Origin of the sequence: Nostoc sp. PCC 7524, from assembly GCF_000316645.1 — a bacterium.
Classification (GTDB): Bacteria; Cyanobacteriota; Cyanobacteriia; order Cyanobacteriales; family Nostocaceae; genus Trichormus.
Genome location: NC_019684.1, coordinates 2,368,187 through 2,425,857 on the forward strand (window position 1 = coordinate 2,368,187; position 57,671 = coordinate 2,425,857).

Annotated in this window: 42 protein-coding genes and 1 pseudogene (1 of these 43 cut by a window edge); 27 read left to right on the forward strand and 16 right to left on the reverse strand. The window is 40.9% G+C overall.

Translation table 11 applies throughout. The features are described from left to right. Nucleotides 1-502: 502 nt before the first annotated feature. The 3 genes from NOS7524_RS09380 to NOS7524_RS09390 form a co-directional block, all read right to left on the reverse strand. Nucleotides 503-1,210: a DevA family ABC transporter ATP-binding protein gene (locus NOS7524_RS09380; RefSeq protein ID WP_015138244.1), complete on the reverse strand. Its 708-nt coding sequence runs from the start codon at nucleotides 1,208-1,210 to the stop codon at nucleotides 503-505. Nucleotides 1,211-1,220: 10 nt separating this feature from the next. Next, the gene (devC, locus tag NOS7524_RS09385) at nucleotides 1,221-2,384 is read right to left on the reverse strand and encodes an ABC transporter permease DevC (protein ID WP_015138245.1); all 1,164 of its coding nucleotides are present in this window, start codon (nucleotides 2,382-2,384) and stop codon (nucleotides 1,221-1,223) included. A gap of 119 nt (nucleotides 2,385-2,503) precedes the next feature. Then, on the reverse strand, nucleotides 2,504-3,703 hold the full coding sequence (locus NOS7524_RS09390; protein ID WP_015138246.1) for an ABC exporter membrane fusion protein: 1,200 nt from the start codon (nucleotides 3,701-3,703) through the stop codon (nucleotides 2,504-2,506). A gap of 129 nt (nucleotides 3,704-3,832) precedes the next feature. On the opposite strand from NOS7524_RS09390, the gene NOS7524_RS09395 reads away from it, so the two are divergent. The 3 genes from NOS7524_RS09395 to NOS7524_RS09405 all read left to right on the forward strand — a co-directional run bounded on the left by NOS7524_RS09395 (nucleotide 3,833) and on the right by NOS7524_RS09405 (nucleotide 6,177). Further along, nucleotides 3,833-4,378, forward strand: a complete 546-nt coding sequence (locus NOS7524_RS09395) for a PadR family transcriptional regulator (RefSeq protein WP_015138247.1) — start codon at nucleotides 3,833-3,835, stop codon at nucleotides 4,376-4,378. A 767-nt stretch (nucleotides 4,379-5,145) separates the two neighbouring features. Then, a complete protein-coding gene (locus NOS7524_RS09400) occupies nucleotides 5,146-5,571 on the forward strand; it encodes a hypothetical protein (RefSeq protein WP_015138248.1) in 426 nt (141 codons plus the stop codon). Nucleotides 5,572-5,658: 87 nt separating this feature from the next. Then, nucleotides 5,659-6,177: an HPP family protein gene (locus NOS7524_RS09405; protein WP_015138249.1), complete on the forward strand. Its 519-nt coding sequence runs from the start codon at nucleotides 5,659-5,661 to the stop codon at nucleotides 6,175-6,177. 295 nt (nucleotides 6,178-6,472) lie between these two features. On the opposite strand, the gene NOS7524_RS09410 is transcribed toward NOS7524_RS09405, so the two are convergent. Then, on the reverse strand, nucleotides 6,473-7,549 hold the full coding sequence (locus NOS7524_RS09410) for a glycosyltransferase family 4 protein (RefSeq protein ID WP_015138250.1): 1,077 nt from the start codon (nucleotides 7,547-7,549) through the stop codon (nucleotides 6,473-6,475). Nucleotides 7,550-8,208: 659 nt separating this feature from the next. Between NOS7524_RS09410 and NOS7524_RS09415 the strand changes: the two genes are divergently transcribed. Both NOS7524_RS09415 and NOS7524_RS09420 read left to right on the forward strand, forming a co-directional pair. Continuing rightward, on the forward strand, nucleotides 8,209-8,937 hold the full coding sequence (locus tag NOS7524_RS09415; RefSeq protein ID WP_015138251.1) for an ABC transporter permease: 729 nt from the start codon (nucleotides 8,209-8,211) through the stop codon (nucleotides 8,935-8,937). 340 nt (nucleotides 8,938-9,277) lie between these two features. Then, nucleotides 9,278-11,128 carry a bifunctional serine/threonine-protein kinase/formylglycine-generating enzyme family protein gene (locus NOS7524_RS09420; protein ID WP_015138252.1) on the forward strand — a complete coding sequence of 617 codons (1,851 nt, stop codon included), beginning with the start codon at nucleotides 9,278-9,280 and terminating at the stop codon, nucleotides 11,126-11,128. Nucleotides 11,129-11,435: 307 nt separating this feature from the next. Here NOS7524_RS09420 and NOS7524_RS09425 read toward each other — a convergent pair whose 3' ends face one another. After that, nucleotides 11,436-14,813, reverse strand: coding sequence for a two-partner secretion domain-containing protein (locus NOS7524_RS09425; protein WP_015138253.1), 3,378 nt, complete (start codon nucleotides 14,811-14,813; stop codon nucleotides 11,436-11,438). A gap of 166 nt (nucleotides 14,814-14,979) precedes the next feature. Further along, nucleotides 14,980-15,384 carry a pentapeptide repeat-containing protein gene (locus NOS7524_RS09430; RefSeq protein ID WP_015138254.1) on the reverse strand — a complete coding sequence of 135 codons (405 nt, stop codon included), beginning with the start codon at nucleotides 15,382-15,384 and terminating at the stop codon, nucleotides 14,980-14,982. A 799-nt stretch (nucleotides 15,385-16,183) separates the two neighbouring features. Here NOS7524_RS09430 and NOS7524_RS09435 point away from each other — a divergent pair. The 3 genes from NOS7524_RS09435 to acs all read left to right on the forward strand — a co-directional run bounded on the left by NOS7524_RS09435 (nucleotide 16,184) and on the right by acs (nucleotide 21,029). Next, nucleotides 16,184-17,419, forward strand: coding sequence for a hypothetical protein (locus tag NOS7524_RS09435; RefSeq protein WP_015138255.1), 1,236 nt, complete (start codon nucleotides 16,184-16,186; stop codon nucleotides 17,417-17,419). Nucleotides 17,420-17,518: 99 nt separating this feature from the next. Then, on the forward strand, nucleotides 17,519-17,992 hold the full coding sequence (locus tag NOS7524_RS09440) for a hydrogenase maturation protease (protein ID WP_015138256.1): 474 nt from the start codon (nucleotides 17,519-17,521) through the stop codon (nucleotides 17,990-17,992). A 202-nt stretch (nucleotides 17,993-18,194) separates the two neighbouring features. Beyond that, entirely contained in the window at nucleotides 18,195-21,029 is a 2,835-nt protein-coding gene (gene acs / locus NOS7524_RS09445; protein WP_015138257.1) for an acetate--CoA ligase alpha subunit, read from the forward strand. 81 nt (nucleotides 21,030-21,110) lie between these two features. Here acs and NOS7524_RS09450 read toward each other — a convergent pair whose 3' ends face one another. After that, complete coding sequence (locus tag NOS7524_RS09450) at nucleotides 21,111-22,178, reverse strand: DMT family transporter (RefSeq protein WP_015138258.1); 1,068 nt, start codon at nucleotides 22,176-22,178, stop codon at nucleotides 21,111-21,113. A 297-nt stretch (nucleotides 22,179-22,475) separates the two neighbouring features. Between NOS7524_RS09450 and NOS7524_RS09455 the strand changes: the two genes are divergently transcribed. The 3 genes from NOS7524_RS09455 (at nucleotide 22,476) to NOS7524_RS09465 (ending at nucleotide 25,042) form a co-directional block, all read left to right on the forward strand. Beyond that, nucleotides 22,476-22,835: a hypothetical protein gene (locus NOS7524_RS09455; protein ID WP_015138259.1), complete on the forward strand. Its 360-nt coding sequence runs from the start codon at nucleotides 22,476-22,478 to the stop codon at nucleotides 22,833-22,835. Between the two features lie 253 nt (nucleotides 22,836-23,088). Beyond that, nucleotides 23,089-24,504 (forward strand): NAD(P)/FAD-dependent oxidoreductase, encoded by a 1,416-nt coding sequence (locus NOS7524_RS09460; RefSeq protein WP_015138260.1) that lies wholly within the window; start codon nucleotides 23,089-23,091, stop codon nucleotides 24,502-24,504. A 25-nt stretch (nucleotides 24,505-24,529) separates the two neighbouring features. After that, a complete protein-coding gene (locus NOS7524_RS09465; protein WP_015138261.1) occupies nucleotides 24,530-25,042 on the forward strand; it encodes a DoxX family membrane protein in 513 nt (170 codons plus the stop codon). A gap of 116 nt (nucleotides 25,043-25,158) precedes the next feature. On the opposite strand, the gene NOS7524_RS09470 is transcribed toward NOS7524_RS09465, so the two are convergent. Then, nucleotides 25,159-25,833 (reverse strand): response regulator transcription factor, encoded by a 675-nt coding sequence (locus tag NOS7524_RS09470; RefSeq protein ID WP_015138262.1) that lies wholly within the window; start codon nucleotides 25,831-25,833, stop codon nucleotides 25,159-25,161. Nucleotides 25,834-25,835: 2 nt separating this feature from the next. After that, nucleotides 25,836-26,723 carry a sensor histidine kinase gene (locus NOS7524_RS09475; protein WP_235622413.1) on the reverse strand — a complete coding sequence of 296 codons (888 nt, stop codon included), beginning with the start codon at nucleotides 26,721-26,723 and terminating at the stop codon, nucleotides 25,836-25,838. A gap of 591 nt (nucleotides 26,724-27,314) precedes the next feature. Here NOS7524_RS09475 and NOS7524_RS09480 point away from each other — a divergent pair. After that, nucleotides 27,315-27,806 carry a DUF2808 domain-containing protein gene (locus NOS7524_RS09480; RefSeq protein WP_015138264.1) on the forward strand — a complete coding sequence of 164 codons (492 nt, stop codon included), beginning with the start codon at nucleotides 27,315-27,317 and terminating at the stop codon, nucleotides 27,804-27,806. A gap of 352 nt (nucleotides 27,807-28,158) precedes the next feature. Here the strand turns inward: NOS7524_RS09480 and NOS7524_RS09485 are convergent, their stop codons facing one another. Continuing rightward, nucleotides 28,159-28,689 (reverse strand): DM13 domain-containing protein, encoded by a 531-nt coding sequence (locus tag NOS7524_RS09485; protein ID WP_015138265.1) that lies wholly within the window; start codon nucleotides 28,687-28,689, stop codon nucleotides 28,159-28,161. Nucleotides 28,690-28,879: 190 nt separating this feature from the next. Here NOS7524_RS09485 and NOS7524_RS09490 point away from each other — a divergent pair, with 190 nt between their 5' ends. The 10 genes from NOS7524_RS09490 to NOS7524_RS09545 all read left to right on the forward strand — a co-directional run bounded on the left by NOS7524_RS09490 (nucleotide 28,880) and on the right by NOS7524_RS09545 (nucleotide 39,834). Continuing rightward, nucleotides 28,880-30,169 carry a GAF domain-containing sensor histidine kinase gene (locus NOS7524_RS09490; protein ID WP_015138266.1) on the forward strand — a complete coding sequence of 430 codons (1,290 nt, stop codon included), beginning with the start codon at nucleotides 28,880-28,882 and terminating at the stop codon, nucleotides 30,167-30,169. A 763-nt stretch (nucleotides 30,170-30,932) separates the two neighbouring features. Beyond that, nucleotides 30,933-32,825 carry a lipoxygenase family protein gene (locus NOS7524_RS09500; RefSeq protein WP_015138267.1) on the forward strand — a complete coding sequence of 631 codons (1,893 nt, stop codon included), beginning with the start codon at nucleotides 30,933-30,935 and terminating at the stop codon, nucleotides 32,823-32,825. 52 nt (nucleotides 32,826-32,877) lie between these two features. Continuing rightward, nucleotides 32,878-33,078: a hypothetical protein gene (locus NOS7524_RS29920; protein WP_068969772.1), complete on the forward strand. Its 201-nt coding sequence runs from the start codon at nucleotides 32,878-32,880 to the stop codon at nucleotides 33,076-33,078. Beyond that, entirely contained in the window at nucleotides 33,062-34,411 is a 1,350-nt protein-coding gene (locus NOS7524_RS09510) for a cytochrome P450 (protein ID WP_015138268.1), read from the forward strand. The genes NOS7524_RS29920 and NOS7524_RS09510 overlap by 17 nt, the downstream gene beginning before the upstream one ends. A gap of 14 nt (nucleotides 34,412-34,425) precedes the next feature. Then, nucleotides 34,426-34,983 carry a hypothetical protein gene (locus NOS7524_RS09515; protein WP_015138269.1) on the forward strand — a complete coding sequence of 186 codons (558 nt, stop codon included), beginning with the start codon at nucleotides 34,426-34,428 and terminating at the stop codon, nucleotides 34,981-34,983. 673 nt (nucleotides 34,984-35,656) lie between these two features. Then, entirely contained in the window at nucleotides 35,657-36,304 is a 648-nt protein-coding gene (locus NOS7524_RS09525) for a MotA/TolQ/ExbB proton channel family protein (protein WP_015138270.1), read from the forward strand. Nucleotides 36,305-36,382: 78 nt separating this feature from the next. Further along, the gene (locus NOS7524_RS09530; protein WP_015138271.1) at nucleotides 36,383-36,589 is read left to right on the forward strand and encodes a hypothetical protein; all 207 of its coding nucleotides are present in this window, start codon (nucleotides 36,383-36,385) and stop codon (nucleotides 36,587-36,589) included. 252 nt (nucleotides 36,590-36,841) lie between these two features. Beyond that, complete coding sequence (locus NOS7524_RS09535; protein ID WP_015138272.1) at nucleotides 36,842-37,423, forward strand: methylmalonic aciduria and homocystinuria type D protein; 582 nt, start codon at nucleotides 36,842-36,844, stop codon at nucleotides 37,421-37,423. 220 nt (nucleotides 37,424-37,643) lie between these two features. Continuing rightward, nucleotides 37,644-38,639, forward strand: a complete 996-nt coding sequence (locus NOS7524_RS09540) for a heme-dependent oxidative N-demethylase family protein (protein WP_015138273.1) — start codon at nucleotides 37,644-37,646, stop codon at nucleotides 38,637-38,639. Nucleotides 38,640-38,778: 139 nt separating this feature from the next. After that, nucleotides 38,779-39,834, forward strand: coding sequence for an L-histidine N(alpha)-methyltransferase (locus NOS7524_RS09545; RefSeq protein WP_015138274.1), 1,056 nt, complete (start codon nucleotides 38,779-38,781; stop codon nucleotides 39,832-39,834). Between the two features lie 230 nt (nucleotides 39,835-40,064). Here the strand turns inward: NOS7524_RS09545 and NOS7524_RS09550 are convergent, their stop codons facing one another. Beyond that, nucleotides 40,065-41,129 (reverse strand): potassium channel family protein, encoded by a 1,065-nt coding sequence (locus tag NOS7524_RS09550; protein WP_041555262.1) that lies wholly within the window; start codon nucleotides 41,127-41,129, stop codon nucleotides 40,065-40,067. A 148-nt stretch (nucleotides 41,130-41,277) separates the two neighbouring features. On the opposite strand from NOS7524_RS09550, the gene NOS7524_RS09555 reads away from it, so the two are divergent. Further along, nucleotides 41,278-42,561: an aspartate aminotransferase family protein gene (locus tag NOS7524_RS09555; protein WP_015138276.1), complete on the forward strand. Its 1,284-nt coding sequence runs from the start codon at nucleotides 41,278-41,280 to the stop codon at nucleotides 42,559-42,561. A 266-nt stretch (nucleotides 42,562-42,827) separates the two neighbouring features. Here the strand turns inward: NOS7524_RS09555 and NOS7524_RS09560 are convergent, their stop codons facing one another. From NOS7524_RS09560 to NOS7524_RS30930, 3 genes and pseudogenes are all read right to left on the reverse strand, one after another. After that, nucleotides 42,828-43,535, reverse strand: a complete 708-nt coding sequence (locus NOS7524_RS09560) for a Uma2 family endonuclease (RefSeq protein WP_015138277.1) — start codon at nucleotides 43,533-43,535, stop codon at nucleotides 42,828-42,830. 36 nt (nucleotides 43,536-43,571) lie between these two features. Beyond that, the gene (gene tsaB, locus NOS7524_RS09565) at nucleotides 43,572-44,228 is read right to left on the reverse strand and encodes a tRNA (adenosine(37)-N6)-threonylcarbamoyltransferase complex dimerization subunit type 1 TsaB (protein WP_015138278.1); all 657 of its coding nucleotides are present in this window, start codon (nucleotides 44,226-44,228) and stop codon (nucleotides 43,572-43,574) included. Nucleotides 44,229-44,499: 271 nt separating this feature from the next. Beyond that, nucleotides 44,500-45,460 (reverse strand): annotated as a pseudogene (locus tag NOS7524_RS30930) (IS110 family transposase). 659 nt (nucleotides 45,461-46,119) lie between these two features. Between NOS7524_RS30930 and NOS7524_RS09575 the strand changes: the two are divergent. After that, nucleotides 46,120-52,152: a hybrid sensor histidine kinase/response regulator gene (locus NOS7524_RS09575; protein ID WP_015138280.1), complete on the forward strand. Its 6,033-nt coding sequence runs from the start codon at nucleotides 46,120-46,122 to the stop codon at nucleotides 52,150-52,152. Nucleotides 52,153-52,169: 17 nt separating this feature from the next. After that, the gene (locus NOS7524_RS09580) at nucleotides 52,170-54,158 is read left to right on the forward strand and encodes an ATP-binding response regulator (protein WP_015138281.1); all 1,989 of its coding nucleotides are present in this window, start codon (nucleotides 52,170-52,172) and stop codon (nucleotides 54,156-54,158) included. Between the two features lie 210 nt (nucleotides 54,159-54,368). On the opposite strand, the gene NOS7524_RS09585 is transcribed toward NOS7524_RS09580, so the two are convergent. Continuing rightward, a complete protein-coding gene (locus NOS7524_RS09585) occupies nucleotides 54,369-54,617 on the reverse strand; it encodes a Ycf34 family protein (RefSeq protein WP_015138282.1) in 249 nt (82 codons plus the stop codon). 91 nt (nucleotides 54,618-54,708) lie between these two features. On the opposite strand from NOS7524_RS09585, the gene NOS7524_RS09590 reads away from it, so the two are divergent. Beyond that, nucleotides 54,709-56,004, forward strand: a complete 1,296-nt coding sequence (locus NOS7524_RS09590; RefSeq protein WP_015138283.1) for a CCA tRNA nucleotidyltransferase — start codon at nucleotides 54,709-54,711, stop codon at nucleotides 56,002-56,004. Here NOS7524_RS09590 and NOS7524_RS09595 read toward each other — a convergent pair. Further along, the gene (locus NOS7524_RS09595) at nucleotides 55,967-56,920 is read right to left on the reverse strand and encodes a Rieske 2Fe-2S domain-containing protein (RefSeq protein WP_015138284.1); all 954 of its coding nucleotides are present in this window, start codon (nucleotides 56,918-56,920) and stop codon (nucleotides 55,967-55,969) included. The genes NOS7524_RS09590 and NOS7524_RS09595 overlap by 38 nt on opposite strands. A gap of 125 nt (nucleotides 56,921-57,045) precedes the next feature. On the opposite strand from NOS7524_RS09595, the gene NOS7524_RS30605 reads away from it, so the two are divergent. Further along, nucleotides 57,046-57,671 carry the 5' portion of a TetR/AcrR family transcriptional regulator gene (locus tag NOS7524_RS30605; RefSeq protein WP_015138285.1) on the forward strand. 136 nt of this gene lie beyond the right edge of the window, so 626 of the gene's 762 nt are visible here — the first part of the coding sequence; it begins with the start codon at nucleotides 57,046-57,048; its stop codon lies beyond the right edge, outside the window.

Sequence of the window (57,671 nt, forward strand, 5' to 3'; positions counted from 1 at the left end):
AACTCAATAACTTGATTGTTTCAGTTTTCCCTGGTTTTGCGTGTTTATAACAATTTTTATTATTAGTTCATAATGTTAATTTTTGTGTCCAAGCCTTTTTTCCAGGGGACAGGGAACTTTTATCAGCAAGAAAACCTGCTCGAATATGGGATACAAGCCTAGGGTATTGACTTTGTACCTTTTCAAGGGTTAAACATCCATGCCTAATCCTTTCCTTCTTTAAGTAATAAGTAAATACCCATTACTCATTACTCATTACTCATTACTCATTACTCATTACTCATCACTCATTACTCATTACTCATTACTCATCACTCATTACTCATCACTCATTACTCATCACTCATTACTCATCACTCATTACTCATTACTCATCACTCATTACTCATTACTCATCACTCATTACTCATCACTCATTACTCATCACTCATTACTCATCACTCATTACTCATCACTCATTACTCATTACTCATTACTCATTAGCCTAGTACAAGCCCCTCTCTTACAAATTTACCAAATATCCATCTTCCATATTAATGATGCGATCAGCTATATCTAAAATACGGTTATCATGAGTTACCAGCAAAATTGTACAGCCTTGTTCCTTGGCTAATTTTTGCATTAAATTGACTACATCTCGTCCCGATTTACTATCTAAAGCAGCTGTTGGTTCATCGGCTAATACTAATTTAGGATGATGCACCAAAGCACGAGCGATCGCTACTCTTTGTTTTTGTCCACCAGAGAGATCATCAGGATAGTAATTCAGTCTTTCTCCTAAGCCAACTGTGGTTAACATTTCTATGGCTTTCGCTTCGGCTGCTTGAGCAGAAATACGATCATTCATTTCAAACGGCATCTGCACATTTTGTTTGGCTGTCAGAAATCCTAATAAGTTATGGGCTTGAAATATATAGCCAATATTCCGTCTTACCTGTACCATTTCATTTTTAGTAGCACCATAGAGTTCTTTACCTAATATTTGTAGGCTACCTGATTGTACAGAGCGTAAACTACCAATTAGTGTCAGCAAAGTAGTCTTTCCTGAACCTGAAGGGCCTGTCATGATCACAATTTCTCCTGGTTGGATTTCTAGATTAATATCAAAAAGAATCTGTTTTTTGAGTGAACCTTCACCATAATAGTGATTGAGATGGGAAATAGCGATCGCCAAAGGCGGATCTGCGACTATTGCAGGTGTTTCTAGCATAAATTTATCCCTAGAAAATATCAGCCGGATCAGCATCCTGTAATTTCCGCATGGCTATAGATGCAGAAATTGAACACATTAAAGTTGTCAAAATAAAGATGAAGATTGCCCTATCTATGGTCATCATAATAGGTAGCAATGTTGCTTGACGCGTAATCATATAAAGACCTTGAGAAATTGCCAGTCCAGGAATAAAACCAATAGCTGCTAAAATCAAAGCCTCTTGAAAAACAATCATGAGTAAATAGTGATTTTTGAAACCTATGGCTTTTAAAGTGGCATACTCTGGTAAGTGATCAGAAACATCACTATAGAGGATTTGATAAACAATTACTGCACCTACTATAAAGCCAATCACTGCACCCAATGTAAATGTAAATCCTACAGGTGTGCTAGTATTCCAAAAGCTTTTTTCATTAGCAATAAACTCTTGTTTAGAAAGAACTTTCACATCATTCGGGAGATTCGCTTTTAAATTGGCAATTACCCAATTGATATCTGCTTCGGGTTCGAGCTTAATTAGTCCAAAATCAATTAATCCTTGCTGTCTTCTATTCGTACCTAATAAACGGATAAAATTAACATCACTGGTGATGATGTTGCCATTGACTCCAAAGGATGTCCCTAATCTAAATAAACCAACAACATTAATTTTTCGGTTGTTTAATTCTGTGGAGACTTGATTGTTAGCTGTAAATTGCTCAACAATCGTGCCGAATTCTTGACGTGAACCCCGATCAAATAAAACTGTATCTGGTTCTCTCAGAGAGTTTAAATTTTCCTGTACACCTGGTAAATTAACTACTCTCTCTTCTGGACTAAAGCCAATAGCAAAAATGTTCCAAGTCTCTTGGTTATCAGGATTTTTCCAGGGAATAAAACCTAAATATATCGGGCTAACTGATTGTACTCCTGTAAAACCTAGTGCTTGATACAATCTTCGTTGCGAGAATTGATCCAGAGAAATTAAAGCTTTATAGCGAGAACTAACTAAGACAATCTCACCTTCAAGACTATTATGTAGTTGCACAGCGCCATCAAATAAAGCTTCACGAATACCCAGTTGCAAGAACATTAGCACATCTGCAAAAGCAATCCCCGCGATCGCTACTAACATCCGTGCTTTTTCCCGCGATAATTGCAACCATGCTAAAGGAATTTTGCGTTTAAACATAGTTTTTAGTCTATAGTCAATAGTTAATAGGCAATAGGCAATAGGCAATAGGCAATAGGTGACAGGTGATAGTCAATCTCTACCTTGTCTCCTCTGCTCCTCTGCTCCTCTGCTCCTCCCTACTCCCTACTAATCGCCACTCTCACCTTAGAATTAGTTAATCCCGCTACTCGCTGACTCGCTTCTGGTGTGAGACGGATTTTGACTTCTACTACTCGTGAGTCAATGTCAGCAGCCGGATCTGTGTTGAGTACGTCTTTTTTGCCTATTAATAAGCCGATTTGTTCAACGGTTCCGGTGAGTTCTCCGGGTAAATTCAGTTGGGTGATAGTTGCAGTTTGTCCGATTTTGACGCGATTGATATCAACTTCATATACTTCTGCAACTACGTACATTTGCTGAGTCTGTCCGATTTCCATAATCCCTTTATCGCTGACTACTTCTCCACCCCAAGTGTGAATTTTGAGGATTTGACCGGCTTTAGGCGCTCTCACATAAGCTAATTCTAAATTAGCCTGCGCTTCCTGTACTGCGGCTTTGGCGTTTTCTACTTCTGCTTGGGCGGCTTGCACATCGGTAGGACGTATCTCTGCAATCTTTTCTAAGGTGGCTTTTGCTTGTCTGAGTCTTTCTTTTAAGGTTTCTGATTTTTGGCTGCGGTTAGCAATGGCTTCTTGTAAACTCTCTTGGGCTGTTTCTAATGTCAATTTTTTGCTGTCTTTCATGGAAGCAGAAACAGCACCCGTTTCTTGCAGATATTGATAACGCTGATATTCAATTTGGGCATTTCTGACTTCAGCTTCTAAGCGTTTGACTGTCGCTATTCTCGCTGCTACTTCTTGACGCAGTTCGGCTTCTAATTCCGATATTGTGGCTTGTTGCGCTGCTATTTCTCCCTGTTTTGCACCGGCTTTTACCTGTGCTAGTCGTGATTGTGCAACTACAACCTGCTGTTTGGCTCTATTCACAGCCGCTAATCTAATATCTTGATTATCTAGAATAGCGATAATTTGCCCTTTCTTGACGCGATCGCCCTGTTTTACCAACAGTTCTGCTACCCGGTTACTACCCGCCGTCTGCGAAACTGATACCTGTATCACTTCCCCTTGGGGTTCTATACGTCCCAAAGCTGTCACGGCTTTGATCACAGGACGATTATCAATGATGGCTGGAGTAGTTTTTTCCCCAAGATTTCGCGCACTAGATAAAAAATATAACGAGCTGGCACCACTTACTAAAGCTAAAGCCACAGCACCCACAATCAAGTATCTATTAGGATACTTAAAATTCCTAATCTGGTCGGGATGAAGATTTTGCATAAAGTTACCGCCTCAGTTTTGGCAGCTAAATTTTCTGTATACAACAAATTTTTACAAAATAATTTTATTCAACTTGTTGTGTACAAATTCTAGTGTACACTGAAGAAAATATCTGTCAAGTAGTTCTTTATGGGTTTATCGCAAGCAATTCTGACCTGTTTAATTGATGCTCCCCACAGTGGTTATGATCTATCTAAGGTCTTTAGTGAGTGCGTGGGTTATTTTTGGCAGGCTTCCCAGCAACAAATTTATAGAGAACTAGGTAAATTAGAGTCTGCGGGTTTAATTGTTTCAGAAATTATTCCCCGTGAAGGTCGCCTAGACAAGAAAATTTACTCCATCACTGAACAGGGGAAACAGCATCTAGTCGAGTGGATGCACAAACCCAGTGAACCTGACGTAATTCGAGAAGACTTATTAGTGAAAATTTTTTCTGGTGGTTTAGTACCAGTTAGCGTGCTAATAGAAGACGTAGAACGTCACCGGAGAGTCCATCTAGCAAAATTATCAACCTATAGAGAAATTGAGAAAGAAAAGTGTCCTCCCTCGAAAATCCTAAATAAGGAAGAAAAACTCAGAAATTTAGTATTAAAAGCTGGTATTGGCTATGAGGAAGAATGGATATCTTGGTGTGATGAAGCACTGGCAGTTTTAAAAAATCTACCGCTAGATTGAAGTTAAACTAACTATGCAGAATAAATAAAACCCCGGAAATCAAACTTTCCAGGGTTATCCTCGTGAACCACCATTTTATTTTTATCTAAATCATGGGGAGATGATTAGAACCATATAGACTTAATTGCTGGAATTATATCTAAATCAGGAGTTATTTAAATGACTATCTTCATTAAATAAAAGGTCTATCAATATGCTAAAAATCGTTTTTTATAGAAAAATATACATAAATACCAAGTAAAATTTAAATAACTTTTTTCAGACATATCTCATTGAATTATGTCTGAAAAGACAATCTCATAGACTTGATTTATTGAAATTATTCAACAACAATAAAGTCAGCCTCTAGCAATATAGTAGGCCATCTTGGTAATAACCTAACCTTATCCAATGTCCGTAGTCCGCGCAAGCGGACTTTTTTATATAATTTATTATGTCTAAAAAATCAGTTGGATTAACTTGATTTAATTGATTAAGTAAGGAAGAATAAAAAAGCTATCTGACATAATTATTAATTATAAAGGTAGTAGTTAGCCCTTATAGTCAGTCCGCTCCGGCGGACTTTATTAATAAAAAAATATTAAATAAATTGTGGCTATTTCTGGGATGAATATTAGGTGCGATCGCCTGCAACTTAAATAGTAAACATGAAGTGGTTTGTGTTACGGTAATGTCATAACCAGGAAATTGACAAATTACCAAAATTCTAGAAGGCTGTTATATTTTAGTTGGAGAAATAACTGTGCAGTCTTCTGGGAGATAAAATTGTGAGCGATTTAAACAAAAAGAGATTAGAAACTGTTTTAGCAATTGCCACTTGTGCTATTAGTAGCGGTACGGCTTCAGCAGCACCCACACCGGGGGGAGAAATTCCCAAACAGGTAATTTTAACAGCTGCTGATATCCTCATGTATACAAGCATTTGGAAGATTTATTTTCAAGAAGATTTATCTACTAAGGGACTTGTAGACATACTTACCGAATTGGGTTTAGTAACAGTAGGTGCTACAGGAACAGCTTATGTAGTTAGCAAAGCAACCACAGCCATATTAAAAGAAATTACTAATTGGACTGGGCCATTGGGATGGGGTTTTACAGCTGCGATCGCAGGTTCTTTGAGTGGGCTATTCGGTGCTATGTGGGCAGTATATTGTGATTATCTATATTCTCAACGAGAACAGCAGCCTGTTTAATTTATTTTCTCTATCTGTTGCAGGAAGCACCGATGAGAGTAAGTTTTAACATTGATTGCAAGACAACACATCAATACTCAGTCAGCAATGAGTAAAAAACGTTCCAGCTTAAAACCTATAAAGGGAGCAGATAGACCACTTAGACGTAGATTAGATATTAAAGGAGAGATCGCCTTAGTCTCAGTCCCAACTCTCATTGTACTGATCGTGATGGCCTTGATAGAAGTCCTCAGTCAGCAGCGTTTACTATTTGCTTCTTTAGCTTCTAGTGCGTTTCTGATTTATCTTGACCCTTATCATGGTACAAATACTGTTCGTACTCTGATGATTGCTCAAATGATGGCTGCAACAATCGGATTTATTACTTATTTGATTCTTGGGGGTGGCTATCTTTCAGGGGGTATTGCTATGGTAATTGCGATCGCCCTCATGATTACATTTGACGCAATGCACCCTCCAGCCGTTTCTACATCCCTCAGTTTTGCTTTAAAAGCTGGTAACATTAATAACCTAATTTTATTTGCTTTAGCGGTTGGGATTACTGTGATTCTGGTAGGATTAGAACGCTATACCCTATGGGTAATAGCACGTTATAGCCATCACTGAAGAAGTCCACAATCGAAAGTTGACCGCAATGCTAATATCATTACATTTAGGTCAGAGTGATTTCGCCGTTAATCGTAACCGTATTGAGACAATTAGAGCCAAATTTAAGAAGGCAGAACTATAGAAAAACGAGACAAGGGGACAAGTAATAAGTAATTACTCATTACTCATTACTCATTACTCATTTAATTTGGTTCACCGATGATGACACCAAAACTGTATGAATAAAAAATGGGTGAATCTCATCAAAGTCAACAGTCTACCCTCATCTTCCCCACTCCCCACTCCCCACTCCCTAGCTGATGTAACCTACTGTACTGCGGAGATACCCATTACTAACAAATTTCTCTTCTAGAATTTGCCGATAAACTTCTTCATAACCATCAGTCATTGCTTGGAGACTAAAACGATTTTGGACATACTCTCGACAAGCAAAGCGGTTTAAGTCTGTCACTTTAGCGATCGCACTAACGCACTCTTCAATGTTATTGCATAAGAAACCTGTTTTGCCGTGGGCAATTACTTCTGTAGTTGATCCCAGTTTCATAGCAATCACTGGTGTACCCGATGCCATTGACTCCACCATCACCAACCCAAATGGTTCTCGCCAGGTGATAGGGAACAATGTTGCTACTGCACCTCCCATTAGTGCATTTTTTTGTGTATGGTTTGCTTCGCCTAAATACTCAATTTGCTTACCATCAATTAATGGTTTAACTTCTTTCTCAAAATATTCCACATCAACCACATCTACTTTACCGGCCATTTTTAATCGCCAACCAGCTTTTTTAGCAATTTCTATGGCTAAATGTGTGCCTTTCTCTGGAGATATTCGCCCTAAAAATGCTAAATATGGCGCTTCATCAGGCTGGGGATAAAACTTATAGCTACTAACATCAATGCCGTTATAAACTGTTGCTACATAATTCAGCCCTAATCTGAGTTCCCGTTGTGCATCAGAAATACTCACAAAAGGCTGACTTTTAGCATACTGAAACATTTTTTCGTTGTCAGAAGTAAAAATGCCGTGTAGAGTATGCACCGTGGGAGTTTTCACCAGTTTCGCGTAAGGTAGTGACGCACAGCCCATGTGTGAGTGAATCAGATCAAATTCATCTGCACGTTCATATACTGTACCTAGTTGGAGCATTTCGTAAATGCTATATTCCTTAATACTAGAATCAAGCCTTAGCGCACGGGGATGAACTGATACTAGCTTTGCTAAACTGATAGAATCTCCCGATGCAAACAGTGTGACTTCATGTCCACGTCGGACTAATTCATCGGTTAGTAACGCCACCACTAACTCTATACCGCCATAAGCTGACGGGGGTACTCTCTCCCATAATGGGGCGACTTGAGCAATTCGCATCACAAACCTCCTACAAACTAAGATTTGAATTAGGTGTGTTTGTTTATAGTTTCAAGAGTGCTTGCAGGTAATTTATGTGGCACTAGAAACAAGCTTTTAACACCAATTTTAAAATTAATTACCACTAAATCTTATGCTTTAAATTATTGATTACTTGTCTATCCTAGTAGGGATATTCTCCTATTCCTCAGACATGAGCTTGGTTTGATAATTGATAGTTTATGTTCATCTCACAGCAATGAAAGCCCTTTTATTGCTGCATTATAACCAGTTAGCTACTTTAGATTTTTGATGAATAAAAACCTCATTATTAGGTAAATTTATAATTTATTAACTTGCTATCCATATATTTGCTCTATTTTGCTTAACTATTCTCTCTGGTGCTGAATTAGGCTATATAATTCCTATTTGATTCTTGCCACAATTCCGTACCTATTACGACATCTCCAGACATTAATTATGCGTTACCTGCAATCCTTATAGAGACGTAGAGACGTAGCACTGCTACGTCTCTACAATAATTATTGACGTTTGATGTTGCGTAGAATATATTTTATATTCGTAATACTATAAATAATCAAAACGTGAATATCTCTCCATCTCACAAAAAACCGCTTGTCACATGGCAAGCGGTTTTCTCAGTAATCATGTTCATATTCATGTACCTACCCATTCTGGTACTAGGGTTTTATAGCTTTAATCAATCGCCCTACAGTGCAACTTGGCAAGGCTTCACCCTGGATTGGTACACCAAATTACTCAGTGACGATCGCATTCTCTCAGCGTTGAAAAATAGCCTAATTGTCGCCTTGTGTGCGGTGAGTATCTCCGCAGTCTTAGGCACCTTGATGGCGGTAGGTTTGGCGCGTTATCAGTTTTTGGGCAAGAACCTATATCGTGGTATATCTTATCTACCATTGATTATTCCTGATATTGCGATCGCAGTTGCCACACTCGTTTTTCTGGCAGCCTTCGCTATCCCCTTAAGTTTATGGACAATTGTGGCTGCTCATGTAGTCTTTTGTCTAGCTTATATCGGACTGGTAGTTTCCTCTCGCATGAATAATTTAGATCCCCACTTAGAAGAAGCCGCCTTAGATTTAGGTGCTACTCCATTCCAAGCTTTTATTCAAGTATTATTACCTCAGTTAATGCCTGGAATTTTAGCAGGTTGTTTACTCGCATTTGTTCTCAGCCTAGATGACTTTCTCATTGCTAGCTTTACTGCTGGTAGCGGTTCTAACACCTTACCAATGGAAATTTTCAGTCGGATTAGGACAGGTGTAAAACCTGATATTAATGCCCTCAGTGTTTTATTGATTCTTGTATCTGCTTTTGTAGCGTTTATTGCTGAATCAATTCGTGCTTTGGGTGAGCGCAAAAATTAATTTAGAATTGAGACAATAACTATAAAACAGCAATGAATGATACATTTTCTCTCCCACAAATTCATTTGTGTGGTGTTCAATTTGGAGTTGACTTATGGGTTGACAAAGGCAAGAGTTTAATTATATTATTGTTTTGTAATAAAAATTTGTGCGTTTGCTAATACTAACGTGTAAATGTAATTAGTAGCAAGCGACAAGTCAATTAATTACCTTCATCTGTATCTTTTCATATAGTTAGCTATACAGATGAATGATTTTAATATTGATTTTATCTAGATATCTGTTTTCAAATTGATAATATTGGGGCTAACTTTGGACAAGATGCTATCATCCCCTCATTATGCAAATCTGCCAAAATCCCAATTGCTCAAATCCATTCAACCCTGAAGGCAATAGATTTTGCATTAGTTGCGGACACAGCAACTTCGGCAAACTGCTGAGAAACCGCTACCGTGTGTTGAGGTTATTAGGTGAAGGTGGATTTAGCAAGACTTATGCAGCCGAAGACGCAGATAGGCTCAATGCCCCTTGCGTCATCAAACAGTTCTTTCCCCAAATTCAGGGAACAGGACAACGTTCCAAAGCAGCAGAATTCTTCAAAGAAGAAGCATTTCGGTTATATGAACTGGGAGAAAATCATAGCCAAATCCCCCGGTTATTAGCTTACTTTGAACAAGGTTCAAGCTTATATTTGGTACAAGAATTTATTCAAGGGCAAACTCTTTTACAAGAAGTACAAAAACAGCCCTTTACTGAAATTCAAATTCGTCAAGTCCTAGCTGATTTGTTACCAATTCTCGAATTTGTTCATTCTTGCAACGTTATCCACCGCGATATTAAACCAGAAAACATTATTCGCCGTGAAACCGATGGTAAGCTGGTTTTAATTGACTTTGGTGGTGCAAAACAAGTTACCCAAACTAGCCTAGCTAGACAAGCTACAGTCATTTATACCCTAGGTTATGCACCAACCGAACAAATGGCAGGATTTGCTTGTCCAGCCAGCGATTTATATGCTTTAGGTGTAACTTGTGTACGGCTTTTAACACAATGTTTGCCATATCAAAATCTCTCTGGAAATATTGATGATGGTCTTTATGATCCCATGAATGCTAAGTGGTTATGGCAAGATTATTTACAAAAAAAAGGGACTACTATTAGTGATAATTTAGGCAAAGTTTTAGATAAATTAATTAAACACTTACCAAGTGAAAGATATCAATCAGCAACAGAAGTTCTCCATGATTTGCAAGAGACAATCACACCTGCTGTCGAAACCCAAATTTGGGTAGTGAATCCACCGACATTAGAACCATTACCCGTAACACTACAAAAAACCAAAATCCCACTACCACCGCTCCACATCTTTGACTTTGATGTAGTCACCGTAGATACAGCCAGGCGAGAAGTTAGCCGCGATCGCTCCAGTGCGGAATTTTTTGCCGAAGAAATCACCAGAGACATCATCCTAGACATGGTAGCGATTCCTGGGGGTACATTCATGATGGGTTCGCCCAACTTTGAAGGCGACGCTGACGAACGCCCCCAACATCAAGTAGCGATCGCCCCATTTTTTATGGGAAAATATCCCATCACTCAAGCACAGTGGCGAGCCGTAGCCGCTTTACCCAAAATCAAGCAACCTTTAAATCCTTATCCTTCCAAATTTCGAGGTTACAATCGACCAGTAGAAAACGTCTCATGGCATGAAGCTGTAGAATTTTGCGCTAGGCTATCAGAAAAAACCGGACGAGAATATCGCTTACCCAGTGAAGCAGAATGGGAATACGCCTGTCGTGCCGGCACAACTACATCCTTCCACTTCGGCGAAACCATTACCCCTGATTTAGTTAACTTTAGCAATGGTGATAGCTACAACTCAGAAGTGAAAAACAGATATCGGAAAGAAACTACTGATGTCGGCAGTTTTCACGTAGCTAATACCTTTGGATTGTATGATATGCACGGGCTAGTTTGGGAATGGTGCGCTGATCCTTGGCACAACAATTATCAAGGCGCACCCATCGATGGCAGTATTTGGGAAGAAGGCGGTGATATTTATCGCCGAGTGCTGCGTGGTGGTTCTTGGAACTTTGGCGCAGAACTATGTCGCAGTGCTAGCCGCAGTTGGAATGAGTCAGACGGTGGTTTAAGAATATGTGGCTTTCGGGTGGTATTTTCAGCAATGTAATCCCATTTCCAAAAATCCGTACAACACATTAAATGAGTAATGAGTAATGAGTAATGAGTAATGAGTAATGAGTAATACCCATTACTTATTGCTTCAAAATTAAAGACAGTTGGAGTCGGGGATTTAAACACCAACTCAACTGATACTACCTGTAGATGTAGGGGTCTTAAACTCTTGAATTTATGATAAAAAATATCTACTACTTCTCTTAATATACAAGGGTGCGTCAGTATGAGTAATTTCTTGGTATGCCAAGGGTTTCTCGGACTGACGCACCCTACCAAACCGTTAATTTCGGATAATTTAACTAAGAAGTACAAACTGGATGGGTTAATGCTGGAGTTTGGGGTTTAGGATGGGGCGCTTCTGCAATCAAAACTAAATTACCATTGGGATCAAATGTTAAAGCTTGGGCTTCAACAATAGTATTTAGTGGAGAATTAATAATTTTTGGGTAATTAATGTCATTTTTGGTGACATTATTAATATTATTGATGTTGATCCAGCCTGCGATCGCAGATTCACTCTCCAGTGAATCGTAGGGATTCGCTGGTAATCCACCTTTACCTGTAATCAAAAATTGATTTGGTTGTCTTGCCAAAGCATTATTAGTACGACATTTCTGAGCGATTTGATTAGAGGCATCACTAACATTAGCTGGCAGTTCAGTTAAGCCTCGGCTGGGATCTACTTCTGGAGTGTTAATTTCCACAGTACCGCTTAACTCTGGAGTTGCACCAGTAGCAGTGATATCACTTTCTGGAGTCAAGGCTGGGCGGAACTGTGTACCAGTAATACCTTCAGCCGTGATTGTTACCTGTCCACCGCGAAAATCGGCAGAGTTAGCACTAATATCACTATTTTCAAAGGCAGCTAACAACTTGGTATCAATAGTAATATTGCCGCCAATTACATTGTTACCTCTGGCGTTGGTAGTAATACTACTATTACCGCGCAGCAAGATTAAGTCTTGAGAACGCAGGTTAATATTGGCTTGTGGTTGGTTAGAGTTGGTATCGACACTGCGAGTATCGGCACTGATGAAAGCTTTCTGAGCTAAATCTATAGAACGAGCATTGACAAATAAGTTACCAGCACTACCTTGTCCTCTACTCTGCACTGCTATTCCTGCTCCCTGCCATACTTGTAATAAATTAGTGTTTATAGTCAAGTTCCCCGCCTTTCCTGTAGAGTTGGCAGCAGTTGTAGCAAACAAACCACTAGGAAACGCACCATTAACAGCCGTCCCCATTAACTGCACCCTGTCTTTCACATTCACTGTTAAATTACCACCTTGACCTTGTCCCCTGGTACTAGCACCAATTTGCGCCCCATTGCGTACCAGTAAATTCTGAGCATCAATTATCAAGTCGCCAGCATCACCAGTTGTACCTGCGGCTACAGCAAACAAGCCACTAGGAAATAACTCATCATTTCCAGAAGTGCCAATTAATTCTATATTTTCAGTTGCTTGCACCATCACATTGCCGCCCTTGCCTCTACCAAAGGTACTAGCACTGACTTGCGCCCCATCTCTGACTATTAATGTAGATGTGTTAACTTTTAAATCTCCCGCATCTCCCGTACTACCAGAATTAGCTTGAGTAAACAAACCACTGGGAGCATTTTGACGAGAAACACTAATGAGTTTAATTCCCTCAGTGGCTTGTACAGTTAAATTTCCCCCTTTACTGGCACTGAAGGTACTAGCACTAACCTGTGCGCCATCTTGCACCAGTAAATTACCCGTCAAAATTGTCAAATTACCTGCTTCTCCGTTGGTTTGAGGATTGGCTCTCGTAAATAAACCACTAGGAATCCCATTGGTAGCAGTGCCTAAAAGTTGCACTTGCTCAGTAGCATTCACATTTAAATTGCTACCTCGAACTTGACCAAAAATGTTAGCACTAATTTGTCCGCCATCTTGTACCAATAATTGACGAGTATTAATATTAATATCACCCACATCTCTAGTTGTCGGGGTATTAGTAAACAAGCCACTAGGTAGAGTACCTTGGATTCTCACACCTTGAACAGATGTAGTGGCTCTCAATGAAGTATCCAGCACTGGCTCATCGATGACACCATTAATTTGTTGTCGAGGAGGAATTTTTCCAGTAGCAGAAGTACCAATAATTTGTACTTTTTCTGTGGCATTAACAGTTAAATTCCCCACTTGTCCTGAATAGAAATTGCCCGTAGCCACTTGTGCGCCATCTACAATTGACAAAATTTTTGTGTTAATTGTGAGTCTGCCACTATCTTGACCTTCAAAAGTTGTAGTAAATAAACCACTAGGATATATTTCATCCAGTGAGCTACCAGATAATGTCACCGACTCGGAAGCATTAATAGTTAAATTACGTCTTGTGACTGTTTCTCTAGCATTAAAAGTCCTCGGTTCATTGGGCAGGCCTACCAAAGAAGAACCCGTCAGGATTTGCGCCCCACCTTGCACTGATAAATGTCGAGTATTAATTGTCAGATTGCCAGCAGTCTGGGTTACATCTTCTGAAGCGGTGGCAAATATCCGGCTAGAATTTCGTAAAGAAGTATCCCGATTACTCAGCATTTGCACCGCATTTGAGGCGTTAATGGTCAAATTACCTCTATCTACTCCAATTGTAGAACTATCTTGAACTAACAAATTTTGAGTATTAATGATGAGATGGCTGGGAAATCTAACTAACCCCGTCACATGAACAGAACTATAACCTAATAGTTTGATATTCCCTGTAGTATTGATGCTTAAATTATTGTCAGCTTTGAAAATTCCATCTTGAAATAACAGATTTTTAGCTGTAACTTGTATATCTCCTAAACTCTCAACTCTACTTCCTAATATTTGCATCTTGCCCAGATTGGGGACAGCATCAAAGTTGAAGATAAAGCCTAAGTTTGTTTCGGTAAAGTTTACTCTCCCTTCAGAGGCTACACTACCTAATTCAATTCTGCCACCGGATTTAAGAGTGCCAATATCTGCATTTTCGAGAATGACATCGCCACCAATCAAAGCTAAGGTTTGGTTTGATTCTACTTGCAGCAAAGTAGGATCGAATCCAGATTCTCCTACGTGAATTTTGCCTGGATTGACACCAAATTGTAAGCTCACAGGAATTTTGAAACTTGGTTCTTGTGCAGAATTTTTTTCGGGATTTACCCCAACCTGCAAGCCAACGGGAGTATTCACCGTGAGTAGGGGCGTAGTGTCTTCTGGTTTAACACTAAACCTTTCACCATTATCAAAATTGATACTATTAGCGGTACTAGCAAAAAACGAACCACCAATATTTAAGCGAGCATTGGAGCCAAAAACAATACCGTTGGGATTAATAATAAATAAGTTAGCCCCATAATTAGCTTGTAGCAAGCCATCAATATAGGACGCTTCTTTACCTGTGATGCGGCTGAAGATATTTTGAATTTGATTGTGATTCTCAAAATGGGCTGCGTAACCATTAGGTAGGGAAAAGCGGGAGAAACTGTGAAATAGATTATTCCCTACCTCTGTTCCCCCTTGAATGAAGAAGGAACTATCCCTATCAGATAAGTTGACTTGAGAACTATTAGGTAAAGTTGTATCTGGAATAATTGGTAAAGTTGGCTCTGGAACAATTTCAGCATTAGCATAACTACCCATATCCATCATTGCAGTTATACCTACAACAATCATGACTGCTGTCATGCAATGATGGTTCTGTTTTGCGTGTTTTAGTAAATGGTGGATCAGCACCTAGTAAACTCTGCCAAGATAAATATGTGTCAGCATATAGTATACTAAACACACGATGTACAGAAATAAACCTCTGTACCAAACACGAATAAATCAACGTCGAGCAACACTGCTAACATCAATTTGTGTCAGAGTTTTCCTCTTTGAGTGCTACACCTGCGGCTATAAAGTCAAAATTTGGGGGAAAATGAGTGTTGCGATCGCAGTCAGCTTTTTCTAACTTTGCCCCTTGGAGGTTAGCTTGGCGCAGATTCGCTGACATCAGCATTGCACCTCTGAGATCCGCATCTTGCAAATCAGCTTGACTCAAATCGGCAAAACTTAAGTCAGTACCTCTAAGATTCGCGCCTCTGAGATTAGCTGTACTCAAGTCACCATAGCTGAGGTCAGATCCTTTGAGGTTCACGCCTTGTAAATTGGCATCACCGAGTTCAGCCTTACTAAAATCTCGCTTGCCTGCCGCGTAACTCTCGATGAGAGTATCTGCCGTACTAACTGGCTGTTGATAATTAACTTCAGACATAAAACAGCATCACAAATACTTTTGAATTAGTGTATGGTTGTGTTGCGCTACACAAGTTAATCTTGACACTCTCCGCCCTAAAAGTGCGGAGATTCTTGGTTCAACGAGTCCACTTAACTTAGACCCCTTGCGGTATCTAAGCCAGAGGTGGTTCTCTCCCCAAGCGTTAAGTTCCGGTATGCCCTACCGTACTTGCAAAGCTTGCAATTTTTTGTTTTCTAGGGGTGTATTGTCATACGCCCGTACAATGCTGTTCGTCTAGTACCTGTGAATCTTTTACCTACTTCCAGATGATACTAGAACTACGAAGTAGAACCATCTAGATTCAGTTGTCAAGGTGCAGCGTCTACTTGTTAGGTAGCAATAGGGTTTTTTAAGTGGTTAATTACCCTTCCACATCCCTTATTGTACCAAAAGCCGTCCTAGAAGGACGGGGTTTTAGACCCAGATTTTCGATAAAACTGCCATAGCCGTCACGGCACAATTAGAAATTAAAAATTAAAAATTTAGGCAATAGTTTAGTAGGCAATAGGCACTCTTGCAATAGGTAATAGTTTTTCTCCTCTGCTCCCTCATCTCCCACCCTACGGGTTCGCGGTAGCGTCTCGTAAGAGAAGCAAGCTACATCTCCCTCATCTCCCTCAGTCCCCAATCCCTCACAAATTCCTCACATTGTTTCGCTATTGTTTACAGTTGGTTTACTCCATCTGAGACAGAGTTCATAGCGATGGGTTCTTACTTTTAACTATGGACTATTGACTTCCCCACTTTTTGTAAAAATTCCCAGGAGGGCAAACCAATGCCACACCTGAATTTATTAACTGTTTTTAATCCATCTAATTATGGGCGTAGTGGTTATGTCACTGTACCCTGGCAAGCGATCGCACCACAATTACAAATTCCACCAACAGAAATTGTCTTAAGCGACTTGCGCGACCTTTCACAGACACCAATTAAAGCCCAAATCGACAGAGTTGATCCTGAAGACCCTAGTCGTGATGTTCTACTGTTTCACCTCTCACAGCCGATTCCTGCTGGTTCTCAAGATGATGTCTTTGCTTCTGCTTTCATTCGCATCGATAAAGGTCAGCCGCTACCTACCCAATTGGGTGAACCATCTTTAGAAGTGGTCTATGGCTCGGATGGGCGAGAACGGGGTGTAAGATTTGTTAATAATCGCTTAATTGTCTGGTTTAATTTAATTCCCGCACCGGAAGATAACGGACGTAACTGGTTTTCTGGTTCAGCTACCAGTGTGCAGTTAGATCACCAAGAAATTCTTGACCCATTTCCGGCGGCGAAGGGTGAATGGCTGGGACAAGAACCAGAAAAACGTTGTATGCAGGTAAGTGCCATCCAATTACCAGGGACTCCCCATCCCAAATCACCTTACTATCAAGTGTCTCTTTATAATCACACGTATCGATTGGTAGCCCAATCCAGTGGCCCGGTACGTGCTAGCATTACTATTGCCTCAGAACCTTTTGATTACATGGGGGTAGACCCACAAACAGGTCAAAATCGGCATTTAGTCTGCGAACTCTATCGAGTCATTAGTTTATATACGGGCGCAGACTATTTGATTGAAGAACTATTTGTCAAAGGTAAACCCAAAAATCCAGATGACAGAATAGCTGATGCGCCAGAGGTCGTTTATTTACCCTTTGGAGTCCATTATTTTGCCCACATGAATTTGGGACAAACCCAAGATATCGAGCAAGTATTCCCGGTTCCTGATTGGTTTGCCGTTGGTTCTACAGCCCCACCCTATGCAGCCTATGGCTTGGCAACTAATTTACACATAGAAGCGATCGCACATCCCCACGAAGGCAATCTCAATTGTTTTTCCTGGCAATTATTACCAGGCACATCCGTTAAATGTCTGCACCTATTCATGCGCGATCAACCAGAAGGATTTGATGCTAAGGTAGGCCATTACTGGTACGAGTTGATTTATGACCCACTTAGGGCAGAAATCTATCAAGACATAGGCAAAAGTCAACAATCTCTGGTTGGAATAGGCAATAGGCAATAGGCAATAGGCAATAGTTATTCTCCCCTGCTCCCCTGCTCCCCCTGCTTTCCCATTCCCCAGTCCCCAATCCCCAGTCCCCTTAAATAGAGAACTTAAAAAATGAACAAAACAATGGTGATTGGTTATGGTAATGATTTGCGAAGTGATGACGGTATCGGCCAACGCATAGCAAATGAGATTGCTTGCTGGCATTTATCGTCTGTACAGTCCCTTGCAGTCCACCAACTTACACCGGATTTAGCGGCTGCTTTAACAAATAGCGATTTGGTGATATTTGTAGATGCTTGTCTCCCTGTAGATGGCTATGATGTGCAAATACAGCCACTTTTACCTGCTTGTGATATCGATAGCAGCGTACATACAGGTAATCCGCGATCGCTGTTAGCTTTAACTCAAGCCCTTTATGATCACTGTCCTCCGGCTTGGTTAGTGACAATACCAGGAATTAACTTTGAAATAGGCGATCGCCTCTCCCGTATTGCGGAAATGGGCAAAGCAGTGGCTTTGGTGAAAATTATTCAACTTCTGGACAAAGTAAACAATCATTGGGTTGATGTTAGGGTATCAGCTTAGATCTGCTTATCTGTAAAAATTTGTATCTTTTGTTCTCTGTACTTATAAAAAAACCTTGAATTTTCACTATCAACAACTAAAGTTTCAGTTAGAGTTAAGCCACAAGTAACTATCGGTGTCCCTCTCTCAATGGGTGTAGTGGTGTCAGTTAATTCTCTCCTCTACACCCTTAATTACGTATTACAAATTATTTGGAGGATTGATGCAAAAATCTCTCAAGCAAACTAGCGATCGCTCTACGGCTAGTATTGATCGCGCTTATGATATTTTGCAGGCGGAGAAGGTCAATCCTCTTGATGCCATCTTTGCACCCCAGAGTGTTGCTGTGATCGGTGCTAGTGAAAAAGTTGGTAGTGTGGGACGCACGATTTTATGGAATTTAATTAGTAATCCTTTTGGTGGTACTGTTTTCCCTGTCAATCCTAAACGTCATAGTGTCCTAGGAATCAAAGCCTATGCCACAATTGCTGATATCCCCGAAGCAGTTGATTTAGCAGTTATTGCCACCCCAGCACCCACAGTTCCCGGAGTCATTGCTGAGTGTGTGGATGCAGGCGTTAAAGGTGTAATTATTATTTCTGCTGGATTTAAAGAAGCTGGTGCAGAAGGTATAGCTTTAGAACAGCAAATTTTAGCCCAGGCGCGACGCAGTAAAATCCGCATCATTGGACCCAATTGCCTGGGTGTGATGAGTCCCCGCACTGGTTTAAATGCAACTTTCGCCAGTGCAATGGCGCGTTCTGGTAATGTGGGTTTTCTCAGTCAAAGTGGGGCGCTGTGTACTGCCATCCTAGATTGGAGTGTACGGGAAAATGTCGGCTTTAGTGCCTTCGTTTCCATCGGCTCAATGCTAGATGTCGGTTGGGGCGACTTGATTTACTATCTCGGTGATGATCCGCACACCAAAAGTATTGTGATTTACATGGAGTCTATTGGTGATGCCCGGTCATTTATCTCGGCGGCGAGGGAGGTGGCACTCACTAAGCCGATTATTGTGATTAAGGCAGGACGCACAGAAGCAGCCGCCAAAGCCGCCGCCTCCCACACAGGGGCGTTAGCTGGTAGTGATGCTGTCTTAGATGCTGCTTTCCGCCGTTGTGGGGTATTGCGGGTGGATAGTATTTCCGATTTGTTTGATATGGCGGAGGTACTAGCCAAACAACCCCGTCCCCAAGGGCCACGTTTGACAATCCTCACCAATGCTGGTGGGCCGGGGGTATTAGCTACAGATGCTTTAATTGAGACTGGCGGCGAACTTGCACCCATTTCTCCAGAAGTAATTAACTCCCTCAACCAAATCCTACCCACCCATTGGAGTCACGCCAACCCAATTGATATTCTCGGTGACGCTGACCCCCAACGCTATACCCAAGCTTTAGAAATTGCTGCCAAAGATCCCAATAGTGACGGTCTATTGGTGATTCTCACACCCCAAGCAATGACCGATCCCACCCAAACGGCAGAACAGTTAAAACCCTACGCCCAAATTACTAATAAGCCCATCCTCGCCAGTTGGATGGGGGGTGCAGATGTGGCAACTGGGGAGATAATTCTCAATCGTCAACGCATCCCCACATATCCTTATCCAGATACGGCGGCGCGGGTGTTTAGTTATATGTGGCAGTCCAGCTACAACCTACGCGGTATCTACGAAACTCCTGTCTTACCAGCAATTGATGCTGGGAATGGTATCCCCTATCGCAATTTAGTAGAAAATATTATCTTTGCCGCACGTCAGGCAGGCAGAACGATTTTAACAGAATATGAGTCAAAACAGATATTAGCAGCTTACGGCATCCCCATTGTGGCAACTTGTGTAGCCAAAACTGAGGATGAGGCGGTGCAATGTGCGGAAAATATTGGTTATCCCGTTGTTCTGAAACTCTATTCCCAAATCATCACCCATAAAACAGATGTTGGTGGTGTACAGTTAAACCTACCCGATGCTAATGCAGTCCGTCGCGCCTATCAGACTATAGAATCGAATGTCCGGGAATTAGAAACTACTCCCACCCCATCCCCCTTATTCCTCGGTGTGACTGTACAGCCAATGATCAAAATGGACGGCTATGAACTGATTATTGGTAGTAGCCTTGATCCCCAATTTGGGCCAGTGTTGTTGTTTGGTGCTGGGGGACAGTTAGTGGAAGTATTTCAGGATAGCGCGATCGCCCTTCCACCCCTCAACACAACTTTGGCACGGCGGATGATGGAACACACCAAAATTTACAAAGCCCTCAAAGGTGTGCGGGGACGGCAAAGTATTGATATGGCAGCCCTTGAGGATCTAATGGTGGCCTTTAGTCATCTGGTTGTTGAACAGCGTTGGATTAAAGAAATTGATATTAATCCCTTGTTAGCGACTCCAAATGGAGAAAGTAGGGAATCGGGAGTAGGGAGTAGGGAAACTTCACCACTTCCCTCACTAATTGCTTTAGATGCGCGGGTGGTTCTCCATGAACCAGATATGACAGAAACCCAACTGCCTAAGTTAGCAATTCGTCCCTACCCTACACAATATGTAGGCGAGTGGACAATGAAAGATGGTACAGCTGTAACTATTCGTCCCATTCGCCCCGAAGACGAACCTTTGTTGGTGAAATTTCACGAGACACTCTCAGAGGAAAGCGTTTATTTCCGCTACTTCCATCTGATGAAATTAAGCCATCGCATCACCCATGAACGTCTGACACGTATCTGCTTTATTGATTACGATCGCGAAATGGCCTTAGTAGTAGAATACCAAGATCCCACAACTGGAACACGGCAAATATTAGCGGTGGGGCGATTAAGTAAATTGCATGGTACAAATACAGCTGAATTTGCGATATTAGTAAGCGATCGCTCTCAATGTCAGGGTATAGGTACAGAATTAGTCAGAAGATTGCTACAAGTAGGACGTGATGAGCAAGTCACACACATCACTGCTGATATCCTAGCTGATAATCAGGGGATGCAAAGAGTCTGTGAAAAACTCGGTTTTCGTGTGGAACGCACCAGCGATACAACTGTGATGAAAGCCGAAATTACGCTCTAGCTTAATTAAGTTCCTCACAAAAAATCAGGATGAAACTGTTGCCTATTGCCTACCTCAACGATAAGACTTTTTCAGCCAGCCCTAAATACCTTTAAATCCCATACCCATTTCTACCTCTTTTTCTGCTTTCACAGAAGTGATTTTAGCAACCGCCGCTTCTTTGTGAGATATCTGATATCTTTTGCCTACTTGGCTGAGAAATATGCCTACCATCATCAAGCTACCACCGACATATTGAGCCATAGTTGGAACTTCACCCAGGATCAAATAAGCTGCAATGATACCTGCAATTGGGGTAAAAGAGCCAACTAAGGAAGCCGCAGATGCAGTAGAAGTTTTCAAGCCTTTAGTCCAGAATGATTGACCTACTACCACAATTAATCCACCATAGAGAAACATCCACTGCCACAGGAATGGTGAGAGTACATCAGCAAAATGGTCGCTGCCATAGAATAGTAAAGCAGTCAAGAAAAAGATTACTGTTCCTAATGCAGTACGAAAAATACTAGAAATTCCTAACGGGACTTGGGAGAGGTACTTCTTGCCAATAATTGTGGAAATAGCTACCGCTACAGAGCCTAGTGCTACCAACACTTCCCCTAAACCCAATTGCAAACCTGTCATATTCATCATGCCTACCCCTGGAGGCTGAAGCAGAATAGTCAGGGTAACGCCGACAAAAGCAGCAACAGCACCCATAAATTCCCAAACGCTGACGTGTTCTTTTAGCAACCAGACTGATAAAGTGAGAGTTAGAGGCGGTTCTACTCGTCCTACCAAAATCACATTATTTACCCCTGTGAGTGCCAATGCCTGGAAAATTAAGCCGGGAGCGATCGCACCTGATAAGATAGCTACTGCTGTCAGACTAATCCACTCTTGTCTTGATATTTGCTGTAAAGTAGCTTTGTGAAACTGTCTGCCATAGATGAGAATCATCACCATCAAGGCGCACAGATTCCCCACGAATAAAACGTTACACAATGAAATCGGATTGCGTCCACCGACAAAGTGATGTGCGCCAATTTCTGTCAGCTTGCGGGTAACTGCACTAGATGCTCCAAAAATGAGGACTGCTAACCAAAGATACGTTTGCCCGGAAATTCTGTGGATTAGGCGATGTCGTCTTTTGGGTTTAATCACAATCACATCATGATAATTACAGCATCGTTCATTATATTAAGTGGCTATTATCCAATTGAAAATGAGGTTATGCTGAGAGGAAACTTAAATTAGGCTGTGACTTTTACAAATTCTAGGTTTCTAGGATAAGAATCTGTTGCTTGATTGTGGAGTATTGGTTTTATTTCCTGAGATGATGCTGAGAATTGACTAAATATATTGAACAGATAAATTCACCAAAATCATTAAATAGTTTCAATGGGTTCTCAGTTACAAGTCAGATAGTTTAGGTGTTCGGGATAACTTAAACATCTAGGAGCTAATATGAAACTGACCCCTTTAATTACAACTGTTGCTCTGACTGGTTTTTTAACTGTTTGGGAAGCACCATTAAAAGTCATCAATCCTGCATTAGTTCAAGCCTCGGCTCAGGAATTGTCTGTAAACCAGAAAATAGAATTAATCACTAAAAGCAAGGGTCAGTTTGGTAGTGGAGATCAGCTGCGTCGGTTCTTTTTTGGTGATTTGGAGCCGATTGGTATCCAAGCAGGTGGCGCAGGTCACGTAGTTAACCTTTATAACAAAGCCAACAATGTGACTTTTTCTTATTGTTCAACTTATGATGTGATTGTTGCTGTGAAGAAAGGTAAGGTAGCTAAGTTTGACCCTAGTGAAGTGAAGTAGCCGAGATGTTGATTATTTTTTAAGCACTTGAAGTAAAGCAATTCTGTATAGAGTTCTTACAGTATGGGGACAAGAAAAAATGAGCAGATTTTCTTTGCCCCTTTAACTAATCTCTAAGATTATAGGAATCATATTCGATTTTTGTTGGCGTAGCCTGCGCTGGCGCATAAAAACTCAGTATACCCCTACCCCCCTTCTTTCCTATTGCCTATTACCTAATCAAAGCAGTTCACTTAAACAACTCTCAACACCTATGCAGCAAGCATCTCATCCTATAGTCATCCTGGGTGGTGGCTTTGCTGGGCTGTTTACAGCTTTGCACTTAAGTCAGCAAAATTACTCCCACCCGATTATTTTAATTGAACAGCGCGATCGCTTTAGTTTCAAACCGTTGTTATATGAACTACTGAGTGGCGAACTGCACAGCGAACAAGTTTATCCTCGCTATCAAGAGTTGTTAGCTGGTAGCAATGTCAGCTTTGTGCAGGATACGGTGCAATCAATTGAGCTACATCAACGCAGAGTTAATACAGCCTCTAGTCAGGTTTTTGAATACCGTAACTTAGTATTAGCACTGGGTAGCAAAACCACCTACTTTAACACTCCAGGGGCGGCAGAATATGCAATGCCTTTTACATCTGGGGAAGAGGCGATCGCACTCCGAAAACATTTGCGTCATCAACTACATCAAGCCATCCAAACACCAGATCCAAAACGTCGTCGCCTACTATTGACTTTTGCCATCATTGGTGCAGGCCCAGCTGGTATTGAATTGGCGTGTACATTAGCAGATTTACTTCCTATTTGGTATGACGAGTTGGGGGGTGATGGTAGCGAAATTCGCGTTGTTCTAATCAACCGTAGTCGGGAAATCCTCAAGGGTGATGTGAATAGTCATTTGCGTTGCACTGTCCAGCGTGCCATGAAAAATCGTGTAATTCCTGTGGATTTTTTATTTGATGCGACTGTCACCAAAATAACCTCTGACGGTGTAGAGTATCGGCAACATAACCAAACACAGATGTTACAGGCGGGAACGATCGCTTGGACGGCTGGGACTGCACCTCATCCTTTGTTGATGGAGTTACCAGTTCCCAACAACCGAGGGCGGTTATTGGTGACACCGACATTGCAACTATCTGATTTTCCTGAAGTCTTGGCGGCGGGAGACTGTGCCACGTCTAGCGATTATCCCCAACCACCTACAGCCCAAGTAGCCTATCAACAAGGAATTGCGATCGCGCAAAATCTCAAACGAATGCAGGAACGCAAACCAACCATTCCTATACAAATCCAAATGCGTGGCACGTTGATGAAATTAGGACTAAACGAAGGTGTTGCTAACTTATTCAACAAAGTGCAAATCAAAGGACAACCTGGCCATCTGATTCGAGCCGGAACATATTTACAACTATTGCCCAATTCTGTCCACAACCGCAAAGTCACAACTGAATGGTTAACGGACGAATTATTTCAACGTCATCGTTCTGTTACCCCCATGCAGCTAGGACAAACACCCTGGTTATCTGGAGTAGCAACTGCCACAGCTGCACTAATTTTAGCCACTCCTCTTATTTGGCGGGCAGCCCAACCGATGCAATTTCAACAAAACCTCAGTTGGACAGGCATTCCCACATTACTAGATTACCTGACACCCCCATCTCGATAAATCAATTCAAAATACAAAATTCAAAATGAAATACCTACTCAACCTCCGCACAGCCGTTATAGTTAACCGCATTACAATGGGCTTGTTCTTCTTTGTCTCCGGTATTGCCAACTATTTAAATTTCAGTGTTCCTAACGGTTTCTACCAAACCGTAATCACTCAAAAATTGCAAATGATAGGGCCGGGAATTCCCCCCGGATGGGAAGGTGTGGGGCCGCTACCTTGGCTGATTGCTGTTCCCTATGCTTGGTTGTTACCTTTAGCAGAAATCGTCCTAGGTGCATTGTTTGCCCTCAACTATTGGGTGCGGTGGACAGGTTTATTACTAATACTTATGACATTTAGCATCATTCTGGCATTTGGGATTGTCCCTGCTGGTAGCCTATTTCCCAATGGCGCAGAAAGCTTTAACAAAAACATCCTGTTCATGACTTTAATTTGGATCTGCATTGCCTACGATGCTTACGAACAGAAAATGAGTCGTCGTCGTAGTCAAGCAATGGCTGATGCTGTTAATACTGCTGACGATGATATGTAATACCTCATCTACAGGTGCTGCCATCAGAAGAATATATTTTTTAACGCAGAGGTAGACGCAAAGTTAAGCGCAAAGTGACGCAGAGTTTGATTGTGTAATTGGGCTGAGATATGAATTTATTCACGCAGTGCGTAACCTACACCACGCACTGTATGAACTAAGCGTTTCTCGTTATTTTCTTCCAATTTGAGCCGTAAATAACGAACATAAACTTCAATAATATTAGAATCGCCCATGAAATCATAACCCCAAACTTTCTCTAAAATTTGCTCTCTCGTAAAAACTTGCCGGGGATGTGAAAGCAGATATTCTAATAAGTCAAACTCTTTTGCGGTTAACTCAATTGCACGTTTACCGCGAAACACTTCACGGGTACGACGATTTAAACTCAAGTCTTCAAACTGCAATAAATCATCATCTGTGTCTTGAGTACGGCGCAGATGGGCGCGGATTCTGGCTAGTAGTTCTTCAATACTGAAGGGCTTAACTACATAATCATCGGCTCCTGCATCTAATCCTGCCACGCGATCGCTCACTTCATCTTTGGCTGTCAACAATATCACTGGCATTTTGTTTCCTGTAGCTCGCAAGCGGCGACAAAGTTCCAAACCTGTTAATCCTGGCAACATCCAATCTAGAATGGCTAAATCTAGCGATGACTCCCGCGCTAGGGTTAAACCAGTTATACCATCATGGGCTACGCTGACTTGATAACCTTCGCTACTCAGTTCTAATTCCACAAATCGCGCTAATTTAACTTCATCTTCAACCAGAAGGATATGTGCTGTCATATTTATGATCCTAATGCTGGTAATTTGAGAATAAAAGTGCTGCCATTACCTGGTTCTGAGCGAACTCCTACCTGCCCCCCCATTCGTTCTATAAGGCGTTTGACGATGGATAAACCCAAGCCTGTCCCCCCAGTTGCACGACTACGAGATGTATCGACTCGGTAAAAGGGTTCAAAAATGCGCGACTGTTCCGCCAATGGAATACCACAGCCATGATCACTGACTTGAATTACAGCCCAACCATCAGTCTGAGTGAGCTGCAAAGTAATTGGCTCATCTGTATCTGAGTGTTTAACTGCATTGTCAATTAAATGATTTAACGCCTGCATTAGCTGGGTGCGATCTGCTTTTACTTGAATGGGAAACGGGGCGATTTCTAGCAGGATTGCCCTTCCCTCAAATTTTTCGCTCATCTGTGCCATGTCTGCAACCAAATTGTTCAGGATCATTTGTTCAGCTTGCAAGGGCATCGTACTGCTACCGGCTCGCGCTAAATCAAGTAAATCTTGTAGTATCTGAGTCATGCGTTCTGCATCAGCAACAGCCATTTCTAAGGCTTCTTTTTGCGAATCTGGCAAGTTATGACGGCGTTGCCAGGTTCTTTGCAGATAGGCATAAACCAGCGAGAGAGGTGAGCGTAACTCGTGCGCTAAGTCGTTGGTAAACTGTCGCTGTTGTTCTCTAACTTCGGCAAGCCTGATTAATAAATCATTCCAAGTTTTGGCGATCGCTTTGACTTCGCTGAGGGTTCCAGTTAACTTTGGCTGATAGGGACTTAATTCTTGAGCGTAGGTTGCAGCCCATTGATTCATCTGTCGTAATGGCAACAGCGATCGCCTGATGAACACAGTGGCGATCGCAGCAGTTGTAGCCACTAACAATACAGTCATCTTTCTAAAATTTTGCAATAGTACTAACAGTTTGGGGTCGTCATAAGAGATTCCAAACTGTTGATAAGTAATCATAAAAAACTTTTTTATTTCCCAATCTAGCCAAATCGTCAAGCTACTGCAACCCAGAGTAAAAATAATAATGATTCCTATAGTCAGACGAAATTGAAGTGAAGAGGGGTTAATTCTTACTTGAGCTACTTTGCCTAATTTTTGCTTCAACGGGGTTACAAAATTCATTGGCGTGACTCATCTCTACATATTTAATTAATTTCATCCCTAAAATTAACAACTACCAAATAATTTAGATAATTTTACCTAATTATATTTAATGTAATATATATCGTTACCATAAAAATGAGTTTTTCCTGAGTATAGTTAGAGGTTTTGCTGAATATACTGTAACCATTGCCAAATAGGGATTTCTGCCCCTATTTAGAGAAATATTATTTTCTGAGATGATTAGCATAAAAATTTCAGCAGAGTTTAATTTATCAATCAACCTTATTTCATATTCATGAATCAATCTATTAATTACAGGCTCTTGAATTAATTTGAGCCATTGATTCACCCCAACAAGAGGAATTAATCATGAAAGGTTTAATTAGTGGTAGTTTATCTGCTTTAATACTCACTACCACTTCTACGGCTATAGCTGCACCTGTCAACTATGAACAGATCAATTCACAACCATCCTCTCAGGTTGCATTAAAAATTAACGTCCCCCATATTACTAACTCTGGTATCCGAAATAATAATCACTTTATCAGAGTGGCGGTTGTTGGGATGTCTTTACAAGACTTGATGATTTCTGTTCCTAGCCAAATGGAACGCTTTAATGGCGTTCGGGTTAGAGATAAATCTGGTATGGATATCGCGGCTAAAATAGAAATTAGTCAAGGAAATGTATCAATTATCTTTGAGCAACCCGTTGCTCCTGGTAATTCTGTAGAAGTTCAATTTACAGGCGTGAAGATGGCGGTTTCGACTGATAAGATTCTTCTCTATGGAGTAACCGCTAAAAGAGTGGGATTAGAAGGAGAAATTCCAATTGGAACAGCTAGAATTGACATTCCCAACTGAAGTTAAAGTATTTGTGTAAACAAGATACTTTCACTCAATTTATTAAATATTTAAATGCCCGACTTCTTCAAGAAGTCGGGTATCTTATGTCTAAATACGGATGTTTAAGAAGGCTCAAAACGTAATTTCGTATAGCTACAAAATTCAAATCCTAAAACCCTGAAAAATCAGGATTTTAGGCATTACGACAGGACTTGACACCAATTCCTAAGCTTTATCATAAATTCAAGTAGTATCAGTTGAGTTGGGATTTAAATCACCGACTCCAACTGTCTTTAATTTTGAAGTAATAAGTAATAAATAATGGGTATTACTCACTACTCACTACTCATTACTCATTACTCATTTAATTTTAACTACTCAAGCTGGCAGCACCAAAAGTAGCATTGAATTTGCGACACCAGATAGCAGCCGATTTGTATTCTGCTAAGTTAATGTCGTTAGGAATAAGATATGTTTGATTACCGCTAAATTTTTGTAAAGGAGCTATGACAATATAATCTCCTTCTTTTAAGGAATAGGATGGTGGTTTAGTTGAACTAATGACGTTATCGGAACGATGTAAAACTACTACTAAGTCAGGCCCTGATGTAGAAGTTTTAAATGACTGATCAAGCTCAAGAAATGATTTACCGTCTTGGCTCTTGATGCGGACTGTTCCTTGAGTTGTGTGTTCTCCAGAAACGAATGTACCTGATTTAATAGTAGTTTTGTCTGAAGTTTTAGCAGACTGGGCTGGAGTATTTCCCTGAGTTGATTCTACAGGTAGAGTGGCATTTGCAGATGTAGAATTTGTAGTAGATTGTTGATTTGATGGTTCTCTGACACAGCTAACCATAAACAAAGAAGTTAGACCTAGTATTATCAACTGTTTGGCTTTCATGAATAACAATTCCTTCAAGCAATAATGATTTGAGGTTTAACCTGATTATTGCTCGAATAATTAGTTAAATAATTATGAATATCTAAGTACTTACATCTATAAAGCTGATATTCTGTTGAAAAAATTATTAGTAATTTCTCAGCAAAATTTAAAGATTAGTTTTTTATTTAAAAAAATAATATTCTTGTTTATGATCAAATCCGTTGATAATAAAACCTTACATAACCAAATGTGGCAACGTGAGCGACGAGCGATCGCTCTTTTATCCTCTTTGAACTATCGGACTGGGAAACTATCTAGCTATCTACATGATATTGCCTGTGGAGTCAGTGAGTTGCTAGAGGTAGACTGGTCAGTAGTCACTTTGTGCCAGCAAGGATTTGAAAGGGTACTTGCCAGTAGTATTGACATGGGCGAGGGTGAACACGTTTATTCACTGCATGGATCATTAACGGGTACTGTCATGGAAACTGGTAACTCTTTAGCAGTGGAAGATGCGAACCAACATCCAGAATATGGCGAAGTTCCAGAAGGTTATTGTGCCTATTTAGGACTACCGTTGCGGATTGCTACAGGGGAAGTGATTGGTACGATCTGCTCTTTTCATCAGCAGCCACGGGAGTTTAGCCAAGAAGAAATTCAACTAGGAGAATTGTTTGCGGAACGTGCCGCTACAGCAATTGATAATTATCATTTGTACCAGCAGCAGTGTCAGTTCAATCAGATTTTAGAGGCTGAGGTAGAAAAACGCACAGCAGAACTACGGGCGGCACAAGCCAAGCTTGTAGAACAGGAACGGCTAGCAGCCATTGGTGAATTTGCGGCGATGATTGTGCATGAAATTCGTAATCCTTTGACTACCATGATCATAGGATTGAAGTATTTTCAAAAAAACATCCTCACTGAACCAGCACAAGAGCGATTATCACTAGCACTTGGCGAAGCCAGCCGATTAGAAAATTTGCTGAGTGAAATTTTGCTTTATGCCAAACCCCAGGTGTTGCAATTTTGTGAATTGGATGTAAATCAATTCATTCGTGAATTGCTAACTGCCATGAGCGAGATGCAAGAAGCAGTTTCACGACAAATCGAATTTATCCCTGCGTCAGTGCCAGTCAAGATGCTGGGAGACAAAGATAAGCTCAAACAAGTTTTTATTAATATTGTCCGCAATGCCTGTGAAGCCGTTGCCCCAGGAGATGTGATTAAATGGGAAGTAGACACTTCTTCTCCAGAGAGGGTGTGTATTAATGTTTGCAATGGTGGTGAACCAATCCCCCCAGAAATTTTATCAAGACTAACTCAGCCATTCTTCTCTACAAAACCTAGTGGTACAGGTTTAGGACTTGCCATTACCAAACGCATAGTCAATGCTCATGGTGGGGAGTTATCTATTGAGTCTGATACATCAACAGGTACTACAGTCAGTGTTCAATTACCTGTGGCTCATAACAAACTTATCGTAAATTCAAGGGTTTAAGACCCCTACGTCTACACGTAGTGTCAGTTGAGTTGAGATTTAAATCCCCGACTCCAACTGTCTTTAATTGTGAAGTAATGAGTAATAAGTAATAAGTAATAAGTAATGGGTATTACTCACTACTCATTACTCATTTAATCCTTGAGATTGTCCTCTGCGCCATTCCCAATGCCCAGCCCTAAACTTTAGTCTTACAAGATTGCAGTTTTCGGTAATGATTCGAGGCTAACGCCTAGATATCATCAATCTCAAGAGATCAGAAATAATCTGGTGACGGCGATCGCTCAGGTGAAGTTGAGCGATCGCTTTTTTCTTTATCTACCCCTACGGTTTGCATAAAAACTGTCAACAAGCTTGAAATAACTATTGAAGAAAGCAGGAGGCAGAAGGCAGGAGGCAGGAGGTTTCGTTTAGATGGGGATTCAAACCCCACCTCAACGAGAGCCACCAAATTTTCAATTTGGTGCGGTGTTTCGCCTTACTCTCCTGAGAGTGCGAGAGGGCAGGAATCAGAATTCCCTTCTGCCTTCTGCCTCCTGCCCTCTGCCTTTCTTGATAAAGCTTTCTGATTTTGTCTTTCTGCCTGCTACCTCTCAACTGGCTTGTGATCATAGTGTTAATTTTTGCTGACTCCCAGCTATGTAGGTATAAAATTGTGATTTTATATAGGTTTTACACTGATTACCCTCAAAAAAGTTCAATAAAGTTATTTTCCGGTTAATTTTTACAGTTCTTGGTGAACGCCCATATAGCAGGAGTGTTTATGAATGTGGCATCAGCAGATAATTCGAGAAGTTCCCCCAGCAACCACAACTTGGATATAGCTAGGCAGCAATATCAATATAACTACACCCATATTCCCCCTTTGGCGATGGTGAATCAACTGCCACCTGCGGAAGAGTTCACCACTCGTTGGTATTGTTTATTAGCTAAAGAATTACGCCTGATTTTTATCAATACCCTGATTGTCAACCGGGGTAATCGTGGTTTTAAGTCGGTGAAAGATGATGTCATTGCGTTTCTTTTAGAAGCTTTGATTAAGGGAGCCATCCCATTTCGCCTGGGTGTAATTGCCAGACTGCTGCAAATTCTCCCCCAATTTCTGCTGCGTAGCGTCTCTAAAGATTTGCGGGAACTGGATGATCTGTTTTTATCACTACTTAAGGAAATTGGACTGTCAATTTTTACAGATTCACTCAACCGCATCACTAAGCTGTTATTTGAGAAACAACCCAAAGGACGCGTAACCAGTCTCAAGGATTACGAAAAATTGCTACCAGTGTTGGGATTGCCCAAGATTGCCAGCACTTATCAAGAAGATGAAGTTTTTGCTTATATGCAAGTGGCTGGTTATAATCCCTTAATGATTAAGCGGGTAACTAGCCCAGGCGATCGCTTCCCAGTCACAGACGAGCATTACCAAGCCGTGATGGGTAGTGATGATTCCTTAGCAGCAGCCGGGGAAGACGGTAGACTTTATCTGGCAGACTATGGGATTTTAGATGGTGCGATCAATGGTACACACCCAAAACTACAAAAGTATGTCTACGCACCTCTGGCACTGTTTGCTGTACCCAAAGGCGCAGATGCTCACCGTTTACTCCGCCCAGTAGCCATTCAATGTGGACAAACCCCAGACGCAGATCACCCCATCATTACCCCTAACTCTGGTAAATACGCCTGGCTGTTTGCCAAAACTATTGTCCTCATCGCCGATGCCAACTTTCACGAAGCCGTCAGCCACCTAGCTAGAACACACCTGTTTGTGGGTGTATTCGTGATGGCAACCCATCGGCAACTCCCAAGCAATCATCCCCTCAGCCTGTTGTTACGCCCCCATTTCGAGGGTACATTAGCCATCAATAATGCCGCCCAAGAGAACCTCATCGCTCGTGATGGAGGTGTTGATCTATTACTTTCATCAACTATTGATAACTCTCGTATTTTAGCCGTGCGTGGATTGCAAAGCTATAACTTCAACGCAGCCATGTTACCCAAGCAACTCAAACAGCGTGGTGTGGATGATCCCAACCTATTACCTGTTTATCCTTACCGAGATGATGCCCTGTTAATCTGGGATGCTATCCGTGATTGGGTGTCAGACTACCTCAAGCTTTACTATCCTACAGATGCAGATGTGGAAAAAGACGCAGCCTTACAAGCATGGGCAACCGAAGCCCAAGCTTACGAAGGTGGTAGAATTACTGGCTTTGGTGAAGATGGAGGTATCAAAACCAGAGAATATCTAATTGATGCGGTAACACTGATCATTTTCACCGCCAGTGTTCAACACGCGGCGGTAAACTTTCCCCAGAAAGATATCATGGGCTATGCCCCAGTTGTCCCACTAGCCGGTTATATGCCAGCCTCAACCCTCAAGGGAGAAGTGACTGAGCAAGACTACCTCAACTTGCTGCCTCCACTAGAACAAGCACAAGGGCAATATAACTTACTTTACTTATTAGGATCTGTGTATTACAACAAACTCGGTCAATATCCACAACCACACTTTACTGATCCACAAGTAACATCCTTATTGCAAAGCTTCCAAGATAAACTCCAGCTAATTGAAGACACCATCAATCAGCGCAATTTAAACCGCCCAGCCTATGAATATTTGCTCCCTTCCAAGATTCCCCAGAGTATTAATATTTAAGGCTGGGATGAGGGAGATGGGGGAGATGAGGGAGATGGGGGAGATAAGGGAGATGGGGAGCAGAGGAGCAGGGGAGCAGAAGAGAGTTATTATTCCTAGTCCCCAATCCCCAATCCCCAGTCCCCAGTCCCCAGTCCCCAGTCCCCAGTCCCCAATCCCCAGTCCCCAGTCCCCAGTCCCCAGTCCCCAATCCCCAGTCCCCAATCCCCAGTCCCCAATCCCCAATCCCCAATCCTATGGAACTAAAAGATAAAGTCCTGAAAAACCACGATCGCCAGATCAAGCTTGCCTCTCGTCTAGCTAAAGTTGGTTATGACACTACCATTGGTAAACTTCTGCGCTTACCTATCTATTACATGGATGCTTTCATCATGCTCAACGCATGGAAAGACTTTCTCTACATCCGTAAAAAACATATTGGTGACAAATTTTTTGCAGTAGATCAGGCAATCATTCACACTTCTCACAGCCAAGTTAAAGAACTGATGCAAGTTGAGCCGCAAGTGCGGGGCAATGATTTAGGCATCATCAGAATATTAGCCCCTAGCTATCTGCTCAACAATCCTTTGAGTTTAGGCATGAACGGTAATGAACACACCGGGGTGCGGGCTGTGTTCTTGCAAGCCTTACCAGATCCGACTCAAAAGGCTGATGTTTTAGGGGGTTTAGTTAATCAATGCTTGTCAAAAGCGGCTCAACAGGGACAAGTACAGATTGGCGAGGATTTGCCACGAATGCTACTGGAGATTCTGCACCAACTCGTTTTCCAAATGGCGTTATCTGAAGCAGAAATTACCGCTTCCAACGCTTATATCAAAAGTTTAGCGATCGCATCCTTACCGAATTTCATCACTAAATATTTACTGGCGTTTAGAACAGCACCCAGCATTAAACATCGCCAGCGTTTAATTGAGCGATATCAACAGTCTCCTCAATGGGCAGCTTACCTAAAAACAGGCTCTCAGTATCAGTTGAACACACACCAAATTGTTAACAGCCTATTCGATATGATTCATATTGCCGGCACTGCCGGTACAAGTGCGCTGTTAGGATCTGTAATTGGTGTTCTCTGCCAGAATGAAGCGTTAAGAAATGATGTCATCACCGAAATTAATGCTGTTTGGGATGGCAAACAACCACCAACCGGGCAAACTTTAGAACAGTTAACACTCACCCATAAAGTCATCTTAGAAACAGCTCGTCTCTATCCACCTGTCAGATTTGTTAGTCAATTAGCTACTCAGTCTGGTGAAGTAGAGATAGGTGAACAAAAATGTCCCTTCCAAAAAGGTACTCGGTTGCTGGGTTCTATCTTCACAGCCAATCGCGACGAGAGAAGATATCAAAATCCAGATAATTTTGATGTGACACGAGATTTTTCAGATATCTTATCTTGGAATAGTCAAGGACATGAGAGGATGTGTCCAGGTAGATCCTTATCAATTGGCATTATTAAGACGTTCTGTCTTTATCTGTTGAAGAACTATCAATGGAACTCAATTACAGAAGTTAAATGGGATTTTGAAAAAGTGACGGCTGTCACCCCGAATAATTTAGTGTTACAAGGCTTTGCTCAAAAAATCTAAGTAATCCACAAAACATGACTCAATCTATCGAGAAAAAGCAACTCGATAATATTGCTACCTGGATGACTCCCCTCAAACAAACTAACTTACCCAAAGTCCTCCAGGGTGTATTTTTCATGGATGGCAATCCCCTACCAGATGATTGCATCACCATGTACAACTTAGAATGGGACACTCAAAATCACACCTTGGTGATACCTTTGTTTGCTCCATTGCAATGGACTTTCCATAATTCCCTGTTAGGTTGGATATTGCTGCGTGCTATCCAATTGACTGAGTTTCAGTACAAAATTCAGTTTGCAGATGCCAGTTTACAGCAAGCACAAATTACACCCTTGGCGTTAGGGATAGAAATTCCCCAATGGTTAATCAATGCCACCATGCGCCGAGATGAAAACTCTCATAAAGGAGATATTTGGCAACGCAAAAACATTTGGCTGGGTGTGATTCCAGGGATTGGAGATTATACCCTACGTAAAATTGTTGATGCAGATGGGCGTTATACTCCCGCCTTCAACGATATGCTAACCAAGGTAGAAAATGAGTGTTTAGTAATTGTCAGTAGCTTTTAGAGGATGTTTGAAAAATGTTCGGCTGTGACTTTAAGTACATTCCGATCCCCCCTAACCCTTAAAAAGGGGGACTTTGATTCAATTTCCCCCCTTTTTAAGCTATCCATTATAAACATCTTTCTTAACATTTCGAGAGTATTAACTCACGTCTCTAGAACCCTGATTCGTTCGTTTTTCATTCTCAATAAAAACACTGTTTTAGCGAGAAGAATAAATGATGATTTGTCAAGTATGCTTAAAGTTTCAGTCCTTAAGATGCTTATAGAGCAAGGGTTTTAAGATTGTAAAGAAAGATGTGGGTAACGCATAGCTTTTTAAGGGGGGTAGGGATCAATAAGTCTCTAAAATCACAGCCAAGCACTTTTCAAACAACCTCTTAGTATTAATACTGAAAAATTTCCCATTCGTAACGAAACTGAATTGTGTGGTAACGAAATCAATTGCATTCGTAACGAAACTGAATTGTGTGGTAACGAAATCAATTGCATTCGTAACGAAACTGAATTGTGTGGTAACGAAATCAATTGTATTCGTAACGAAACTGAATTGTGTGGTAACGAAATCAATTGTATTCGTAACGAAACTGAATTATGTTCCCCACTCCCAGCCCAAGTTACTAACTTTGACTGCAACTCTCGGTATAATTTGAGTTTGCACTGATGAGTTGATTTAGATGGCAACTATTAATAATTTTTTTACATCTGGTGGCATAGTTATGTGGCCTCTGCTGGGATTTTCATTATTGGCAGTGGCACTAATTATCGAAAGATTAATCTTTTGGGTAAAAGTCACTGGTAAGCAAAACCGAGTGATACAAGAAGTCCTCAAACTTTATCGTCTAGATAATGTAGTTGGTGCTATAAATACATTGCAGCAAAATATAGATTTGCCCCTGGCGCGGGTTTTTCTAGCTGCCTTAGAATTAGATGAGCCAACACCAGAGGAATTTCGTCTGGCTCTAGAAAGTGAAGCACAAGCTGAAATTCCCCTACTCAAACGCTTTCAAAATATTTTTGACACAATTATAGGTTTAGCACCCCTTTTGGGGCTTTTGGGGACTGTTTTAGGATTAATTGTTGCCTTTGCCTCTCTGAATATTGGTGATGTGGGAGGTACAAAAACAGTTGGTGTTACCTCTGGAATTAGTGAGGCTTTAGTATCTACGGCATCAGGATTAGTGGTGGCGATATTTACACTTTTCTTTGCCAATACCTTCCGGGGACTATATCAACGTCAGATTGCCAGGATTCAAGAGTATGGCGGACAGTTAGAATTACTCTACCGTCGGCGTTATGAAAGAGAAAGAAAAGATAAATCTTAAAATTAAGATAATATTTGCTCTCTAGTTTCTATTTCTATTAAGATTCTAGGAGAATAAATTATTTTTTAGAGGATATCTATGACTATCTGGGTAAATGAGCAAATTGATCCATCCGGTATGATTCATGCTTGTATTGCTTGTTGTGATGAATCTCAAGCTAAGGATTGCCATGAGTCTTTTCAGCAGAATTTGACTGAGATCCAAAAGGCATCAGGTTGGATAGCACGGTTACGCACAGTCGATACCTGGGATGAAGTACCCGTTAATGCTTTAAAACTAAATTAGTTTGGTAATCTCAAATATTTGGTGGATGGGCAGGTGGGGATAGGTTCTGATGGTGTGGAAGTTTGTCTTTTGAGGTTAGAAATATCAGTTCAGGTTAATAAATGATAAAAATCTGATTAAAACTTCACACTTCGCTGACAACAAATTTATAAAGGTCTGCTTTTTCCTAAAAATTTGATGTTTTTTTGATAGTAATAAGAGTTATTATCGATTCTAAAGAATAAATTAAAGAGTTGCAGAATCTTAATCAATGTGGTGAACTATCCCAGAGTTTATGCTGCCGAACAAACTCGTCCCATTAATTTGGTTGGGAAAATGGGACAAGAAGTACAAATTTATATTCATGCTCCCAGTCAATATATCTGTGCCAACCGCGAACGGATATTACCAGATTGGCAACAGCAACCTTTATTTTGGGTGGTGATTGTTTTACAGCGATCGCACTATCCCTTAGTCAAAAGTACCCCAGAAATCGAGCAAGAAAAACAAAACTTGCGGGAAAAGTTTATGAGGTTTGGCTGCGATCTAGTATTTAGTTTACGCGATCGCGGTTATTTAGCCGACCTCATAGATCCCCGTACTGGTTATCCCCTGTTTTCTCGTCCTGGACAAATACCCCACAACGACACAGCCGTTGTCAAAGCTTTATTGAACTACCCCATATTGAAAAATAAATGCTGTGTGTTAGTGCATCCTACCTGGGGTACAGCCGTTTATCCCAGTATTTTTATCTCCACCGCACCACCCATAATTTTGGAATTAGCAATCAAAAGCATGGCATTGATGCACGGTTGGCAAGAAGTTGAACAGGAGGAATTAGTTAACAGTCAATAGTTACTCTGGTAGTCAGCTTTGATTTATTACAGGTGATAGGTGACAGGTGACAGGTGATAGGTGACAGGTGACAGGTGACAGTGAAGAAAGATCATCAGGTACAAATTTATCTGCGTCCATCTGCGTCCATCTGCGTTTAATTCTGACTGTACCTGACTAGAATGGGAATTGCTATATTGTGGGATTACCCTCATCGGCAACCCAGACTGTATTTTTAAACATGGAAGTTCAGACAGTCGAACAGTCTCATCATGCTGCTATTTATTTTCCCCTGATGAATGGCAGATATGAAGTGAAGCCAGGGATGATACCTTTTGGTTATGACTTGGGTAACACTCAGGCTGATCAGCAGGTATTTCAAATTGATGATAATTTTACCAACTATCGTCAAGCTAAACTTTTCGCCCGTGCAGAGCGGTTGAGTAAATATTACCAAACTTGTAATTATTCTCAGGCTGTGGCAGGTGCGATCGCTCGTTTAATTATTCATCGTCTCACCCAAGAACACCCGCAATACTTTGACTGTCAAAAGATAGCCAATACTCTACAATTTTATAGTCGCCTGACACAAGAAACTCTTTATTTAGATGCAGACTGGCAATTACAACAAGTTAATAGCACCGTTATTCCAACTTACGCCTCAACCCTGGATGCTTTAGCAGCACAGGTACAAGAAGACTTAACCGTAATTTGTCGCCGTGCTGATGGTAGTAACTGGCTAAGTGCAGTGCATTTGTGCTTTCCTAACCATTGGGCAGCTGAAGAAAAAATTGGTAAAGACTTTGCTGTCATCCATGCGCCCGTAGCTGGGATGGAAAAAATCAATCGTCGAGCCGATGCGATCGTCAATACAATGATTGTGCGAGAACCGATGGTACGCTTTGCTTGGGGATTGAGTACCGACACCCGCCTCAACCATCATCCCGAAGCACCACCTGGGGTATCAGTCAGTGATTGGCAAGGCAGAAAATTTGATCCGCAACATCCTAGACTCTACCTGAGAATTGAACGCCAAGTCATTTGGGGTTTACCAGAGTATGAAACGGCTCTATTTACTATTCGGACTTACTTTCGTGACTGTACTTTAATTAAACAAGATTCAGTTTTACAGTCTAAGTTGTATGCTGCTCTTGAGTCTATGACACCAGATTCATTGGTGTATAAAGGTTTGGCAGAGAGCAAAATCAGTATTTTGCAATGGCTGGATGAAGTTTGAAGGAGGTAGGAGTTAGGTGACAGGTGACAGGTTATAGGTGACAGGTGACAGGTGACAGGTGACAGCTAAAAGGTGTTGCTGTAGGTTGTGAATCTGTATACTTAATTTTGATGTAATTTTTCCGCACAAAACCAGAACAATGGCTCAAGATTTTCCTAGCAGTTCACAACTTTCTGCAAATATTTCTACTTCTATCACTCGCACAGCCAAGCCAAGTTCTGAGTTTTACGCTCTTTTTTCTGAAGCAGAAGTTTTAGAAATAATTCATGCCTTAGAAGTCAGACGAGAAATTCCTTTAAAGTATTCTTACAAAGGGAGAGGCGCAAAAATTTGGGATAATTTTTATCTAAAATATATTATTCCTAGATGGTATCGAGCCTCAAATGTAGAAATTGATTTATTAAAGAATAATTTTGCCTATCTTAATGGTAATTATCAAAAATGTCAGAAACTCAATATTATTGATGTAGGTGCAGGAAATTCTTATCCTGTGAAGGAATTTGTTTCGAGATTGAAGAAATTAAATAGAATTAACAAGTATGTTGCCTTGGATGTGAGTGAGGAATTATTAAAGGTCTCCAGAAGGAATTTCCAAAGTTGGTTTCCATCAATTGAGTTTATCAGTCAAGCAATTGATATAGAAAATAATTGTATTCCTCAAGATTTGATATTTAATCAACCTGATAGTGAAAATATTAATACAGCTAATATATTTTTACACTTAGGAGTGACAATTGGTAATCATCGAGATAGAGCCAAAGTATTCAAAAATCTGCACGATAGCATGGGCAAGAATGATTTTTTAGTGTTTACTAATGAAATTGGCTCAAACTCAGCATGGGATGGAAAAGTTAGAGGTGGTTGTGATTATCATGCTGGCAATATATATCAATGGGTGACAAACAATCTAGGAATAAAATATGGAGATTGTGAACTGGTAAGAAAGTATGATTCAACCACAGATAGTGTAGTGGCTAATATAAAACTTCTTCAGGATTATACGTTTAATTTTACTTGTCAAGAGATAGATAAGAATTTTGCCCTCTCTGAAGGTGAAGAGATCACAATTTGGCGACATCATAAGCATCACATACCTGAGCTTATGCAAGAACTAGAACAAGCAGGACTAAAACTTGTCCACCATACTACTAATAAATACCAATCACATATTATGGTTATTTGCCAAAGAATATAGGGCATTGGAGTAAAATCTCCCCTGCTCCCCTGCTCCTCTGCTCCCCTGCCCCTCTGCTGCCTTAATGATCTGACTTTTCACGTCATGTGGAAAAGTCAACGCCAAACCTAACCCCCCAGCCCCCTTCCCTACCAGGGAAGGGGGAGCAATCAAAGCCTCTCTCCTTGCAGGGGAGAGGTTTGGAGAGGGGTTTTCTAGATACCGTGAAAAGTCAGCTTAATGATCAGTCTTTAACTATGTTTAGGTTTACGCAAATTCTGAGAATTAATCGGGCCGAGAATTTGATTGAGGCTGCGGAGTTGTTCAGCCGTACCCATACAAATGAGGGTATCGCCTGGATTTAACACAGTATCACCAGTAGGGCCACCGATGAGAGTACCATCAAGGCGACGAATGGCTAGAACTAACGCCCCAGATTGCGATCGCAATTTAGCTCTTTGCAAAGTCTGCCCCACAAAGGGACAAAAGGCTGGATCTAGTAAAAATTCTTCCATATATAACTGACGATCAGCACCGGTGAGAATCCCATCTACAAAGTCTAAAACTTGCGGTCTGAGAGCGGCTGCTGCCATGCGCTTACCACCAGTAATATAGGGTGAAATTACGGCATCTGCTCCGCCACGCTGTAGCTTTTGTAACGCTTCTTCTGTACTTGCCCGTGCGATCGCGCGAATACGGGGATTTAAAGTTTTCGCTGATAAAACAGTATATAAATTTTCGGCATCGGAGGGGAGAGCAGCCACTAAACAAATTGCCCGCTCAATACCCACTTGCAGTAATGTGTCATCCAAAGTAGCATCACCTTGAAATGCCATATAACCCTCAGCTTGCGCCCTTTCCACAGATTCCACCACAGAATCAATCACCACAAACGGCACACCTTCTGCCCGAAATTCCTTAGCAATTTGGCGACCAGTGCGACTAAATCCACAGATGATATAGTGTTGTGATAGTGATTCCATTAACCGCCTCTGTTGCCGTAGCCGAATGCCTTGTTGAAAGTAGCCTTGAATGATGGCTTCGGTAAATCTGTTGACAATGTAACCGATATTGACTACACCCAACACAATTAGGGCAATGGTAAACAACCTACCTCGGCTACCGAGGGGGTTAGTCTCACCATATCCTACAGTGGCTAAGGTAATCACAGTCATGTAAGCGGCATCTTCCCATGACCAACCTTCGACAAAGCGATACCACAAAGTACCAATTAATAGTACACCGCCCAGAGCGATCGCTCCAGCCATTAACTCTTTTTGAATGCGTTGGTATTTTTGCTCAAGAGTTGAATACAAAGTTATTTTTCACCACTGCCACAGGTTTAAGAATATATAATGTTAGACCCAAGCGAAAATTAGATGTCGTAAATCCCAAGTTATTTTGAAGAATTTCTAGGAAACTAGATAGTAAGTATACGATTAAACATTTTTAGGAGGAGAGGTAGTGAGCCTACAAACTCTATTTGAGCAAGCCACGAATCCCCCAGAGTCAGGTGCTGTTGCATCTACCCCCTTTAGTGCAGATAGCTTTGACGCAGCTGTCATGTCTACCTACGCTCGGTTTCCCATCGCCTTAGAACGGGGTGCTGGATGCCGAGTTTGGGACACTCAGGGTAAAGAATACCTAGACTTTGTAGCTGGAATTGCCACTTGCACACTAGGACACGCTCACCCAGCAATGGTAGAGGCGGTGACACGCCAAATCCAAAAGCTACACCATGTTTCTAATTTGTACTACATTCCCGAACAAGGGGAATTAGCTAATTGGATTATTCAACATTCTTGTGCCGATCGCGTATTTTTCTGTAACTCTGGCGCGGAAGCCAATGAAGCTGCCATCAAACTAGCCAGAAAATATGCCCATACAGTTCTAGACATTGACAACCCAATTATCTTAACAGCCAACGCCAGTTTCCACGGGCGGACTTTGGCGACAATTACCGCCACCGGACAACCAAAGTATCAAAAATACTTTGATCCCCTAGTCCCCGGATTCCACTATGTACCATACAACGATATCGGTGCAGTGGAAACAGCTGTCACCGAGTTAGACGAAGGAGATTACCGGGTTGCGGCTATTCTGTTAGAACCATTGCAGGGAGAAGGTGGAGTCCGTCCCGGAGATGTAGAATATTTCCAAAAAGTGCGGCAAATCTGCGACGATATCGGCATTTTGTTGATGTTTGACGAAGTGCAAGTTGGTATGGGACGCAGTGGTAAACTTTGGGGTTATGAACATCTAGGTGTAGAACCAGATATTTTCACCTCTGCCAAAGGATTGGGTGGTGGTATCCCCATTGGGGCGATGATGAGTAAAAAGTTATGTGATGTTTTCCAACCAGGGGAACACGCTAGTACCTTTGGGGGTAATCCCTTTGTGTGTGGCGTGGCGTTGAGTGTTTGCCAAACTTTGGAAAAAGAGAATATTTTGCAGAATGTGCAAGATAGAGGCGAACAGTTACGAGCTGGATTACAGGCGATCGCAGCTAAGTATCCCCATCATATAACTGAAGTGCGTGGTTGGGGTTTAATTAACGGTATGGAGTTACAAGCAGACATCCAGCTAAATGCTGCTGATATTGTCAAAGCTGCCATGAATGAGGGCTTATTGCTTGTACCAGCCGGGCCAAAAGTCGTCCGGTTTGTACCACCGTTGATTGTCACAGAGACAGAGGTAAATCTAGCTTTACAAGCTGTAGAGAAAGCCTTAGCCACTGTGACGGCGTAAGGGAACACCAAAAAATAAATTATTCCCAATTGACGGTTAGTAGGGTGCGTCAGGATGAATAATTTCTTGGTACAGCTAGGTTTTCTCCCACTGACGCACCCTACATCATAAATTATCGCCGATCTATAGCAGTCATCATATAGATTAGGACATAAAGTAATCATAAAATCGTTACAATAAGAGGCTTTGGAGTCTGTCACCTGTCACCTGTCACCTGTCATCTGTCACCTGTCACCTGTCACCTGCCACCTGTCCCCTGTCCCCTGTCACCTGTCCCCTGCTATTTTACTAGAAAGATTTTCGACAAAACTCTGATGTTCTGCACTTGCTAAACCTTGCTGCAAAACTTCTAATACTTTAGCTAAATTTCCTGCCAACAAAGCCGATTTTTCCAACCATAAACCTGGGAATATTTGAGAACAAATCACACCATCAGCATTAGGCTGAAGCTGAATATATTCGCCTTGATGTAACTTAAACCAATCAAATTCACCGTCATAAACTCGCCACACCAAATATTCCTGCACCTGATTGCGACGGTATACTTTTAACTTGTCGTGCAAATCGAGAGAAACACTACTAGCTGCAACTTCCACAATTAACTCTGGCGCACCTTCAATATAATCATCCTCGCTGACACGAGTTTGTCCTCCATTGGCAATTCTCAAGCAAGCATCTGGTTGAGGTTCATTATCTGCATCTAGGCGGACAGTGGAATTATCAGCCAGTCTCACACCAGGTGTAGCCACTTTGTACAGCCCCAACCAAAGAATAATATCAGCATGGGGTTCACCGTGACCTGTAACTCTTAACGGAGATGCCATATACACAATTCCTTCAATCAGTTCCGCTTTTTTCACTTCGGGCATAGCATGATAACGCCGCTCAAATTCAGGGCGGGTGAGTTTGTCACCATTTTCCAAAGGTGGCAGAGTTGAGATAGGAGTAATAATTGCACTAGGACGTGTCATCATAGTCTGAACCCCAGCAATTTAACGATTAATCTCATTTTAAATTTCTACTGGATGCTGCCCATAATAAGGTAAAGCCTCTGACCAATGGGGACGCTTGCCTAATTGCCATTCCAGATAAGCTAGTTCTAAGATACTTGTCACCGTTGCAGCTAACCCAGATTTAGCTTCCACTAGATGATAATCAGTTTTCTGGTTAGCTAAAGTCTGCTGCCATGCTTCTGGCGTAAATACAGTATCAGGTAATAAAGTGATTAATTCGGTATTATTAGGAGCAGGTTGATAAATAGCCCCAAACACCTGTCCTCGTTGCGCTGGCATTTCCACAGCAATAGTCTTTTTCTGTTCTCCTGCATCTGTTGCTAACCAAGCGACTGCGGCTAATGTAGAAATCCCAAATACAGGAATGTTTAACTGCTGTCCTAAAGTCCGTGCCAAAACCACACCAATCCTAGTGCCAGTAAAACCTCCAGGCCCTTTGGCAACAGCAATAAAAGCCAAGTCTGCCCAAGTTTGTGGCTGGATAAATTCAATTAAATATTGGTGGATATAGCTGGATAAATCACGCCCTAAATTCCAAACATTAGACCGAGTATCACCTGCAAAGTTACTCATTGCCAAACCCAATTCCGGGGTTGTAGTATGCAGTGATAAAGCGTATTTATTTGGTGTGATATGTTCTAATTGTGTCGCCAAGGTAAATGAAAATCTTGAGTATTTAAGTTGACATAATTAATTTATTGAACCACATATTGACACTTTCACCATCACACCTGTAGTTAGTAGCGACTGTCTTAAAAGTCAAGCGATCGGGAGCAAAAATAATGAAGCAGAGGAAGTAAAGAAAAAAGGATTAAGAGGAAAAAATAGCAGATCAAAGTGAGCCAGTCATGCTGCGCTCGGTAAATAGAGAAGTCAAAGCACGACAAGCAGGCGTGAAAATCCAGGTATAAAAAGAGGCTCTCAATTATAGAGACAAAGTTGCAGATTCATTAGTAACACGCCAAGGTAAATTGTCTCTGACCATAGCATTTAAAATGACTAACATTTTATGAACGCAAGCAGTCAGAGCCAATTTCTTGGATTTACCGCGCTCAACAAGTCGAGTGTAAAAAGCCTTAATAATGGGATTGTGACGAATAGCAACCACAGCACCCATATACAGAGAAGCACGAACATGACCACGACCACCCTGAATCATTCGTTTGCCTTTGTATTGGCCGCTATCATGATTCATCGGTGCAACACCGACTAAACGAGAAATTTGTTTAGCGGTTAATTGACCGAGTTCAGGTAAGTCACAAACCAGAGTCGTGGAAATAACTTGACCGATGCCGGGAGTAGTTTTGAGTAAATTAACTTTGGCAATGAATTGAGAATTGTTTTGAGTTAATTGTTCAATCTCAGAGTTAATTTGTTCGAGACGTTTATCCAGGTAATCAAGATGTGCTTCAATATCGGCTAGTGCTTTACCACGAGCACGGGTGCGGCGGTTTTTTTCCGCAGTCTGCATTTCGACTAATTGTCTTCTCCGACTGATTAATTCACTTAACTGACGCGCTCCTTCCGATTCAATGGCTAACACTTTTGGTTTCATAGCTTCGCCAAAATGTGCCAGAATTTGTGCATCAATGGCATCAGTTTTCGCCAGTCTGCCTGTAGCTTTAGCTTGCGTCTCTTCCTTGGCGTGGATTAATTAGTGCTACTGGTAACTCTTGAGCTTGTAATTGAATAATTAATTCTGTTTCTAATCCTCCAGTTGCTTCTAGTACAATCAGGTTTAAATTATAGGATTTGAGTTGCTCTACAAGCGTTGATATTTCGCTTTCTGTATTTGCCACTTTCATGGCTTTGCCCATTGGACGAATATAAATATCCAAAGTGGCTTTACTAACATCAATGCCTACCCACTGAGCAGTATTTTCCATATTTCACCCTCACAGATAACCTGAATCTTGGTAGATTTTCATCCCCTTGATTTCACTCATCCTTGCCCGATACGGACTGTATACTTTAATTTTCTATACTTAAAGTTTTGTCCCTGGCGACTGTTCGAGTTCTGTCAAAGAGATTATTGTAGTGACCCTTGCTACGAAGCGGTCTACTGTGACCAAGGGTGCGACGGTCTACTACTTCTCTTAATATACAAGGGTGCGTCAGTGCGAGAAAACTTAGCTGTACCAAGAAATTATTCATACTGACGCACCCTACATTTTGAATATTTTTTTATCTGCAAGTCCCTTACAGAAAACTATAGGAACTTAACTTATGGTGGGCTTTGTCCACCATATCTAGTTTTTGATAGGTAAAGCCCAGCATATATTACTCTGCTCTTTCATGCTTGACTATACAACTCGTTGCATCGGGACTACCTTGTTGTTTATTAAGAATAAAAGCAAATACCTCAGAATAGTTAAATTTTAGTTACGTAATTTTATATTCGATTAAAAAAAATAGATAACAGCTAAAACCTATGTAGAGAATTGATCATACTTCCAACGTTAAAAGGAGTAGAAATTATTACCATTGATAGAGAAGCAACTAACTGACCACCAAACAGCACCATACTAGCAGCCAGCAGAAAAATATGGGTTTCACCATTGCCGATTACAATCTCACTGAAGTTCTTCATGAGGGTACAATTACCTGTATTTATCGTGCTGTTCATCAGTCTCAGCAGTTAACAGCAATTATTAAAACGCTTAAAGCCGAGTATCCTACTATAGAACAGCTTGCTCAGTTAAAACACGAATATAAAATTCTCCAAACATTAGATATAGATGGAGTGATTAAACCCCTGGCTTTGTCAAGCCATGACAACGGTTTGGTCATGATTTCGGTAGATTTCCAGGGAGAATCTTTAAGAAAAATAATTAATACTCAAAAATTCGGAGTCAGCCAGTTTTTGCCAATTGCCATTCAACTATCTGCAACACTGGCTCAAGTGCATAAAAATCATATTATTCATCAAGATATTAAACCTGATAATATTCTAATTAATCTCAAGAAAAATCAAATCAAAATTATCGATTTTAGTATTTCATCCTATTTATCAAGAGAAAATTTAACTGTCAGTAATTCCAGTTTGCTAGAAGGTACTCTAGCTTATATGTCACCAGAACAAACTGGGAGGATGAATCGCGGGGTTGACTACCGTACTGATTTTTATTCCTTGGGTGTTACCTTCTATGAAATGCTCACGCAACAACTACCATTTACCGCAACTGATCCTTTAGAAATAGTTCACTGTCATATTGCCAAAACACCGTTATCACCAACAGAAATTAATCCAGAAATTCCTCAGATAATTTCTGAGATTGTCATGAAGTTATTATCTAAAACGGCTGAGGAAAGATATCAAAATGCTTTGGGACTACAAGCTGACTTAGAAGAATGTTCCAGAGAAATAGAAGCAAATGGAAGAATAGCTAACTTTATTGTTGGTCAATCTGACTTATACAGCCAAATCCTAATTCCACAAAAACTGTATGGTCGTGAAACAGAAGTTTTAACTCTCATGAATGCCTGCGATCGCGTCAGATGTGGAGCATCAGAAATCATGTTAGTTAGTGGGTATTCAGGTATTGGTAAATCTTCTTTAGTCAATGAAATTCATAAACCCATATTAGCCCAGCATGGTTATTTTATTGCTGGTAAATTTGACCAGTTAAAGCGAAATATTCCTTATGATGCCTTGATTCAGGCTTTGCAAGAATTATTGCAGCAATTATTAACAGAAAGTGCTGCGACAATAGCTGTTTGGAAATCAAAAATATTAGCAGCACTTGGTACAAATGCTCAAGTAATTATTGATGTTATCCCGGAACTTGAACAAATAATTGGTTCTCTGCCATCTGTTACTGAATTAGGGTTAAATGAATCTCAAAACAGATTTAATCGAGTATTTAAACAATTCATTAACTTATTTTGTCAACCTGAACATCCATTAGTCATTTTCTTAGACGATTTACAATGGGCAGATGCTGCTTCTCTCAAGTTAATCCAACTGTTAATCACAGACTCAGATATCAAATATTTGTTCTTGATAGGAGCGTATCGGGACAACGAAGTTAATATTAATCATCCGTTAATGTTGACTGTGGAGGAAATGCAAAAATCGGGTATATATATCAACCGTATTGTACTTCAGCCTTTGCAGATTTTTCATGTTCAGCAATTAGTTAGTGATACTCTCCACACTAACCAAACTAAGTCAGAATTACTAGCAGAGCTATTATTTCACAAAACTCAGGGAAATCCTTTTTTCTTAACACAACTTCTCAAAACCCTTGAACAAGACAAGCTTCTATCATTTAATTTTATTGCTGGTTGTTGGCAGTGGGATATGGAACTGCTGCAAGATATTGACATTACTGATAATGTCGTTGATTTGATGATTAATCAAATTCAAAAACTCTCACCAATGACGCAGAATATCTTAAAACTAGCTGCTTGTATTGGCGATAAATTCACCCTAGATATTCTGAGTATTGTTCATCAAAAATCTTGGCATGAAACAGCAGCAGATTTATGGGAATCTTTACAGGCAGGTCTAGTTTTACCAATAGATGAGTCTTACAAAATTCCTTTAGTTTTTAATTATCAGCAAAACAAACAACTGACAATCACTTATAAATTTTTACATGACCGAGTGCAACAAGCTGCTTATTCTCTAATTACAGATGCGCTCCAAAAAGCAACTCATCTACAAATTGGTCGCTTATTACTAGCAAATACGACATTTGAAGAACGAAGTGAAAATATTTTTGATTTAGTCAATCACTTGAATTATGGGACAGAATTACTCAGCCTAGAAGCAGAAAAAATTCAGCTCGCTGAACTTAACCTGATAGCAGGTAAAAAAGCCAAATCAGCAACGGCGTATGAGTCGGCGATGGGCTACCTCCAAGTAGGTTTAAGCCTGTTAACCGACTCTAGCTGGCATCAGCAATATGAATTAGCATTAGCTTTACATCAAGAAGCAGCAGAAGCAGCATTTCTGATGGGCGACTTTGAGCAAATGGAGCAATTAGCCGTGGTGGTGCTGCCACAAGCTAAGAATGAGTTGGAAAAAGTGAAAGTTTATGAGTTACAAATTAAAAGTTATGAAGTTCAAAGAAAACTGCTAGAAGCAGTCAACTTGGGATGGCAAGTTCTAGAAATGCTGGGTGTGAAAGTAACAGCTTCACCAACTCCATTAGATATTCAGCAAGCTGTTCAAGAAACAAGCACAAATTTAGCAGAGAAAAGCATAGAAGATTTAATTAATCTCCCATCAATGACAGATGCAAAGCAGCTAGCAGCTATGCGTCTAATAGCAAGTTTAGTTCCTGCTGCTTATCAATCTGCACCTGCATTATTTATCCTGATGGCTTGTCAGGAGGTGAATTTATCTATTCAACATGGTAATAATGTTTTTTCAGCTAGCGGTTTTGCTGATTATGGAGTAGTTTTTAGTGGGTTATTACAAGATGTTGAAGCTGCCTATAAATTTGGTCAGTTAGCTTTAAATCTATTAGATAATCTAGATGCTAGTGAACTAAGAAGCCAGGTTTTATTTAAAGTTGCAACTTTCTTAATACATTGGAAACATCATATTAGAGAGACTTTACCACTGTTAGAAAATGCTTATGCTAGTGGATGTGAATATGGCAACTTAGTACATACTGGATATGCAGCTAGTAATAGGTGTCAATATGCCTATTGGAGTGGTGCGGAGTTAAGAAATTTAGAACAGGAAATGGTGAGATATGGTAAAGCGATCGCTCAAATTCATCAAGAGACTGCTTTAAAGTGGCATCAAATATTTCATCAGGCAGTTTTGAATTTATTAGGCTTAAATGAAACCCCCTATCAGCTAATAGGTGAAGCTTACAATGAAGACCAATTATTATTAATTCATATTGCAGCCAATGAACGTACAATCATACTCTATGTTTTTCTCAACAAATTAATTCTGTGTTACCTATTTGGTAAATTTGCTGAAGCCGCCGAAAATGCCATCAAGGCTGAACAGTATTTAGACGGTGTAACAGGATGGCTAAATGTACCGTTATTTCATTTCTATGATTCTTTAGCACAACTAGCAATCTATTCATCAGCATCACCATTACAACAAGAAATCCTTCTCAGTCGGGTAACAAATAATCAACAAAAAATGCAAAGATGGGCTGATCATGCACCGATGAATTTTCAACACAAGTATGATTTAGTAGAAGCAGAAAAAGCGCAAGTATTGGGTGCATATTGGCAAGCAATGGAGTTTTATGATCGAGCTATTGCTGGAGCTAGAGAACAAGGTTATATCCAAGAAGAAGCACTAGCTAATGAACTGGCTGCAAAGTTTTATTTAGAGTGTGGTAGAGACAAGGTAGCTCAAACCTATCTCATTGATGCTTACTATGGATATATGCGCTGGGGAGCAACAGCCAAAGTCAGAGATTTAGCAGCAAAATATCCCCAGATATTATCTCGAATAGCAGAGCGAAAAACACCAAGTCTAGAGATGAATCAGACCATTAGCTCTATGACTACAAGTATGCACCAAATTTTCGATTTAACCGCAATTGTGAAAGCCTCACAAGTGCTTTCTGGTGAAATCGTTATAGACAGGTTGCTCACTAAATTAATGCAAATTGTTTTAGAAAATGCTGGTGCAGAAACAGGATTATTAATTTTAGAAAAAGGCGGTAATTTAATTATAGAAGCTTCAGGCAATTTTGGTAGAAATGGGATAGAATTGCAGCAGTCTATACCCGTAGAACAAAGTCAAAATCTACCTATATCTGTAATCGATTATGTATGTCGTACCCAGGATACTATCGTACTTGATGATGCTAGCCATGAGGGACTTGTTACCGATGATAGCTACATTATTAAGCATCAAGTCAAATCTCTATTATGTACACCAATTATTAATCAGGGTAAACTAATTGGGATTTTATATTTAGAAAATAATTTGATTTCTGGAGCATTTACATCGGAGCGTGTAGAATTGTTACGAATTTTATCTTCTCAAGCTGCCATTTCCATAGAAAATGCACGTCTGTATAATGCTTTAGAAGCATCTAATCAGACACTAGAAACAAAAGTAAAACAGCGAACTCTAGAGTTACAAGATAAAAATTCACTTTTGCAAACAGAGATTCGAGAACGCCAAAGAGCAGAAGAAATAGCCGCAACCGCCAACCGTGCTAAAAGCGAATTTTTGGCTAACATGAGTCATGAACTGCGTACACCACTTAATGGAATTTTAGGTTACACGCAAATCTTGCGGAAAGATAAAATTCTCACACCTCAACAAAAAAATGGTGTAGAAATAATTCATCAATGTGGCGAACATTTATTAACACTCATTAATGATATTTTGGATATTTCTAAAATAGAAGCTCGAAAAATGGAACTTTGTCCACAAGAATTTCATTTTTCGCAATTTTTAGAAGGCATCGTGCAGATCTGCCGTGTCCGTGCCGAACAAAAAGGCATTTCGTTATTATATCAACCAGTATTCTCATTGCCAAATATCATTTATGCTGATGAAAAAAGGTTGAGACAGATTTTAATTAATCTACTCAGTAATGCTATTAAATTTACTAAAAAAGGTTATGTATATTTCAAGGTAGGTTATGTCACAGGTACTGGAGATTGGGAACTGGTATCTGGAGAAAATGCTGCCGAATATTCTAGTCAGAAAATCAGATTTTATGTAGAAGATACAGGTATTGGCATTGCACCGGAGCAATTAGAAGAAATATTTTTACCCTTTCAGCAGGTGGGTGAAGATAGTCTCAAAACTGAAGGAACAGGCTTAGGTTTGGCAATTAGTCGCCAATTAGTTGAGATGATGGGCGGTGAACTGAAAGTTAAAAGTAATTTAGGTGAAGGTAGCATTTTTTGGTTAGACTTAGACTTACCTGAAATTATCTCTCCCACTGCTGTTAACAGTGTTGATGAACAAAACATAGTGGGCTTTGTCGGTTCTAGACGCAAAGTTTTGGTGGTGGATGATAATTGGGCAAATCGTTCTGTTTTGCTCAATTTGCTACAACCTTTGGGTTTTGAGGTAATGGAAGCAATCGATGGGTTAGACGGTATTAATAAAGCCTGTGAATTTCAGCCAGATGTAATTTTTATGGACTTAGTGATGGGTGGAATGGATGGCTTTGAAGCAACTCGTCGTCTCAGGATGATGCCAACTCTAGAACAAACAATAGTGATTGCCATCTCAGCCAGTGTGTTTGATTTTAGTCAACAACAGAGTCGAGAAGTTGGTTGTAATGACTTTCTCCCCAAGCCCATCCAAGTAGCCAACCTTTTAGAAAAATTACAGTTTCATTTAGATTTGGCATGGATTTATCAAGATAAAAATAAGCATCAACCACAGCCAGAATATCTAAATCCCACAACCCCAATTCAAAATTTGCCCTTGGTGCCTCCACCAGCAGAAGAATTGGCAGTTTTGCTAGATTTAGCGATGCGGGGAAACCTCAGAGGGATTACAGAAAGAGCCACAAAACTAGAGGAGTTGGCAGAACAATTTGTACCCTTTGCAACTTATTTACGTAAACTGGCTAAAAGCTTTAAAGGCAAAGAAATTGTAGATTTTCTCAAACGATATTAAATTTCTTTTTACATACTATGACTATTAAATCCCTTGATAAAGGTGTCATTTTAATTGTGGATGACACTCCCACCAACTTAGAAATGCTGTTTGATTTTTTAGCTAATGCTGGTTATACAGTATTAGTAGCTGAAGATGGCGAAAGTGCGATCGCCAGAGCTGAATATGCCCCACCCGACTTAATTCTTTTAGATATCCTCATGCCGGGCATAGACGGGTTTGAAACTTGTCGTCGTTTGAAAAGTCAGGAATTAACAAAAGAGATTCCGGTGATTTTCATGACTGCCCTTTCGGAAACAGTAGATAAGGTTAAAGGCTTAAATATTGGTGCTGTAGACTATATCACCAAACCATTGCAACATGAAGAAGTATTAGCCCGCATTGAACTACACCTGCAACTGCGTCACCTCACCCAAAAATTGCAATCACAGAATCAGCGTTTAGCAGCCGAGATTTTAGAACGCACACGCGTAGAAGAAAAACTGCGAGAACAGGCGGCTTTGCTGGACATTACCACAGATGCCGTTTTAGTCAAGGACTTAAATGATCGCATCTGTTTTTGGAACAAAGGGGCAGAAAATTTATATGGATGGGCAGCAGCAGAAGCAATTGGACAAAGCGTGCGTCAGTTACTGTATCAACCAGAAAATGCGTCTCAACTGCAAAATGTTATCAACAGTTTAGCTGATTGTGATTCTTGGCAGGGTGAATTATCTCAAGTTACTAAGCAAGGTAAAAAAATTATCGTTGCCAGCCGATGGACACTCATGCGCGATCGCAATGGACAATTACAATCAATTTTAACAGTTAATACCGATATTACCGAGAAAAAACAACTAGAAAGTCAATTTCTGCGAGCGCAACGTCTAGAAAGCGTAGGCACACTAGCTGGTGGTATTGCCCATGACCTCAATAATATACTGACTCCCATCCTCACAGCATCACAACTATTGCAACTCAAACTTCCGAACCTGGATGAGCGCAGTCAGCAAATGCTCAAAACCATAGAGTCGAACTCTAAACGTGGAGCAGCTTTGGTGAAGCAAGTATTACATTTTACTCGTGGAGTCGAAGGCAAGCGCACGATTGTGCAAGTTAATTACTTGTGTTCCGAAATTCGGCAAATTGTCCAAGAAACATTTCCCAAATCCATTGAATTGTCTGTAAATATCCAGCCCAACCTGTGGACTGTGATTGGCGATGCCACAAATTTGCATCAGGTATTGATGAACCTAGTAGTAAATGCTCGTGATGCCATGCCAGAAGGCGGTAAACTCAGTTTATCTGTGGAAAATCTGCGGATTGATCAACACTATGCCCAGATGAATCTTGATGCCCATGTCGGCCCTTACATTGTAATTTCTCTTGCCGATACAGGCATGGGTATGGAAGCAGAAACACTCGATAGAATATTTGAGCCGTTTTTTACGACGAAAGACGTTGGTAAAGGTACGGGGCTAGGTCTTTCTACTGTACAAGGCATCATCAAAAGCCACAATGGTTTTGTGAAAGTGTACAGTGAGGTAGGTAGGGGAACAGAATTTAAAGTATTCTTGCCAGCCGTCGAAACATCCGCACCTTCCCTGGTTGAAGACTTGGAACTACTCAAAGGTAATGGAGAATTAGTTTTAGTAGTGGATGACGAAGCCCCAATTCTAGAAACTACAAGAATTTCCTTAGAAGCGTATAATTACCAAGTGTTAACAGCTAGGGACGGCATCGAGGCGATCGCACTTTATGCCCAACATCAAGATAAAATCAGTCTGGTGTTAATGGATATGATGATGCCGTCAATGGACGGTTCCACAACCATTCGCGCTTTACAAAAAATGGATTCTCACATCAAGATTATCGCTGTGAGTGGTTTTGTCGCCAGCAATAAACTCGTCAAGTCTACCGTTGTGAAACAGTTTATTGCCAAACCCTACACAACAAAGGAATTATTGGCAGCTTTACACAGCACTCTTACCCAGGAAGGAAAGCTGGTAAGGGTACATGGGGTTTAGTGGGGCAGGGGGGCAGGGGGTAGGCTGTTGACTTTGATGAGATTTACCCATTTTTTATTTATACAGTTTTGGTGTCATCAAATGAGTAATGAGTAATGAGTAATGAGTAATGAGTAAATACCCATGACTTATTACTTGCTACTTAGAGAACGCGAAAAATAACTTTTCCCACTGCAAATTTTACTCTATTGCCTATTGCCTATTGCCTCATCAAGTCGGTACTAATTCACCTGGGCGTAATTTTGACCATTTGCCCGTTTCTTGTTTAAAGCTGAGACAACCAACAACGTCCCATTCCATTTCAATTACATCTTCCTTAGTCCGAATGTTAACGTTAATGGATGGTTCATTGGGATCAAAAGTCGGATTTTCTGTTAAATGGGGCTGTTGGTGCTGTGTTTCTACGGCGTGATAAGTCACACAGCGATCTACATAGTGGCAGTTTACGCAAATACACATAATAGAACCAACTCCAGAAGGCCTTGATTATTGTTAATCTAGCTTAAAGCCCAACCTTTATTCACCTGTTACTGGGTTGATTTTTATTACAATGTTTGGCTCAGTTCCTTCTACCCTAGCTCCCGAAAATTGGCCTTTTAGTCTGGAATGCTTGCCACAACCAGCTTACATGGTAGGTGGTGCGGTGCGGGATGCTATTCTCGGTAGAACTCGTGAATATTGGGATCTTGACTTTGTTATACCATCAAATGCTGTGCAGGTAGCCAGAGCGATCGCTCGACGTTACCAGGCTGGTTTTGTTTCACTCGACTCAGAACGTCAGATTGCCCGTGTGGTGTTTCCTGATGCTACGGCTGACTTTGCTCAACAGGAAGGCGAGAGTTTAGAGACTGACTTGCTCAGAAGAGATTTTACAATTAATGCGATCGCCTACAACCCCCACACCCAAGAAATCATCGACCCCTTACATGGTTGTGATGATTTACAGTTGGGTGTATTGCGAATGGTATCACCAGGCAATTTACAAGACGATCCTTTACGTTTATTGCGAGCCTATCGCCAAGCATCTCAACTAGGTTTTACCATTGAGCCAAATACCCAAAATACTATCCGCGCTTTAGCAACGCAGATATGCCAAGTAGCGGCAGAACGTGTCAGGGTAGAAATTGGTTATTTGCTAGCCAGTTCTCAAGGTACACCTTGGATAACCAAAGCTGGGGAAGATGGCTTACTGACTTCATTCTTTAAAAACGCCACTCCTGAAAGCTTTTGCCAAATAGCAGCAGTTGATCAAGTCGCTACCATACTTGCACAACACTGGCCACAACTAGATGTAGAAGTGCAACAACCAGTCCGTGATACCGTCAAAACTACTTGGCTAGGTATTGCTAAACTCGCTTGTCTTGTCCACCCCAATCCAGCCGTTGCGGAAATCGAACTACAGGAACTCACCTATAGCCGGGCGGAAATTCGAGCTATTACCACTGCTCTGAGATTGTTCCCTCAGCTAAAAACAGCTAATACTGTAAGAGAACAATATTTTTTGTTCCAAGAAGCAGGGGTTGTATTTGGATCTACAGTTGTTGTAGCCTTAGTAAACGATACTTTGGTAGAGGCGATGTCTGGCACCAATCCATTCCGGGTATACGCACCATTGATCAGCCGCTACCTTAACCCTGATGATCTGGTCGCTCATCCCACTCAGCTAGTAAGTGGTAAAAATATAATGATAGCATTAAATATCCCAGCATCGCCAGTAGTAGGTCAACTGCTGAAAGAGATTGGTGTAGCACAAGCTGAGGGGAAAATTTCAACGCCAGAGGAAGCTATAGAGTTGGCGAAGAAGTTGCTCACCATTCACGATATAACTTTTGGGCATGAAACATAATTTCTTCATTGGGTAGGCGAATCTTCGCTGGTTGGCGAGGATAAGAGGTTTCAATGGCGCGTGTATCTTGCTCTATCACTGTTCCCACTGCACTTAACACAAAGCGTCCTAGTAGTATTGTTAAAACAGGGTGTTTGGGTTTGCTGTAGACTAAAACGAAGCTTTTAGTTTGGGTTGCAGTTTCTGGGTACAATACATGAACTTGCAAAACTTCTCCTATGGGGAAATCAGCCTGAAAAGTTGTCAGTGCGGGAAAAGCATATTCTAATGTGGCAGTGTAAGTTTTGGGTGCAGTGAGGATAACAGGATTGCGGAGGATATCATTCCAGGTACTATCTTCACGATCTAGTTCTTGTACAACTTTAGCCCAATATCCGTCATGCTCAAATACAGGGATGCGATTGGCTTTAATGCCGAATAACTCCCGGTGTGTACCATTTTGATGGTTGTAGTCATAATTGATTGATATGCTGTTCAAAAAAGTACCCTGAATACTTTTGTCTCCTGTGACTCCTAAAAAGCTCATACCTGCGCTGACTTTGGGGATGAGATCCGGCACGGGAATTTTAGGAGCATAACCGCCGTATGTCCAAATACAATCATCTTTAATCACAATTTCCAGAGGAGTTAGCAGAGGTTGACTGCTCCCTTTACCGGAATTGTGTAGTCGCCCCTGCTCATCAAACTCTAGGGCATGGAAAGGACAGGCAATTGTACCCCTGTCTTGACAAATCCAGCCATCTGATAACGGTGCTTGCATATGAGGACAGACGTTATCGAGGGCAAAGACTTCACCTTGTTGATTTTGCCAAAGTACATAGTCTTTTCCATTCAGGGTAATTTTATAGGGTTTGTTAATGCCCAACATGGAACGATGGGCAATTAACCAAGGTGCGCCCGGCAGAATTGCTTCCATAGGAGTCTCCCAAGGATTGTGTAAGTAGGTATGGAGAGATCGCGATCGCTAGAGTAAAATGTGACAAAAGTTTCATATTTAATTTTTAAAATACGACACATTATTCACATTTGTCAACTCAGATCGTGTCCAAACCAGAACCCACCCCCATGCGCCGTCAACCCAAGCAAAAACGCTCTCAAGAACGAGTAGAGAAAATTCTCCAAGCAGCAGCAGCAGTTTTTGTGGAAGTGGGATATGAAACTGCAACTACCCACATGATAGCGGCGAAAGCTGAAACGGCGATTGGTTCGCTATATCAGTTTTTTCCCGATAAATTGGCAATTTTTCATGCCCTGGAAGCTCGTCACATGGAACAGGTGACAAAGATTAATGCTGAAATTATGCAGTCAGCAGACAAGCAAAAGCCATTGTCAGAGTTTATTGAACACATGGTGAATACCTATGCAGAATACTTTGAAAATCCCATGCACCGTGTCGTGTACATCCAGTATTTTGTTGCGCCGGAGATGTTTCAGCTATTTGATGACAGCTTTAATCAGCAGTTGATTAAACAACTCGCAGCCTTTTTTCGTGAGTGGAATCCTGAGTTGGCAGTCGAAAAAAGCGAATTTTTAGCAGAAACAGTTCACATATGCTACAACGCTTTACTACTCAATGCTTTACGCCAGGATAAACACGAAAGACAAGCCCGTTATGCAGAAATTAAAGCTTTATTAGTCGCATATTTGACTCCCCACACACAGCAAGG

Bases quoted from the DNA above. Each gene is read 5' to 3' on its own strand.
- NOS7524_RS09530 (WP_015138271.1), top strand. From the start codon at position 36,383: ATGACTATCTGGGTAAATGAGCAAATTGATCCATCCGGTATGATTCAT.
- NOS7524_RS09545 (WP_015138274.1), top strand. From the start codon at position 38,779: ATGGCTCAAGATTTTCCTAGCAGTTCACAACTTTCTGCAAATATTTCT.
- NOS7524_RS09485 (WP_015138265.1), bottom strand. From the start codon at position 28,689: ATGAAAGCCAAACAGTTGATAATACTAGGTCTAACTTCTTTGTTTATG.
- NOS7524_RS09480 (WP_015138264.1), top strand. From the start codon at position 27,315: ATGAAAGGTTTAATTAGTGGTAGTTTATCTGCTTTAATACTCACTACC.
- NOS7524_RS09525 (WP_015138270.1), top strand. From the start codon at position 35,657: ATGGCAACTATTAATAATTTTTTTACATCTGGTGGCATAGTTATGTGG.
- NOS7524_RS09380 (WP_015138244.1), bottom strand. From the start codon at position 1,210: ATGCTAGAAACACCTGCAATAGTCGCAGATCCGCCTTTGGCGATCGCT.
- NOS7524_RS09425 (WP_015138253.1), bottom strand. From the start codon at position 14,813: ATGACAGCAGTCATGATTGTTGTAGGTATAACTGCAATGATGGATATG.
- NOS7524_RS09410 (WP_015138250.1), bottom strand. From the start codon at position 7,549: ATGCGAATTGCTCAAGTCGCCCCATTATGGGAGAGAGTACCCCCGTCA.
- NOS7524_RS09575 (WP_015138280.1), top strand. From the start codon at position 46,120: ATGGGTTTCACCATTGCCGATTACAATCTCACTGAAGTTCTTCATGAG.
- NOS7524_RS09580 (WP_015138281.1), top strand. From the start codon at position 52,170: ATGACTATTAAATCCCTTGATAAAGGTGTCATTTTAATTGTGGATGAC.
- NOS7524_RS09490 (WP_015138266.1), top strand. From the start codon at position 28,880: ATGATCAAATCCGTTGATAATAAAACCTTACATAACCAAATGTGGCAA.
- NOS7524_RS09415 (WP_015138251.1), top strand. From the start codon at position 8,209: ATGTACCTACCCATTCTGGTACTAGGGTTTTATAGCTTTAATCAATCG.
- NOS7524_RS09500 (WP_015138267.1), top strand. From the start codon at position 30,933: ATGAATGTGGCATCAGCAGATAATTCGAGAAGTTCCCCCAGCAACCAC.
- NOS7524_RS09595 (WP_015138284.1), bottom strand. From the start codon at position 56,920: ATGGAAGCAATTCTGCCGGGCGCACCTTGGTTAATTGCCCATCGTTCC.
- NOS7524_RS09395 (WP_015138247.1), top strand. From the start codon at position 3,833: ATGGGTTTATCGCAAGCAATTCTGACCTGTTTAATTGATGCTCCCCAC.
- NOS7524_RS09460 (WP_015138260.1), top strand. From the start codon at position 23,089: ATGCAGCAAGCATCTCATCCTATAGTCATCCTGGGTGGTGGCTTTGCT.
- NOS7524_RS09590 (WP_015138283.1), top strand. From the start codon at position 54,709: ATGTTTGGCTCAGTTCCTTCTACCCTAGCTCCCGAAAATTGGCCTTTT.
- NOS7524_RS09420 (WP_015138252.1), top strand. From the start codon at position 9,278: ATGCAAATCTGCCAAAATCCCAATTGCTCAAATCCATTCAACCCTGAA.
- acs (WP_015138257.1), top strand. From the start codon at position 18,195: ATGCAAAAATCTCTCAAGCAAACTAGCGATCGCTCTACGGCTAGTATT.
- NOS7524_RS29920 (WP_068969772.1), top strand. From the start codon at position 32,878: ATGGGGAGCAGAGGAGCAGGGGAGCAGAAGAGAGTTATTATTCCTAGT.
- NOS7524_RS09470 (WP_015138262.1), bottom strand. From the start codon at position 25,833: ATGACAGCACATATCCTTCTGGTTGAAGATGAAGTTAAATTAGCGCGA.
- NOS7524_RS09455 (WP_015138259.1), top strand. From the start codon at position 22,476: ATGAAACTGACCCCTTTAATTACAACTGTTGCTCTGACTGGTTTTTTA.
- NOS7524_RS09390 (WP_015138246.1), bottom strand. From the start codon at position 3,703: ATGCAAAATCTTCATCCCGACCAGATTAGGAATTTTAAGTATCCTAAT.
- NOS7524_RS09560 (WP_015138277.1), bottom strand. From the start codon at position 43,535: ATGATGACACGTCCTAGTGCAATTATTACTCCTATCTCAACTCTGCCA.
- NOS7524_RS09465 (WP_015138261.1), top strand. From the start codon at position 24,530: ATGAAATACCTACTCAACCTCCGCACAGCCGTTATAGTTAACCGCATT.
- NOS7524_RS09515 (WP_015138269.1), top strand. From the start codon at position 34,426: ATGACTCAATCTATCGAGAAAAAGCAACTCGATAATATTGCTACCTGG.
- NOS7524_RS09510 (WP_015138268.1), top strand. From the start codon at position 33,062: ATGGAACTAAAAGATAAAGTCCTGAAAAACCACGATCGCCAGATCAAG.
- NOS7524_RS09475 (WP_235622413.1), bottom strand. From the start codon at position 26,723: ATGACTGTATTGTTAGTGGCTACAACTGCTGCGATCGCCACTGTGTTC.
- NOS7524_RS09405 (WP_015138249.1), top strand. From the start codon at position 5,659: ATGAGTAAAAAACGTTCCAGCTTAAAACCTATAAAGGGAGCAGATAGA.
- NOS7524_RS09435 (WP_015138255.1), top strand. From the start codon at position 16,184: ATGCCACACCTGAATTTATTAACTGTTTTTAATCCATCTAATTATGGG.
- NOS7524_RS09440 (WP_015138256.1), top strand. From the start codon at position 17,519: ATGAACAAAACAATGGTGATTGGTTATGGTAATGATTTGCGAAGTGAT.
- NOS7524_RS09585 (WP_015138282.1), bottom strand. From the start codon at position 54,617: ATGTGTATTTGCGTAAACTGCCACTATGTAGATCGCTGTGTGACTTAT.
- NOS7524_RS09430 (WP_015138254.1), bottom strand. From the start codon at position 15,384: ATGTCTGAAGTTAATTATCAACAGCCAGTTAGTACGGCAGATACTCTC.
- NOS7524_RS09540 (WP_015138273.1), top strand. From the start codon at position 37,644: ATGGAAGTTCAGACAGTCGAACAGTCTCATCATGCTGCTATTTATTTT.
- devC (WP_015138245.1), bottom strand. From the start codon at position 2,384: ATGTTTAAACGCAAAATTCCTTTAGCATGGTTGCAATTATCGCGGGAA.